Origin of the sequence: Micromonospora sp. NPDC049836 (genome assembly GCF_044465125.1) — a bacterium.
Taxonomy (GTDB): Bacteria; Actinomycetota; Actinomycetes; order Mycobacteriales; family Micromonosporaceae; genus Micromonospora.
The window spans coordinates 1-55,653 of record NZ_JBITLH010000002.1 but is presented as its reverse complement, the minus strand read 5'-3'; the positions used below and the strand labels follow the sequence as shown (position 1 = coordinate 55,653).

Annotated in this window: 54 protein-coding genes and 1 pseudogene (1 of these 55 only partly in view); 34 read left to right on the top strand and 21 right to left on the bottom strand. The window is 74.5% G+C overall.

Features of this window, described 5'->3' with window-relative positions; genetic code table 11:
• The 7 genes in view from ACIBPB_RS04780 to ACIBPB_RS04750 are tightly spaced (each overlapping or abutting the next) and all read left to right on the top strand, a layout consistent with a single transcriptional unit that may run on beyond the window.
• On the top strand, positions 1 to 1,004 hold the 3' portion of the coding sequence (locus ACIBPB_RS04780) for an acetyl-CoA carboxylase carboxyltransferase subunit alpha (RefSeq protein WP_396838236.1). 709 nt of this gene lie to the left of the window's left edge; 1,004 of the gene's 1,713 nt are visible here — the last part of the coding sequence; its start codon lies beyond the left edge, outside the window; the stop codon is at positions 1,002 to 1,004.
• Positions 1,001 to 1,477 carry an acetyl-CoA carboxylase biotin carboxyl carrier protein gene (accB, locus tag ACIBPB_RS04775; RefSeq protein WP_396838235.1) on the top strand — a complete coding sequence of 159 codons (477 nt, stop codon included), beginning with the start codon at positions 1,001 to 1,003 and terminating at the stop codon, positions 1,475 to 1,477. The genes ACIBPB_RS04780 and accB overlap by 4 nt, the downstream gene beginning before the upstream one ends.
• The gene (locus ACIBPB_RS04770) at positions 1,477 to 2,970 is read left to right on the top strand and encodes an acetyl/propionyl/methylcrotonyl-CoA carboxylase subunit alpha (protein ID WP_396838234.1); all 1,494 of its coding nucleotides are present in this window, start codon (positions 1,477 to 1,479) and stop codon (positions 2,968 to 2,970) included. The genes accB and ACIBPB_RS04770 overlap by 1 nt, the downstream gene beginning before the upstream one ends.
• Entirely contained in the window at positions 2,967 to 3,674 is a 708-nt protein-coding gene (locus ACIBPB_RS04765; protein WP_396838233.1) for an SRPBCC family protein, read from the top strand. The genes ACIBPB_RS04770 and ACIBPB_RS04765 overlap by 4 nt, the downstream gene beginning before the upstream one ends.
• Positions 3,671 to 4,078 carry a cupin domain-containing protein gene (locus tag ACIBPB_RS04760; protein WP_396838232.1) on the top strand — a complete coding sequence of 136 codons (408 nt, stop codon included), beginning with the start codon at positions 3,671 to 3,673 and terminating at the stop codon, positions 4,076 to 4,078. Before ACIBPB_RS04765 ends, ACIBPB_RS04760 begins: the two co-directional genes overlap by 4 nt.
• Positions 4,075 to 5,343, top strand: a complete 1,269-nt coding sequence (locus tag ACIBPB_RS04755; RefSeq protein ID WP_396838231.1) for a beta-ketoacyl-[acyl-carrier-protein] synthase family protein — start codon at positions 4,075 to 4,077, stop codon at positions 5,341 to 5,343. Before ACIBPB_RS04760 ends, ACIBPB_RS04755 begins: the two co-directional genes overlap by 4 nt.
• Complete coding sequence (locus ACIBPB_RS04750) at positions 5,340 to 6,590, top strand: beta-ketoacyl synthase N-terminal-like domain-containing protein (RefSeq protein ID WP_396838230.1); 1,251 nt, start codon at positions 5,340 to 5,342, stop codon at positions 6,588 to 6,590. Before ACIBPB_RS04755 ends, ACIBPB_RS04750 begins: the two co-directional genes overlap by 4 nt.
• Positions 6,591 to 6,611: 21 nt before the next feature.
• Here ACIBPB_RS04750 and ACIBPB_RS04745 read toward each other — a convergent pair whose 3' ends face one another.
• Both ACIBPB_RS04745 and ACIBPB_RS04740 read right to left on the bottom strand, forming a co-directional pair.
• Positions 6,612 to 7,268: a CatB-related O-acetyltransferase gene (locus tag ACIBPB_RS04745; protein ID WP_396838229.1), complete on the bottom strand. Its 657-nt coding sequence runs from the start codon at positions 7,266 to 7,268 to the stop codon at positions 6,612 to 6,614.
• Positions 7,269 to 7,315: 47 nt separating this feature from the next.
• Positions 7,316 to 8,263 (bottom strand): sigma-70 family RNA polymerase sigma factor, encoded by a 948-nt coding sequence (locus ACIBPB_RS04740; RefSeq protein WP_396838228.1) that lies wholly within the window; start codon positions 8,261 to 8,263, stop codon positions 7,316 to 7,318.
• Between the two features lie 288 nt (positions 8,264 to 8,551).
• Between ACIBPB_RS04740 and ACIBPB_RS04735 the strand changes: the two genes are divergently transcribed.
• Together ACIBPB_RS04735 and ACIBPB_RS04730 are read left to right on the top strand one after the other, a co-directional pair.
• Entirely contained in the window at positions 8,552 to 9,211 is a 660-nt protein-coding gene (locus ACIBPB_RS04735; protein ID WP_396838227.1) for a TetR/AcrR family transcriptional regulator, read from the top strand.
• Positions 9,212 to 9,432: 221 nt separating this feature from the next.
• Entirely contained in the window at positions 9,433 to 10,830 is a 1,398-nt protein-coding gene (locus ACIBPB_RS04730) for a class I adenylate-forming enzyme family protein (RefSeq protein ID WP_396838226.1), read from the top strand.
• A gap of 8 nt (positions 10,831 to 10,838) precedes the next feature.
• Here ACIBPB_RS04730 and ACIBPB_RS04725 read toward each other — a convergent pair whose 3' ends face one another.
• Positions 10,839 to 11,447: a 4'-phosphopantetheinyl transferase family protein gene (locus tag ACIBPB_RS04725; protein ID WP_396838225.1), complete on the bottom strand. Its 609-nt coding sequence runs from the start codon at positions 11,445 to 11,447 to the stop codon at positions 10,839 to 10,841.
• Between the two features lie 17 nt (positions 11,448 to 11,464).
• Here ACIBPB_RS04725 and ACIBPB_RS04720 point away from each other — a divergent pair, with 17 nt between their 5' ends.
• The 12 genes from ACIBPB_RS04720 (at position 11,465) to ACIBPB_RS04665 (ending at position 22,731) form a co-directional block, all read left to right on the top strand.
• A complete protein-coding gene (locus tag ACIBPB_RS04720) occupies positions 11,465 to 11,728 on the top strand; it encodes a phosphopantetheine-binding protein (RefSeq protein WP_396838224.1) in 264 nt (87 codons plus the stop codon).
• The gene (locus ACIBPB_RS04715) at positions 11,728 to 11,973 is read left to right on the top strand and encodes an acyl carrier protein (RefSeq protein ID WP_396838223.1); all 246 of its coding nucleotides are present in this window, start codon (positions 11,728 to 11,730) and stop codon (positions 11,971 to 11,973) included. Before ACIBPB_RS04720 ends, ACIBPB_RS04715 begins: the two co-directional genes overlap by 1 nt.
• Positions 11,966 to 13,108, top strand: coding sequence for a beta-ketoacyl-[acyl-carrier-protein] synthase family protein (locus ACIBPB_RS04710; protein ID WP_396838222.1), 1,143 nt, complete (start codon positions 11,966 to 11,968; stop codon positions 13,106 to 13,108). The genes ACIBPB_RS04715 and ACIBPB_RS04710 overlap by 8 nt, the downstream gene beginning before the upstream one ends.
• Positions 13,109 to 13,188: 80 nt before the next feature.
• On the top strand, positions 13,189 to 13,680 hold the full coding sequence (locus tag ACIBPB_RS04705) for a beta-ketoacyl synthase chain length factor (RefSeq protein ID WP_396838816.1): 492 nt from the start codon (positions 13,189 to 13,191) through the stop codon (positions 13,678 to 13,680).
• Positions 13,677 to 15,296 (top strand): class I adenylate-forming enzyme family protein, encoded by a 1,620-nt coding sequence (locus ACIBPB_RS04700; RefSeq protein ID WP_396838221.1) that lies wholly within the window; start codon positions 13,677 to 13,679, stop codon positions 15,294 to 15,296. Before ACIBPB_RS04705 ends, ACIBPB_RS04700 begins: the two co-directional genes overlap by 4 nt.
• Complete coding sequence (locus tag ACIBPB_RS04695) at positions 15,293 to 16,558, top strand: beta-ketoacyl-[acyl-carrier-protein] synthase family protein (protein ID WP_396838220.1); 1,266 nt, start codon at positions 15,293 to 15,295, stop codon at positions 16,556 to 16,558. The genes ACIBPB_RS04700 and ACIBPB_RS04695 overlap by 4 nt, the downstream gene beginning before the upstream one ends.
• Before the next feature lie 64 nt (positions 16,559 to 16,622).
• A complete protein-coding gene (hppD, locus tag ACIBPB_RS04690; RefSeq protein WP_396838219.1) occupies positions 16,623 to 17,729 on the top strand; it encodes a 4-hydroxyphenylpyruvate dioxygenase in 1,107 nt (368 codons plus the stop codon).
• Entirely contained in the window at positions 17,726 to 18,649 is a 924-nt protein-coding gene (locus ACIBPB_RS04685; RefSeq protein ID WP_396838218.1) for a phytanoyl-CoA dioxygenase family protein, read from the top strand. Before hppD ends, ACIBPB_RS04685 begins: the two co-directional genes overlap by 4 nt.
• 2 nt (positions 18,650 to 18,651) lie before the next feature.
• Positions 18,652 to 19,449: a DUF3050 domain-containing protein gene (locus ACIBPB_RS04680; RefSeq protein WP_396838217.1), complete on the top strand. Its 798-nt coding sequence runs from the start codon at positions 18,652 to 18,654 to the stop codon at positions 19,447 to 19,449.
• Positions 19,446 to 20,417, top strand: a complete 972-nt coding sequence (locus ACIBPB_RS04675; RefSeq protein WP_396838216.1) for a thiamine pyrophosphate-dependent dehydrogenase E1 component subunit alpha — start codon at positions 19,446 to 19,448, stop codon at positions 20,415 to 20,417. The genes ACIBPB_RS04680 and ACIBPB_RS04675 overlap by 4 nt, the downstream gene beginning before the upstream one ends.
• A complete protein-coding gene (locus tag ACIBPB_RS04670) occupies positions 20,417 to 21,385 on the top strand; it encodes an alpha-ketoacid dehydrogenase subunit beta (protein ID WP_396838215.1) in 969 nt (322 codons plus the stop codon). The genes ACIBPB_RS04675 and ACIBPB_RS04670 overlap by 1 nt, the downstream gene beginning before the upstream one ends.
• A complete protein-coding gene (locus tag ACIBPB_RS04665; RefSeq protein ID WP_396838214.1) occupies positions 21,382 to 22,731 on the top strand; it encodes a hypothetical protein in 1,350 nt (449 codons plus the stop codon). The genes ACIBPB_RS04670 and ACIBPB_RS04665 overlap by 4 nt, the downstream gene beginning before the upstream one ends.
• Before the next feature lie 66 nt (positions 22,732 to 22,797).
• Here the strand turns inward: ACIBPB_RS04665 and ACIBPB_RS04660 are convergent, their stop codons facing one another.
• On the bottom strand, positions 22,798 to 23,685 hold the full coding sequence (locus ACIBPB_RS04660; RefSeq protein WP_396838213.1) for an alpha/beta fold hydrolase: 888 nt from the start codon (positions 23,683 to 23,685) through the stop codon (positions 22,798 to 22,800).
• A gap of 58 nt (positions 23,686 to 23,743) precedes the next feature.
• Between ACIBPB_RS04660 and ACIBPB_RS04655 the strand changes: the two genes are divergently transcribed.
• Entirely contained in the window at positions 23,744 to 24,418 is a 675-nt protein-coding gene (locus tag ACIBPB_RS04655) for a TetR/AcrR family transcriptional regulator (protein WP_396838212.1), read from the top strand.
• Positions 24,419 to 24,421: 3 nt separating this feature from the next.
• Here the strand turns inward: ACIBPB_RS04655 and ACIBPB_RS04650 are convergent, their stop codons facing one another.
• From ACIBPB_RS04650 to ACIBPB_RS04610, 9 genes and pseudogenes are all read right to left on the bottom strand, one after another.
• On the bottom strand, positions 24,422 to 25,399 hold the full coding sequence (locus ACIBPB_RS04650) for an aldo/keto reductase (RefSeq protein ID WP_396838211.1): 978 nt from the start codon (positions 25,397 to 25,399) through the stop codon (positions 24,422 to 24,424).
• On the bottom strand, positions 25,377 to 25,787 hold the full coding sequence (locus ACIBPB_RS04645; RefSeq protein ID WP_396838210.1) for a MerR family transcriptional regulator: 411 nt from the start codon (positions 25,785 to 25,787) through the stop codon (positions 25,377 to 25,379). The genes ACIBPB_RS04650 and ACIBPB_RS04645 overlap by 23 nt, the downstream gene beginning before the upstream one ends.
• A gap of 99 nt (positions 25,788 to 25,886) precedes the next feature.
• Positions 25,887 to 27,386, bottom strand: a complete 1,500-nt coding sequence (locus ACIBPB_RS04640) for a hypothetical protein (protein ID WP_396838209.1) — start codon at positions 27,384 to 27,386, stop codon at positions 25,887 to 25,889.
• Positions 27,387 to 27,462: 76 nt separating this feature from the next.
• Positions 27,463 to 28,134, bottom strand: a pseudogene (locus tag ACIBPB_RS04635) (SGNH/GDSL hydrolase family protein); the annotation flags it as partial.
• Positions 28,135 to 28,194: 60 nt separating this feature from the next.
• A complete protein-coding gene (locus tag ACIBPB_RS04630) occupies positions 28,195 to 28,863 on the bottom strand; it encodes a hypothetical protein (protein ID WP_396838208.1) in 669 nt (222 codons plus the stop codon).
• Positions 28,860 to 31,526: an FtsK/SpoIIIE domain-containing protein gene (locus ACIBPB_RS04625; protein ID WP_396838207.1), complete on the bottom strand. Its 2,667-nt coding sequence runs from the start codon at positions 31,524 to 31,526 to the stop codon at positions 28,860 to 28,862. Before ACIBPB_RS04625 ends, ACIBPB_RS04630 begins: the two co-directional genes overlap by 4 nt.
• Positions 31,519 to 32,400: a hypothetical protein gene (locus tag ACIBPB_RS04620; protein WP_396838206.1), complete on the bottom strand. Its 882-nt coding sequence runs from the start codon at positions 32,398 to 32,400 to the stop codon at positions 31,519 to 31,521. The genes ACIBPB_RS04625 and ACIBPB_RS04620 overlap by 8 nt, the downstream gene beginning before the upstream one ends.
• A gap of 9 nt (positions 32,401 to 32,409) precedes the next feature.
• Positions 32,410 to 32,670 (bottom strand): hypothetical protein, encoded by a 261-nt coding sequence (locus tag ACIBPB_RS04615; RefSeq protein ID WP_357322486.1) that lies wholly within the window; start codon positions 32,668 to 32,670, stop codon positions 32,410 to 32,412.
• A 197-nt stretch (positions 32,671 to 32,867) separates the two neighbouring features.
• Positions 32,868 to 33,245: a hypothetical protein gene (locus ACIBPB_RS04610; protein ID WP_396838205.1), complete on the bottom strand. Its 378-nt coding sequence runs from the start codon at positions 33,243 to 33,245 to the stop codon at positions 32,868 to 32,870.
• A gap of 139 nt (positions 33,246 to 33,384) precedes the next feature.
• Here ACIBPB_RS04610 and ACIBPB_RS04605 point away from each other — a divergent pair, with 139 nt between their 5' ends.
• The 3 genes from ACIBPB_RS04605 to ACIBPB_RS04595 are packed head-to-tail and all read left to right on the top strand — an operon-like array spanning position 33,385 to position 36,493.
• Complete coding sequence (locus ACIBPB_RS04605) at positions 33,385 to 35,937, top strand: ATP-dependent Clp protease ATP-binding subunit (RefSeq protein WP_396838204.1); 2,553 nt, start codon at positions 33,385 to 33,387, stop codon at positions 35,935 to 35,937.
• A 32-nt stretch (positions 35,938 to 35,969) separates the two neighbouring features.
• Complete coding sequence (locus tag ACIBPB_RS04600; protein WP_156313230.1) at positions 35,970 to 36,143, top strand: hypothetical protein; 174 nt, start codon at positions 35,970 to 35,972, stop codon at positions 36,141 to 36,143.
• Complete coding sequence (locus ACIBPB_RS04595; RefSeq protein ID WP_396838203.1) at positions 36,143 to 36,493, top strand: DUF3140 domain-containing protein; 351 nt, start codon at positions 36,143 to 36,145, stop codon at positions 36,491 to 36,493. The genes ACIBPB_RS04600 and ACIBPB_RS04595 overlap by 1 nt, the downstream gene beginning before the upstream one ends.
• A gap of 51 nt (positions 36,494 to 36,544) precedes the next feature.
• On the opposite strand, the gene ACIBPB_RS04590 is transcribed toward ACIBPB_RS04595, so the two are convergent.
• The 3 genes from ACIBPB_RS04590 to ACIBPB_RS04580 form a co-directional block, all read right to left on the bottom strand.
• The gene (locus ACIBPB_RS04590) at positions 36,545 to 36,781 is read right to left on the bottom strand and encodes a hypothetical protein (protein WP_357322223.1); all 237 of its coding nucleotides are present in this window, start codon (positions 36,779 to 36,781) and stop codon (positions 36,545 to 36,547) included.
• A complete protein-coding gene (locus tag ACIBPB_RS04585) occupies positions 36,778 to 37,785 on the bottom strand; it encodes a LysR substrate-binding domain-containing protein (RefSeq protein WP_396838202.1) in 1,008 nt (335 codons plus the stop codon). The genes ACIBPB_RS04590 and ACIBPB_RS04585 overlap by 4 nt, the downstream gene beginning before the upstream one ends.
• An 81-nt stretch (positions 37,786 to 37,866) precedes the next feature.
• Positions 37,867 to 38,484 carry a hemerythrin domain-containing protein gene (locus ACIBPB_RS04580; protein ID WP_396838201.1) on the bottom strand — a complete coding sequence of 206 codons (618 nt, stop codon included), beginning with the start codon at positions 38,482 to 38,484 and terminating at the stop codon, positions 37,867 to 37,869.
• Positions 38,485 to 38,667: 183 nt separating this feature from the next.
• Here ACIBPB_RS04580 and ACIBPB_RS04575 point away from each other — a divergent pair, with 183 nt between their 5' ends.
• Entirely contained in the window at positions 38,668 to 39,996 is a 1,329-nt protein-coding gene (locus ACIBPB_RS04575; protein WP_396838200.1) for a M20/M25/M40 family metallo-hydrolase, read from the top strand.
• A 61-nt stretch (positions 39,997 to 40,057) separates the two neighbouring features.
• Positions 40,058 to 40,717: a hypothetical protein gene (locus ACIBPB_RS04570; protein WP_396838199.1), complete on the top strand. Its 660-nt coding sequence runs from the start codon at positions 40,058 to 40,060 to the stop codon at positions 40,715 to 40,717.
• 58 nt (positions 40,718 to 40,775) lie between these two features.
• On the opposite strand, the gene ACIBPB_RS04565 is transcribed toward ACIBPB_RS04570, so the two are convergent.
• Both ACIBPB_RS04565 and ACIBPB_RS04560 read right to left on the bottom strand, forming a co-directional pair.
• Complete coding sequence (locus ACIBPB_RS04565; RefSeq protein WP_046570170.1) at positions 40,776 to 40,967, bottom strand: DUF5703 family protein; 192 nt, start codon at positions 40,965 to 40,967, stop codon at positions 40,776 to 40,778.
• Positions 40,968 to 41,095: 128 nt separating this feature from the next.
• Complete coding sequence (locus ACIBPB_RS04560; RefSeq protein ID WP_396838198.1) at positions 41,096 to 42,067, bottom strand: aldo/keto reductase; 972 nt, start codon at positions 42,065 to 42,067, stop codon at positions 41,096 to 41,098.
• Positions 42,068 to 42,233: 166 nt separating this feature from the next.
• Here ACIBPB_RS04560 and ACIBPB_RS04555 point away from each other — a divergent pair, with 166 nt between their 5' ends.
• Positions 42,234 to 43,286 (top strand): LLM class F420-dependent oxidoreductase, encoded by a 1,053-nt coding sequence (locus ACIBPB_RS04555; protein ID WP_396838197.1) that lies wholly within the window; start codon positions 42,234 to 42,236, stop codon positions 43,284 to 43,286.
• Positions 43,283 to 44,119 carry an undecaprenyl-diphosphate phosphatase gene (locus tag ACIBPB_RS04550; RefSeq protein WP_396838196.1) on the top strand — a complete coding sequence of 279 codons (837 nt, stop codon included), beginning with the start codon at positions 43,283 to 43,285 and terminating at the stop codon, positions 44,117 to 44,119. Before ACIBPB_RS04555 ends, ACIBPB_RS04550 begins: the two co-directional genes overlap by 4 nt.
• A 531-nt stretch (positions 44,120 to 44,650) precedes the next feature.
• Here the strand turns inward: ACIBPB_RS04550 and ACIBPB_RS04545 are convergent.
• Positions 44,651 to 45,238, bottom strand: a complete 588-nt coding sequence (locus ACIBPB_RS04545) for a hypothetical protein (RefSeq protein ID WP_396838195.1) — start codon at positions 45,236 to 45,238, stop codon at positions 44,651 to 44,653.
• 1,128 nt (positions 45,239 to 46,366) lie between these two features.
• Here ACIBPB_RS04545 and ACIBPB_RS04540 point away from each other — a divergent pair.
• From ACIBPB_RS04540 to mshC, 4 genes are all read left to right on the top strand, one after another.
• The gene (locus ACIBPB_RS04540) at positions 46,367 to 47,080 is read left to right on the top strand and encodes a histidine phosphatase family protein (RefSeq protein ID WP_396838194.1); all 714 of its coding nucleotides are present in this window, start codon (positions 46,367 to 46,369) and stop codon (positions 47,078 to 47,080) included.
• A gap of 232 nt (positions 47,081 to 47,312) precedes the next feature.
• Positions 47,313 to 47,897, top strand: coding sequence for a DUF3090 domain-containing protein (locus tag ACIBPB_RS04535; protein WP_396838193.1), 585 nt, complete (start codon positions 47,313 to 47,315; stop codon positions 47,895 to 47,897).
• Positions 47,894 to 48,712: an SCO1664 family protein gene (locus ACIBPB_RS04530; RefSeq protein WP_396838192.1), complete on the top strand. Its 819-nt coding sequence runs from the start codon at positions 47,894 to 47,896 to the stop codon at positions 48,710 to 48,712. The genes ACIBPB_RS04535 and ACIBPB_RS04530 overlap by 4 nt, the downstream gene beginning before the upstream one ends.
• A 67-nt stretch (positions 48,713 to 48,779) precedes the next feature.
• Positions 48,780 to 50,018, top strand: coding sequence for a cysteine--1-D-myo-inosityl 2-amino-2-deoxy-alpha-D-glucopyranoside ligase (mshC, locus tag ACIBPB_RS04525; protein ID WP_396838191.1), 1,239 nt, complete (start codon positions 48,780 to 48,782; stop codon positions 50,016 to 50,018).
• Between the two features lie 44 nt (positions 50,019 to 50,062).
• On the opposite strand, the gene ACIBPB_RS04520 is transcribed toward mshC, so the two are convergent.
• Both ACIBPB_RS04520 and ACIBPB_RS04515 read right to left on the bottom strand, forming a co-directional pair.
• Entirely contained in the window at positions 50,063 to 50,854 is a 792-nt protein-coding gene (locus ACIBPB_RS04520; protein ID WP_396838190.1) for a GntR family transcriptional regulator, read from the bottom strand.
• A gap of 112 nt (positions 50,855 to 50,966) precedes the next feature.
• On the bottom strand, positions 50,967 to 51,836 hold the full coding sequence (locus ACIBPB_RS04515; protein ID WP_151465579.1) for a PAC2 family protein: 870 nt from the start codon (positions 51,834 to 51,836) through the stop codon (positions 50,967 to 50,969).
• A gap of 219 nt (positions 51,837 to 52,055) precedes the next feature.
• On the opposite strand from ACIBPB_RS04515, the gene metH reads away from it, so the two are divergent.
• The gene (metH, locus tag ACIBPB_RS04510; RefSeq protein WP_396838189.1) at positions 52,056 to 55,571 is read left to right on the top strand and encodes a methionine synthase; all 3,516 of its coding nucleotides are present in this window, start codon (positions 52,056 to 52,058) and stop codon (positions 55,569 to 55,571) included.
• Positions 55,572 to 55,653 lie beyond the last annotated feature (82 nt).

The following is a 55,653-nucleotide window of genomic DNA, read 5'->3' as shown; positions in this document are numbered from 1 at the left end:
AGTTCCTGCTCCGGCACGGCCAGGTCGACCTGGTGGTGCCCCGGCAGGCGCTGCGCGGCCGGTTGACCGCGCTGCTCGCCGCCGCCGGCGCGGGCCGGACGAACCGGCGTCCGCGCGTACCCCGGCAGGAGCCGGCGCCGGTCCCGGCGGCCGCGGCCGGCGCGGCCGGTCCCGCCACGGCGGCCGGCCCCGGGCGGGACGCCTGGGAGACGGTACGCACGGCGCGGCACCCCGGCCGGCCCACCACCCTGGACTACCTGGAGACCGCCTTCGACGGCTTCGTGGAGCTGCACGGCGACCGGCTCGGCGCGGACTGCCCGGCGGTGGTCGGCGGGTTGGCCCGGCTTCACGGGCGGCCGGTGATGGTGATCGGCCACCAGAAGGGACACACCACGGCCGAGCTGGTGGCCCGCAACTTCGGCATGGCCAGTCCCGCCGGGCACCGCAAGGCGCTGCGGCTGATGCGGCTGGCCGCCCGGCTCGGCCTGCCCGTGGTGACCCTGGTGGACACCCCGGGCGCGGACCCGGGGGTGAGCGCGGAGCAGCAGGGGCAGGCGGCGGCGATCGCCGAGAACATCCTGGCGCTGAGCGTGCTGCCCACCCCGGTGGTCGCGGTGGTCACCGGGGAGGGCGGCAGCGGTGGCGCCCTCGCGCTCGCCGTCGCCGACCGGGTGCTGATGTTGGAACACGCGGTCTACTCGGTGATCAGCCCGGAGGGCTGCGCGGCGATCCTCTGGCCGGACAGCTCCGCCGCCCCGCAGGCCGCCCGGGCGTTGCGGCTCACCGCCGCCGACCTGTGCCGGCTCGGGGTGGTCGACGAGGTGGTGCCCGAGCCGCCGCCCGCCGCCCACGGCGATCCGGCCGCCGCCGCCGACCTGCTCGGCCGGGCGGTCGCCGGCCACCTCGCCGGCCTGCTCGACGTGCCGACGGCCACCCTGGTCCGGCGGCGCCGCAACCGGTTCCGCCGCTACGGCGCCGCCCGCACCGCCGGGACGACCCGGTGAGCGCCGCGCCGGACCCGGACGGGGTGCTGGAGGGGTTGTGCCGGCAGGCCCGCCAGCTCGTCGCCGAACTGGCCGGCCCGGTACGCCGGGTGCGGCTGCGCAGCGGCGGGACGGTGCTGGAGGTGGAGTGGCACGGCTCCGCCGCGCCGGCGCCCGCGCCCCGGGCCGAGCCGGAACCGGTCGCGCGGCCGGTGGCCGAGCCGGTCGCCGGCGCGGACCGGCCGGCCGTGCGGGCGCCCGTGGTGGGCACCTTCTACCGGGCCCCGGAGCCCGGCGCCGCGCCCTTCGTGGCCGTCGGCGACCTGGTCCGGCCCGGGCAGGTGGTCGGCATCGTGGAGGCGATGAAGCTGATGAACGAGGTCACCGCGGGCCAGGCCGGCCGGGTGGTGGAGCTGCTGGTGGAGGACGGCAAGCCGGTCGAGTACGACCAGCCGCTGATCGCCCTGGAACCGGTGACCGGGCGGGACGGGTGATGTTCGACAAGGTGCTGATCGCCAACCGCGGCGAGATCGCGCTGCGGGTGCTGCGGGCCTGCCGCGAGCTGGGCGTACGGACCGTGGTGGTGCACTCCAGCGCGGACGCCGACTCGCTGCCGGTGCGGCTGGCCGACGAGACGGTCCGGATCGGACCGGCGGCCAGCCGGCAGAGCTACCTGAACGCCGCCGCGATCGTGGAGGCGGCCCGGCAGACCGGCGCGCAGGCCGTGCACCCCGGCTACGGTTTCCTCTCCGAGGACGCCGACTTCGCCGAGATCTGCGCGGAGAACGGGCTCACCTTCGTCGGCCCGCCGCCGCAGGTGATGGCCGCGCTGGCCGACAAGTCCACCGCCCGCGAGCTGATGAGCAGGGCCGGGCTGCCGTTGCCGCCGGGCAGCGTGCGGACCCTGCCGACGGCCGCCGAGGCGCTGGAGGTGGCCGCCGGGATCGGCTACCCGGTGATCGTCAAGGCCGCCGCCGGCGGCGGCGGGCGCGGGATGAGCGTGGTCCGCTCCGCCGCCGAGCTGCCCCGGGCGTACGCCCGCACCCGGGCCGCCGCCCAGGTCGCCTTCGGCGACGACCGGGTGTACGTCGAGCGGTACCTCACCGACGCCCGGCACGTCGAGGTGCAGGTGCTCTGCGACGCCCACGGCAACGGCATCCACCTCGGCACCCGGGACTGTTCGGTGCAGCGCCGCCACCAGAAGCTCATCGAGGAGGCCCCGGCGCCGGCGCTGCGCCCCGCCACCCTGGACACCCTGGCCGAGACGGCGCTGCGCGGGGCCCTGGCGGTCGGCTTCACCGGCGCCGGCACCTTCGAGTTCCTGGTCGACGCGGCCCAGGAGTGCCACTTCCTGGAGATCAACTGCCGGATCCAGGTGGAGCACCCGGTCACCGAGCTGATCACCGGGATCGACCTGGTCCACGAGCAGCTGCACATCGCCGCCGGGACGCCGCTGCGCTGGCGGCAGGAACAGATCCGGCCGCGCGGCGTGGCGATCGAGGCGCGGGTCAACGTGGAGGACCCGGACCGGGACTTCGCGCCGGCTCCCGGCCGCCTCGACCGGTTCCGGCCCCCCGGCGGCCCGTTCACCCGGGTCGACACCCACGGCCACCCCGGCTACCTGGTCAGCCCGCACTACGACTCGCTGCTGGCCAAGGTGGCCGTGTGGGCGCCGGACCGGGATGGCGCGCTGGCCCGGCTGGACCGCGCGCTGGCCGAGTTCGACGTGGCCGGCCCCGGGGTCCGCACCACCATCCCGTTCGCCCGGCGGGTGCTGCGCGACCCGGAGTTCCGGGCGGCCCGGCACACCACCGCCCTGGTCGACCGCCTGCTCGGCGGCCCACCCGGCCGCACCGGCGGCGCGCCGGCCGCGACGCCCACCGCCACCGATCCGGTACCCGCCGCTCGTGCCGACACCGACGCGGCCGGCCGTACCCCCGTCACCGCCGCGCCCGCGGCCGGCCCGACCGCTTGGAGGAACCGATGACCGTAGCTCCCGACCGCCCGCTCGCCGGCGACATCACCGACATCCTGGTCACGCACTGCGGCCTGGACGCCGAGGCCGCCGCCCGCACCCCGGCCGCCAGCCTGGAGGAGCTCGGCATGGACTCGTTGGCCCTGCTCGAACTCTCCGCCGTGGTCGCCGACCGGTGGCGGGTGGCCATCCCGGAGCAGGCCGGGCAGCTGAGCATCGCCGGCGTCGCCGACCTGGTGGCCCGCAAGGCCGACCCGCCCGGGCACACCGAGAACGCCGTCGACATCGCCGCGCCGCTGCGGCTGGTCTGGGCGGTCACCAACGACGTGGCCCGGTGGACCGAGCTGTTCACCGAGTACGCGGCGGTCGAGATCCTGCACCGCGACGGCGACACGGTCCGGTTCCGGCTGACCATGCACCCCGACGAGAACGGCACCTCGTGGAGCTGGGTCAGCGAGCGCACCGCCGACCCGGGCACCCGCGAGGTGCACGCCCGGCGGGTGGAGACCGGGCCGTTCGAGTACATGCGCATCCACTGGCGCTACGACGAGATCGACGGCGGCACCCGGATGACCTGGGTGCAGGACTTCGCCATGAAGCCCACCGCGCCGGTGGACAACGCCGGCATGACCGAGCGGATCAACACCAACAGCAAGGTCCAGCTCGCCGTCATCAAGGAGCGCATCGAGCGGGCGTACGCGGGAGGCGCGCGATGACCGACACCTCCACGGCCCGGGTCTCCGTCCACGACGTCACCGCCGACCGGCGGCGCGGCGGCGAGCTGCGGGTGCTGCTCGGCCCGAAGACCGTCGGCAGCACCTCCGGCTTCATGGGGGTGGCCACCCTCGGGCCGGGGGAGCGGATCGCCGAGCACTACCACCCGTACAGCGAGGAGTTCCTCTACGTCGCCCGCGGCGCCATCACCGTCGACCTGGACGACCGGCCGGTGCCCCTCGCGGCCGGGGAGGCGCTGTTCGTGCCCCGGGACGTGCGGCACCGGCTGCGCAACACCGGCGACGAACCGGCCGAGGTGGTCTTCCACCTCGGGCCGCTCGCGCCCCGCCCGGAACTCGGCCACGTCGACACCGAGGGTGCCCCACCACCCCGGACACCGTCGTGACCGGCCGGCGGACCGTGGTCACCGGCGTCGGGGTCGTCGCACCCGGCGGCGCCACCCGGGACCGGTTCTGGAAGACCATCACCGAGGGGCGCACCGCCACCCGGCGGATCAGCTTCTTCGACCCGTCGCCGTTCCGCTCCCAGATCGCCGCCGAGTGCGACTTCGACCCGGACGCCGCCGGCATCACCCTCGCCGAACGGCAGCGCGCCGACCGGTACGTGCAGTTCGCGCTGGCCTGCTCCGCCGAGGCGCTCGCCGACAGCGGCCTGACCCTCGGCGACGCCGAGCGGGACCGGGCCGGCGTGGTGCTCGGCACCGCCGTCGGCGGCACCATGGCGCTGGAGAAGGAGTACGTGCGGGTCAGCGACTCCGGCCGGCACTGGCTGGTCGACCACACCCTCGGCGGGCCGTACCTGTACCAGGCGCTGATCCCGAGCAGCCTGGCCGCCGACGTGGCCTGCCGGCACGGCCTGCACGGCCCGGCCCAGGTGGTCTCCACCGGCTGCACGTCGGGCATCGACGCCATCGGGTACGCCCACCAGCTCGTCGCCGACGGCGAGGCGGACATCGTGCTGGCCGGCGCCGCCGACTCGCCGATCTCCCCGGTCACCGTCGCCTCGTTCGACGCCATCGGGGCCACCAGCCCGGACAACGACGACCCGGCGCACGCGTCCCGGCCGTTCGACGCCGACCGGCACGGCTTCGTGCTGGCCGAGGGCGCGGCCGTGCTGGTGCTGGAGGAGGCCGAGCACGCCCGCCGCCGGGGCGCGCACGTCTACTGCGAGGTCGCCGGGTACGCCAGCCGCAGCAACGGCTTCCACATGACCGGGCTGCGCCCGGACGGGGCGGAGATGGCGGTCGCCATCAGCGACGCGCTGCGCCAGGCCCGGCTCGCCCCGTCCGCCGTGTCGTACGTCAGCGCGCACGGCTCCGGCACCCGGCAGAACGACCGGCACGAGACCGCCGCCTTCAAGCGGGCGCTGGGCGCCACGGCGTACCGGGTGCCGATCAGCTCGATCAAGTCGATGGTCGGGCACTCGCTCGGCGCGATCGGCTCCATCGAGATGGCCGCGTGCGCGCTGGCCATCGAGTACGGCGTGGTGCCGCCCACCGCCAACTGGGCCACCAGGGATCCGGAGTGCGACCTGGACTACGTGCCCAACGAGGCCCGGGAGGTGCCGGTGGACGTGGCGCTCTCGGTGGGCAGCGGCTTCGGCGGCTTCCAGTCCGCGATGATCTTCCGCCGGCTGGCGGTCCACCCGTGACGGCGCGGGCCGTGGTGACCGGGATCGGGGTGGTCGCGCCGACCGGGGTCGGCGCCGACGTCCACTGGGACGCGGTCCTCGCCGGCACCCGCCGCATTGGGCCGATCACCCTGTTCGACCCGGCCGGCTACCCGACCCGGGTGGCCGGGGAGGTGCCCGAATTCGACCCGGCCGGCTTCAGCGACACCCGGCAGCGGGTGCAGACCGACCGGTGGACGCACCTGGGCTTCGCCGCCACCCGGCTGGCGCTGGCCGACGCCGGCCTGCCCGAGCAGTCGCCCGACCCGTACCAGTGGGCGGTCACCCTGGCCAGCTCCTCGGGTGGGAACCTGTTCGGGCAGCGGGAGCTGCAACGGCTCTGGGGCGGGCCGAGCCGGACCGTCGGGGCGTACCAGTCGATCGCCTGGTTCTACGCGGCCAGCGTCGGGCAGCTGTCCATCCGGCACCAGCTCAAGGGGCCCTGCGGGGTGACCGTCTCCGAGTCGGCCGGCGGGCTGGACAGCCTCGCCCACGCGGTGCGGACCATCCGTCGCGGCACCCCGCTGGTGGTGGCCGGGGCGACCGAGTGCCCGCTCAGCCCGTACGCGCTGGCCTGCCAGCTCCGCTCCGGGCTGCTCAGCGACGTGGCCGACCCGGAGCGGGCGTACCGGCCGTTCGACGCGGGCGCCACCGGTTACGTGCCGGCCGAGGGTGGCGCGGTCTTCGTGGTGGAGGAGTTGGGGCACGCGCTCGCGCGGGGCGCCCGGATCTACGGGGAGATCACCGGCTGGGCGGCCACCCACGACGCGGCCCCCACCGACCCGGACGGCGAGCCCGACCCGACCCACTACGCCCGGGCGCTGCGGCTGGCCCTGGACCGGGCCGCGGTCCGCCCGCACGACGTGGACGTCATCTGGCCGGACGCGCTCGGCGTGCCGGCGTACGACCGGGCGGAGGCGGCCGCCCTGCGCGCGGTCTTCGGCCCGACCACCCCACCGGTGACCACGCAGAAGCCGCTGACCGGCCGGGCCCACCAGGGCGGTTCGGCGCTGGACGCGGCCACCGCGCTGCTCGCCTTCCAGCACGGCCTGCTGCCCGCCTCGGCCGGGCCGGAGCAGCCCGCGCCGGGCTGCGAACTGACCTTCCTGCGCCGGCCGCGCCCGCCGCGCAGCCGCATCGCCCTGGTCGGGGCGCGCGGCTTCGACGGCTTCAACAGCGCGCTCGTGCTGCGCGGGGCCGCGCCGCCGCCCGGGGGTGGCGACCGATGACGGCGCCGGTCGGCGGCGGCCTCACCCCGGCCGTTCCACGCCGTGCTCGGCGGCGATCCCGGCGATCTCGGCGGGCGTGCCGGCCATGATCGTGCGGGCGTGCGCGGTGACGAGGTCGGTGGGCCAGTCCCACCAGGCGGCGCGGCGGAGCCGTACGATGTCGGCGTCGTCGAAGCGTTGCCGGATCGGCCGGGCGGGATTGCCGCCGACGATCGTGTAGGGCGGCACGTCGGCGGTGACCACCGCGCCGGTCGCGATGACGGCGCCGTCGCCGATCCGCACGCCCGGCATGACCACGGATCCGAAGCCGAACCAGACGTCGTTCCCGACCACGGTGTCGCCGCGGCTCGGCATGGCGGTGACGATGTCGAGGGTCCGCTCGGCCCACTCGCCGCCGAACATGGTGAACGGGTACGTGGACACGCCCATGCTGGGGTGGGCCGCCCCGGCCATCAGGAACCGGGTGCCCGAGGCGATCGCGCAGTACTTTCCGATGACCAGCCGTTCCGGTCCGTAGGCGTACAGGACGTTGCGGTGCTCGAAGCCGGCCGCGTCGTCGGGATCGTCGTAATAGGTGTAGTCACCCACGACGATCTTCGGTGACGTCACCAGTGGTTTGAGGAACACCACGCGGTCGAAGGCGGGTAGCGGGTGGACGGTGCGGGGGTCGGGAGTCATCAGTTGGCCTCCTGGTGGGACGGTCCGGGTGCGGTCGTGAGGCCGGCTCAGGCGTGCAGGTCCGCCAGGATGCGGGCCCGGGTGGGGTGGCGCAGCTTCCGCAACGCCTGGCTCTCGATCTGGCGGACCCGCTCCCGGGTCAGCCCGATCCTCGTGCCGATCTCGTCGAGCGTGCTCGGCCGGTCGTCGTCGAGGCCGAACCGCTGGCAGATGACGGCCGCCTCGCGCTCCGACAGGGTGCCGAGCACCTCGTCCAGGTAGCGGCGCCGCCAGGACGACACCACGACGCTGGCCGGGTCGGGCGCCTCATCGGGGACAAGGTCGCCCAGCTCGGTCGTGCCGGCGGCCCCGGCGACCGGCGTGTGCAGCGAGACCGGCTCGCGGTCGTGCCGCAGCAGCAGTTCCACCTTCTCGACGGGCAGGTCGAGCCGGCCGGCGATCTCGACGGGCGTCGGCTCCCGGTCGAGTTCGCCCGCCAGCGTGCGTCGGGCCCGGTTCACCCGGTTGAGCACCTCGACCAGGTGCGCCGGCAGGCGGACCGTGCGGCTCTGGTCGGTGAGGGCACGGCCGATCGCCTGCTTGATCCACCACGTCGCGTACGTCGAGAACTTCAGTCCACGCCGGTGGTCGAACTTCTCGACCGCCCGCATCATGCCGATGGTGCCCTCCTGGATCAGGTCGAGCAGCGGCAGCCGGCCGGCGAGCGCGTACCGTTTCGCGACCGAGACGACCAGCCGCAGGTTGGCCTCGATCATGTGGTGCCGGGCGCGCCGCCCGTCGGCGACGAGTCGCCGCAGCCGGTCCCGCTCGGCCGCGCCGACCCGGTCGCCCTCGTCGTCCAAGCGCCGCTGCGCCACGCTGCCGGCCTCGATGCGGGCGCCGAGGCAGGTCTCCTGCTCGGCCGTGAGCAGCGGCGTGCGTCCGATCGTCCGGAGGTAGTCGGCCACCGTGTCGGTGGTGTGGCCGGCGGCTGCGGGGCGGGTGGTGGCGAGCAAGAAGACGTGCTCCTTCCGGGGGACGGTGCGGGGCTCGGGACGCGCGGCGGGTCAGCGGCGGCCGGGGATCCGGCGGGGCTGGCGCCGGGGGACGACCACGGGGACATGCTGTCGGCGCGTCGGCGCGAGGTGCGGGCGGCGGGGCTTGCCGGCGGCGATGTCGCGGGTGTGGGCGGGCATGTCGGGCTCCCTTCCGTGCCGGCCGTCTCGCCGGTACGACCTAAATTTAGAGTCGACATAATAATATGTCAAGAATAATTTTCGGTCGATCCCAGGTATAGTCGGGACGTGACCGCGCAGAGCACCGGCCTCAGGGCCCTGAAGAAGCGTCAGACCAGGGAGAATATCTCGAGCCAGGCCACCCGCCTGTTCCTCGAACGCGGCTTCGACAACGTGACGATCGCCGAGGTGGCCGCCGCCGCGCAGGTGTCCAAGATGACCGTCACCAACTACTTCCCCCGCAAGGAGGACCTCGCGCTGGACATGCACGACGAGTTCGTGCGGCAGTTGGCCACCGTCGTCCGGGAGCGCGAGCCCGGCGAGTCGGCGTTGGTGGCGCTGCGCCGCGCCTACCTCGCGGCGGTGGCCGCGCACGACCCGGTCATCGGGTTCTCCGGTCCCGCCTTCGCCCGGATGATCGCCGCCAGCCCGGCGCTGGTGGCCCGTCTCCGCGAGTTCCACGACGACCGGGAGAGGGCCCTGGCCGCCGCCCTGGCCGAGGAGACCCGGAGCGCCGAGGACGAGGTCCTGCCCCGGGTCGCCGCCGCGCTGCTGGCCGGCGTCCACCGGCTGCTGTTCGAGGAGACCATGCGCCGCACCATCGCCGGACACCCCGACGACGACATCGCGCGGGCCGTCACCGGCTACGCGCAGGTCGCCTTCGACGCCCTCGCGCCCGCGCTCGCGGACTACGCCGTCCGTCCGGCAGTCGGGCGGACGCCGCGCTGAGACCGGAGGGCAGCATCCGGCGGCCGGCGGGCCACCGAGCCGGCGTGCCCTCGATCCTGCCTGTCCGATCGAGCCTGAGCAATCCACCCAGCCGCCTTTCTTGATCTAGCCATTTGCATCTAGCGATGTCATGAACACCCGTCGTAGGGTTCCGTCAGCACCCCGGAGAACGCACGTGTTGGGCGGATTTCGCCCACTTTCACGCTGGGCGGTGGCGGCTCGTGACAGCACATCCCTTGCCGGAAGATCCTGCGGCGGCAACGCCGAGCTGGGTGGACGACGTCCTGTTCACCGGGCGGCCCACCGACATTTGTCTGCGCCTGCCCGAGCCGATCGACAAGGGCACCCTGCTCCGGATGGTCGGCGCGGCGCAGGCCCGGCTGGCCGCCGCCGGACTGCGCCCGGGCGGCGCCGCCGCGCTGCGGCTGCCCCCGTCGCTGGCGTACGTGGTGCACCTGCTGGCCACCTGGCGCAGCGGCGCCCAGGCGATCCTGCTCGACCACCGGCTCACCGACCACGAGGTCGACAAGGCCCTGCGCCGGCTCGGCCCGCAGGTGGTCGTCGCGCCGCTGCGCGCCGGCGCCGGCGCCCTGCGGATCTTCGTGGACGTCACCGCCGGCGTCACGCCGTACGGCGACGGCCCGGCCGGCAGCCCGCACGCGGTGATCCAGCTCAGCTCCGGCTCCACCGGACCGTCCAAGGTGATCGGCCGCACCGCCGAGGACCTGGTCGGCGAGGTGCACCGCTACACCCGCATCGACGGCGTCGCGCTGCCCGGTGAGCGGATCATCCTGCTGCCCTCCATGGTGCACGTGCTCGGCCTGGTCGGCGGCCTGCTCTACGGGCTGCACGCCGGCGTGGAGCTGTGCCCACCGGAACGGCTCAGCGGCGACGCGATCCTCGCCGCGGTGGCCGCGCAGGACAGCCCGGCCACCGTGCTCGGCGTGCCGTTCCACATCGGCCTGCTCGCCTCCACCGTGCCGTCCGGGCCGCTGCCCCAGCTCAAGCGGATGACCACCGGCGGCGAGCTGGTCCCGGCCACCGTCGCCCGCGCCTTCACCGACCGCTACGGCGTCCCGCTGGGCAACATGTACGGGATGACCGAGGTCGGCGTCATCGGCACCGACCTGCACGGGGCGCACCGCCCGGCCATCGCCCCCGCGCCCGGCATCCGGGTCCGGGAGTCCGGCGGCGAGCTGTGGGTCAGCTGCCCGGCCAACCCGTACGTGGGGCTCGCCGACCCGACCCGCTGGGCCGACGGCTGGCTGCACACCCGCGACGCCGGCGTGGTCGACCGGGACACCGGGCTCGTCACCATCAAGGGCCGGCTCGACTCGCAGGTCTCGGTGGGCGGCATGAAGGTCGACCTCACCGAGGTCGAGGCCACCGTCGCCGAGCTGCCCGGGGTGACCGCCGCCGTGGTGGTCTGGGACGACGGCATCACCGGGTACGTGCAGACCGACGGCTCGCTGTCCGAGGACACCCTGGACAAGCTGCTCGCCGAGCGGCTGGCCGGCTACAAACGGCCCCGCACCCTGCACCTGCTCGACCAGTTGCCCCGTACCACCACCGGCAAGCTGGTCCGCTCCGCGCCGGCGCTGCGGGACGCCGCGTCATGACCGGCCCGCTACGCGAGGGCGACCTCGACCGGACCGGCCGCCCCGGCGACCGCGACGGCGAGCACCAGGCCCGCCCCGCCGGCCGGATGACCGACCCGCACCCCGGGACAGCCGGGGACCGGGCGCAGCAACTCGCCGCCGCCGTCCGGCGCGGGCATCCGGCGGCGCAGCCCACCGTCGCGCAGCCCGGTGCCGAGCGCCTTGCCGACCGCCTCCTTGGCCGTCCACAGGCGCAGGAAGTCCAGCTCCCGGCCGGCCTCGGCCCGGGCGGCCAGCCATTCCGCCTCGGCCGGGTGGTACCAGCGCCGGGCCAGCGGCGTGGCGGGCAGCGGCCGGCGCCGCTCGACGTCCACCCCGACCGGTCCGCCCGTCCGGGCGGCCACCACGACCACCCCGTCGACGTGGCTGACGCTGACCGGCAGCGTCCGCCCGCCGGCCGCGTACACCTCCGGGCGCCCGCCGGGCGCCCGTCCCACCCCGATCTCCGCCTCGGGCCGGCCGAGCAACGCGCCACCCGCGCGCCTGAGCAGCCGTCGCGTCAGCTCCCGCTGGTCGCCGACGGCGCGGCCGGTCCACACGTACACGGTGTCCCGACCGGGCACCGGTAGCTGGTTCACGGAAAGAGGTTAACGCCATGCGAGACGAGGTCCGCGCCTTCGTCATCGAGCAGCTCACCGACATGAACTACGACGTCGAGGACGTCGACGACGACACCACCCTCGGCCCAGCCGGCGTCGACCTCGAGTCGCTCGCCCTGGCCGACCTCGCTGTCCGCGTCGAGGACCGGTACGGCCTGAAGTTCGACGACGACGAGTCGGAGAAGCTGGCCCTCATGACGGTCGGCGAGTTCACCACGATGGTCGCCGACCGGGTGGCCGCGAACAGCGACATCGCCTGATGACCGGTCAGCCCGACCTGGGGCGAGCTGACCTGGTGAGCATGCTCGCCGAACTGACCGCGAAACCCGTCGACCAGGTGTCCGACCGGGTCGGCTCGATGGAGCTGGCCTGGCTCGTGCACCTCGTCGAGCAACGCTACGACCGTCGACTGGAGCTGACCGACGACCAGCTCGCCGGCATCCGCACCGTCGACGACGCGCTCGCGGTGTTCCGCAGCTCGCTGACCGTTCCCGCAGATGGCTGAGCGGGAGCACCTGAGGATCACCGGCGTCCACGCGCTCAGCGCCCTGGGTAGGGGCGCCGAAGCGCTGCTCGCCGGGGTGCTCGCCGGCACCCCGGCGTTCACGCCGGTGCGCCGCTTCGACACCGCGGGCCGCCGGGTCGCCGTGGCGGCCACGCTGCCGGACGTCGGCACCCTCGCCGACGAGCTGACCGACGCCGCCGACCACGCCTGCCGGGCGGCGGGCCTGGACCGGGCGCACCGGGCCGGCGCGGCGCTGTTCCTGGCCACCCACGGCGGCCCGCCCTCGCTGCCGGCACCGGACGGTCCCGCTGACGGGGACACCGGGCCGGAGGTGCCGGCGCTCGCCGGCCACCTGGCCCGCCGCTGCGGCCTGGGCGGGCCCACCCGGGTCTACACGACCGCCTGCGTCTCGGCGAGCACGGCCGTGGCCGACGCCGCGACCCTGATCGGCCGGGGCGACCTGGACCGGGTGGTGGTCGCCGCCGGCTACCTGGTCGAGCCGGACCAGTACGCCCTCTTCGACGCCGGCCGGGCGCTCGCCGCCGACGGGGCGGTCCGCCCGTTCAGCGCCGGCCGGCAGGGGCTGCTGCTCGGCGACGGGGTGGTGGCGGTGGTGCTGGAAGCGGCCCGCGCCGCCGCCGCGCGGGGCGCCCCGACGCTGGCCACGGTGGCCGGCTGGGGGCGGGCCGGCGACGCGTACCACCCGTGCCAGCCGGATCCGCGCGGGCTCGGCCTGGCCCGGGCCGTCGAGGCGGCGCTGCGCCGGGCCGGGCTGCCGCCCGAGGCGGTGGGTTACGTCAACGCCAACGCCACGGGCACCGCGTACAGCGACGCCGCCGAGGCGGCGGCGCTGGGCCGGGTGTTCGGCGCGGCGGCCGGGCGGCTCCCGGTCAGCTCCACGAAGGCGGTGCACGGGCACGCGCTGGAGGCGTCCGGGCTGCTCGAACTGGTGGTCACCGTGCTCGCGCTCGGGCACGGCAAGCTGCCGGTCAACGCCGGCTGGCTCGGCCCCGACGAGAACTGCCCGCTGGACGTGGTGACGCACGCGCCCCGCTCCACCAGCACGGCGCACGCGCTCACCCTGAACGCCGCGTTCGGCGGGGCCAACACGGCGCTGCTGGTGAGCACGCCGTGACCGCCGCCGACCAGCCACGACCGGGCCCGGACGCGGCACCCGTCGCGTGGGACCGGCCCGCGCCGTCCGGTGCCGGGGTCGTGCTGGCGCGGGCGCGCTGGCCGGAGAGCGGGGACGGTCCGCCGCCGCCGGTGCCCGGCTTCGTGCACTCGGGGTTCGCGCCGCTGGTGGTGGCGGTCGCCGACCGCTGCCTGCGCCGGCGGTACGGGGACGGGCCGCCGCCGGCCGGCAACCGGACGGCGGTGCTGCTGGTCAGCGCCAGCGGCGACCGGGCCAGCGCCACGCACGTGCGGGCCACGGTGGCGGCCGGTGGCCGGGTCGGTCCGCTGTTCTTCTTCCAGTCGGTGCCGAACAGCGTGGCCGGGCACGTGGCGGCGCGCTGGGGGCTGGACGGGCCGGTGGTGTGCCTGAGCCCGACCGGGGACGGATCGGACGAGGGCGCCGCCGAGGCGGACCTGCTGCTGTACGACGGCGACGCCGCGCAGGTGTTGCTGGTCCTGATCGAACAGGCACTGGACGGTACGCCGGGCGAGGCGACCGCGGTGCTGCTGGGGGAGGGAACACGTCAATGAGGACGAGGGGACTGCGCGGCGCCCTGGCGGCCGACACCGAGCTGGGCGCGGGAAACGTGCTGGCCCGGGTGCTGGCCCACGGCGCCGACCCGGACGGGCCGGGACTCACCTTCGACACCGCGGTCGACGGCTACCCGGCCGAGACCCCGCTGACCCTGGGCCGGCTCGACGAGCTGGTCGGCGCCCGGGCCGCCTGGCTGCACGAGCGCGGGGTCGGGCCGCGTGACCCGGTGGCGGTCTGGGCCGGCACGGCCGCCGACATGGTGCTGTCGTTCCTGGCGCTGGCCCGGCTCGGGGCGATCCCCGCGCTGATGAACGGCCGGCTCCGGCCGGAGATCGCCGCCGAGTACATCCGCCGGCTGCGCGCCGCCGGGGTGCTCGCCGACGCCGCGCACGTCGCGGCCCTGCGCGGCCACGACCTGGGCGCGCCCCTGCTCGGCGAGCCCGCCGAGGCGGGCGGCGGCGACCCGGCGGCGGCCCCGCCGCACTACCGGCACCACGACGACGACCCGATCGTCATCACCCACACCTCGGGTACCACCGGGGTGCCGAAGGCGGTGCTGCACTCGCACGCCAGCCTCTTCGCCGCCACCCGGCACCTGCTGTCCATGCCGCAGGCGCAGGGCACCAGCCGGATCCTCAACGCGCTGCCCGCCCCGCACACGGCCACCGTGCTCATGGTCAACCAGGCGCTGGGCAACCGGGCGGAGATGTTCCTGCTCTCCGAGCAGAGCGGCGAGCGGGTGCTCGACGCGATCCAGCGCTGGCGGCCGGACGGCGTGTTCGGCTTCTCCGTCACCTGGGCGGAGCTGGCCCGCTTCGACCTGTCCGGGTACGACCTGGACTCGGTGCGGCTGTGGTTCAACACCGGCGACTGCTCCCACGAGCCGCACGTACGGCGGCTGGTGCGGGTGGGCTCGCGGGACGTGATGACCCGCGCCGGGGTGACCCGGGTGCCCGGCTCGGTCTTCATCGACGGGTTGGGCTCCAGCGAGATGGGGCACTCGATGTTCCACATCACGCACACCGTCGACACGGACCGGTACGGCCGCTGCGTCGGCCGCCCGTACCGGTTCACCCGGGTGGCGGTGCTCGACCGGGACGGCAACGAGCTGCCCCCGGGCCAGGTGGGCTGGCTCGGCATCGACTCGCCGTCGCTGTTCCGCGGCTACTGGAACGACTCGGTCACCAGCTACCGGTTCCGGCTGCGCGGCTGGTACCTCACCGGCGACCTGGTCCACGCCGACGAGGAGGGGCGCTACTACCACCTGGACCGGGCGGTGGACTCGGTCGAGGTGGGCGACGGGCGGCGGTTCTTCACCGCGCTCTCCGAGGAGCGCGTCCTGGCCGCCTGCGCCGACGTGACCGACTGCACGGTGGTGATCGTCAAGGCGGACGACGGCACGGTCACCACCGACGTGCTGCTGGAGTTGGCGGCCGGGGCGGACCCGGAGGCGGACCGCACCGAACGGATCCGCGCCGCGCTCGGCCCGGACGTGGCCGCCACGCTGCGCCGGGTCGTCCCGGTACGCGCCGCCGACATCCCGGTCACCGTCACCGGCAAGGTGCGCAAGGTGGCGCTGCGCGAGCGCTACCTGACCGAGGCGCCGTCGTGACCGCCGTCATCACCGGCATGGGCCTGTTCACCCCGGCCGGGCGGGGCGTGGCGGACACGTTCGACGCGCTGATCTCCGGCCGCTCCGGGCTGCGCCGGCCGCCCGAGGGGCACCCGGTGGCCGGCAGCCTGGAGGTGGCCGGGGTGCTGCCGGAGGTGGACCCGCGCAGCGTCGCCTCCGGCCCGGAGACGAAGATCCTCGACCGGATCGTGCTGCTGGCCCTGCTCACCGCCGCCGAGGCGCTCGGCGACGCCGGCATCGAGGTCGGGCGCGACGTCGACCCCGACCGGATCGGGGTGATCGTCGGCGGGGTGGGCGGCATGTCCACCCTGGAGAGCCAGGTCCTGGCGCGGGCCGCCCGGGGGCGGGCCGCGGTCAGCCCGTACCTGCTCACCGGGATCCTGCCGAACATGCCGTCGGCGCGGATCGCCATCGCCCACGGCATCCGCGGCTACAGCTCGTCGGTCGGCACGGCCTGCGCGTCCGGCGCCCAGGCGGTGGCCGACGGGGTACGCCTCATCCGGACCGGCGAGGCCGACGTGGTGCTCTGCGGGGCGAGCGAGGCGCCGCTCTTCCCGACCTTCGCCGACACCTTCGGCAACGCCCGGGCCTTGGCCCGGGGCTGGGCCGACCCGGCCGAGGCGAGCCGCCCGTTCGACCAGCGGCGCAACGGCTTCGTCCTCGCCGAGGGCGCGGCGCTGCTGGTGCTGGAACGCGCCGAGCACGCCGCGGCCCGGGGCGTCACCGGCTACGCCGAGGTCGCCGGGTACGGCGCGAACACCGACGCGTACCACCCGACGGCGCCCCGCCCGGACGGCGCCGGTGCGGCCGCGTGCATGCGCCGCGCGCTGGCCAGCGCCGGGGTGGAGCCGGCCCAGGTCGGTTACGTCAACGCCCACGGCACCGGCACGAAGCTCGGCGACATTGCCGAGACCACGGCGCTGGCCGAGGTGTTCGGCGTGGGCGGGGTGCCGGTCAGCTCCACCAAGGGGCTCACCGGGCACCTGCTCGGCGCCTCGGGGGTGCTCGAGGCGGCGGCCACCGCGCTCGCCCTCGGCCGCGGCCTGCTGCCGCCCACGTACCACCTCGACGACCCGGACCCGGAGTGCGCGGCGGACCACGTCCGCGCCGCGCCCCGGGCGACCCGGGCCGAGCACGCGCTGACCAACTCGTTCGGCTTCGGCGGGCAGAACGTCAGCCTGCTGCTGCGCCGGCGAGCCGCCGCCACGACGGCACCGCACGACGACGGATCGGGGAGGTGATCCGACGCTCCCCGGGCGCGGTGCGCCCGGACGCCAGGCACGGGGGGAAAAGGGGAAGGGAAAGATGCACATCAACGGCATAGATCATGTCGAACTGTACGTGGGGGACGCCCGGCAGGCCGCCTTCTACTTCGGCACCGCGGTCGGTTTCCGGCTGCGCGGCCAGGGCGGACCGGAGACCGGGCTGGCCGACCAGCGCTCGCTGCTGCTGGCCCAGGGCGGGATCCGGATGCTGCTCACCTCGGGCCTGACCGCCGAGCACCCGGCGTCGGCGTACGTGCAACGGCACGGCGACGGCATCGCGGTGCTCGCCCTGGAGGTCGACGACGCCGCCGGGGCGTACGCGGAGCTGGTGGCCCGGGGGGCGACCGGGGTGACCCCGCCGCGGACCTGGACCGGCGCGGACGCCGAGGTGGTGGTCGCCGAGGTCGGCGGCTTCGGCGACGTGCTGCACCGCCTCGTCGAGCGGCGCGGCGACCGGGACGCGTTCCTGCCCGGGGTGATCGAGGCGCTGCCCGCCGGCGCCGGCGACGACCTGCTGGCCGAGATCGACCACCTGGCGGTCTGCGTGCCGCCCGGCCAGCTCGACGAGACGGTCGGGCACTACGAGAAGGTCTTCGGCTTCGCCCAGATCTTCGAGGAGCACATCGAGGTCGCCGGGCAGGCGATGAACTCCAAGGTGGTGCAGAGCCCGTCCGAGCGGGTCACCCTGGTGCTGCTGGAGCCGGACACCGGCGCCCGGCCCGGCCAGATCGAGGACTTCCTGCGCTGGCACGCCGGCGCCGGGGTGCAGCACCTCGGGCTGCGCACCGACGACATCGTCACCGCCGTCGGCGCCCTCGCCGGCCGGGGTGTCCGCTTCGCCGGCACGCCGGCCACCTACTACGACGACCTGGAGGCGCGGGTCGGCAAGATCGACGCGTCGCTGGACCGGCTGCGCGACCTGAGCATCCTGGTCGACTCCGACCACGGCGGCCAGCTGTTGCAGATCTTCACCGAGTCGATGCACGTGCGCCGCACCCTCTTCCTCGAACTCATCGAGCGGCGCGGGGCGCGCACCTTCGGCAGCGGCAACATCAAGGCGCTCTACGAGGCCAAGGAACGCGAACTGGCCGCGGCGGGGGCGACCCCCACCGTCGCGGCCGGCACGGCAGGAGGGGCTGGGGCATGACCACCACACATCCGACACTGACCGCCGAGGAGGAGGCGCTGCTGCCCTCCGAGGCGGACCTGCGCCACTACGCCGAGCACGGCTGGTACCTGTCGAAGAAGCTGCTCACCGACGCGGAGGTGGACGAACTGGTCGCGGCCACCGACCGCTACTACGCCGGCGAACGCGACCGGCACCTGCCGGTCCGGCCCGCGCGCCTGGCCTACTGGGACCCGAGCCGGGGCGACGTGCAGCGGCACAACGACTACGTGCACTACGAGCACGACGTCATCGGCCGGATCCTGCGCAAGCCGCTGATCGGGGCGGTCGCCGCCCGGCTGGCCCGGGCCGACGAGATCCGGGTCTTCCAGTCCACCCTGATCTGGAAGCCGCCGATCTCCGGCGAGCCGTCCAACATCGTGCCGTGGCACTTCGACAAGCACTACTGGGCGTCGTCCAGCTCGACGGAGATGCTCACCGCGTTCATCCCGTTCCACGACTGCGGGGAGGAGATGGGCACCATCACCATGGTCGACGGGTCACACCGCTGGCAGGAGATCGGCGCCGACGACACCGTGGTCCGGCACTTCGCCGACCGGGACCGCGACCAGCTCGAGGTGATGCTCGCGGAGAACGCCGCGCACAACGGCGCGGAGATCCGCAAGATCCCCATGGTGATCCCCAAGGGACACATGAGCTTCCACCACTGCCGCATCTACCACGGCAGCGGCGCGAACGTCAGCGGCCGCCCCCGGCGGGCCATCTCGCTGCACCTGCAGGACGGCGGCAACGCCTGGCGGGAGTATCCGCTCTCCGACGGCACGCTCGCCGCGTACAACCACGACGTGCTGGTCCGCCGCACCCCGGAGGGGCGGCCCGACTACGCGGACCCCGACTTCTGCCCGGTCATCTGGCGCCGTGGCGCCGCGCAGGGAGGCTGACCATGTCACGGTACGACTGGGGTAGGACGCACCCGGGCATCGAGCGGCTGGAACAGGCGGTGACCGCCCGGCGCGACGTGGTGGTCAAGCACCCGCTCTACGCCAACCTGGACACCCACGAGGCGCTGGTCACCTTCATGGAGCACCACGTCTTCGCGGTCTGGGACTTCATGTCGCTGCTGAAGTCGCTGCAACGCCAGCTCACCTGCGTCACCGTGCCGTGGATCCCGACCGGGCCCACCGGCAGCCGCCGGCTGATCAACGACATCGTGATGGTGGAGGAGAGCGACGAGCTGGGCGCGGGCTACATCAGCCACTTCGAGCTGTACGTGCGGGGCATGGCGGAGGCCGGCGCGGACACCGGCGCGGTGGACCGCCTCGTCGACCTGCTGCGTGCCGGCCGCCCGGTGACCGAGGCGCTGGTAGAGGCCGGGGCACCGGCGGCGTCCAGGGCGTTCGCCGGCACCACCTGGCGGATCATCGAGAGCACCCCGGTGCACTGCCAGGCGGCGGCCTTCGCGTTCGGCCGGGAGGACCTGATCCCGGAGATGTTCACCCAGGTCGTCGCCGTCAACGAGCGCAGCAACCGGCTCAACACGTTCGTCGACTACCTGGAGCGGCACATCGAGGTCGACGGGGAGCAGCACACCCCGATGGCCATGCAGATGCTGGCCGACCTGTGCGGCGACGACGACACCAGGTGGCAGGAGTGCGCGGACACGGTCAACGAGGCGCTCGCCGCCCGGGCCCGCCTCTGGGACGACATCCTGGCCGCGGTCAAGGAGGGTCGCCCGACGTGACCCACCCCGACCCGGTCCGGCTCTACCGCACGGTCCGGCTGATCCGCCGCTTCGAGGAGCGCGCCATCGACCTGGTGCGCGCCGGGGAGATCGTCGGCGGCATCCACCCGTACCTCGGGCAGGAGGGGATCGCCGCCGGGGTCTGCGCCGCGCTGCGCGACGCGGACCTGGTGACCGGCACCCACCGCGGGCACGGCCACGTGCTCGCCAAGGGCGCCGACCCGGCCCGGATGCTCGCCGAGCTCTGCGGCCGGGTCACCGGGCTCAACCGGGGCCGGGGCGGGTCGATGCACGCCGCCGACTTCGGCGTCGGGGTGCTCGGCGCCAACGCCATCGTCGGAGCCGCCGGCGCGATCCTCACCGGAGCGGTGTGGGCGCACCGGCGGCGCGGCGACGACGTGGTCGGGGCGACCTTCTTCGGCGACGGCGCGGTCAACGAGGGGATGCTGCTGGAGGCGTTCAACCTGGCCGCGCTCTGGCGGGTGCCGGTGCTGTTCGTCTGCGAGAACAACGGCTACGCCACCACCATGCCGGTCGCCGGCGCGGTCGCCGGCAGCATCGCCGGCCGCGCCGCCGCCTTCGGCATGCCGGCGGCCGCCGTCGACGGCCAGGACCCCGAGGCGGTACGCGACGTGACGGCCGCCGCCGTGGCCCGGATGCGCGCCGGCGGCGGCCCCGAACTCGTCGAGGCGCACACCTACCGCTTCGACGCCCATCACACCTTCGAACATCAGGTACGCCTGGACTACCGCCCGCCCGAGGAGGTCGCCGCCGGCCGTTCCCGCGACCCGGTCGACATCCAGGGCGCCCGGCTGCCCGCCCCGGTCCGGGCCGAGGTGGACGCCGACGTCGAGGCGGAACTGGCCGCGGCCGTCGACTTCGCGCTGGCCGGGCCGCACCCGGACCCGGCGTCCGCGCTGGACCACCTGTACGCCAGCGGCCGCACCGCCCGCACCGGAGGTGGCTGATGCCCCGGCTCTCCTACCGCCGGGCGCTCACCCGGGCGCTCGCCGACGAGATGACCCGCGACGGGTCGGTCTTCCTGCTCGGCGAGGACATCCGGGTGGCCGCCGCGAACGTCACCGCGGGGCTGCTGAAGCGGTTCGGCCCGGAGCGGGTCCTCGACACCCCGCTGTCGGAGCAGGCGTTCACCAGCTTCGCCACCGGCGCCGCGCTGGCCGGGGCCCGCCCGGTCATCGAGTTCCAGATCCCGTCGCTGCTCTTCCTGGTCTTCGAGCAGATCGTCAACCACGCGCACAAGTTCCCGCTGATGACCGGGGGGCAGTGCGCGGTGCCGGTCACCTACCTGGTGCCGGGCTCCGGGTCCCGTACCGGCTGGGCCGGGCAGCACTCCGACCACCCGTACAGCCTCTTCGCCCACGCCGGGGTGACCACGGTGGTGCCGGCCACCCCCGCCGACGCGTACGGGCTGCTGGTGTCGGCGATCCGCTGCGACGACCCGGTGGTGGTCTTCGCCCCGGCCGGGGCGATGGAGGTCCGGGCCGACGTCACCGCGTTCGACGCGGTGCCGCTCGGGCGGGGCGTGGTACGCCGGCCCGGCTCGGACGTCACCGTGGTCGCCGTCGGGCACCTGGTGCACGACGCGCTGGCGGTCGCCGAGGAGCTTGCCGGCCAGGCGTCGGTGGAGGTCTTCGACCCGCGCACGGTGTACCCGTTCGACTGGGACGGCCTGCTGGCGTCGGTCTCCCGCACCGGCCGCCTGGTGGTGGTGGACGACTCCAACCGGTCCTGCGGGATCGCCGGGGAGATCATCGCCACCGTGGTCGAGCGGGTCCGGCTGGCCGCGCCGCCCCGGCGGGTCACCCGCCCCGACGGCGCCGTGCTGCCGTTCGCGCCCGCCCTGGACCGGGCCGTGCAGCCCGGCCGGGACCAGCTCACCGCCGCCATCCACCTCTGCCTGAAGGACGGATCATGATCGACCCTGACTACCGGTGGCCCCCGCTCGGCCAGGCGTGGGCCGACCTGCCCGAGCCGATCCGCGCCGGGATGGTCGCCGCCGGCGCCGCCGCCTGGGAGAAGATCTTCCACGGGCGGGCCACCTACAACAAGCAGTGGCGGCTGGCCCGCCCGCCGGTGCTCACCGCCGACGCGTTCCGCGAACTCAACGAGGTCTGCGACCGGATCGCCCAGCTCATCCTCGAGGCCTGCCAGCGCCGGGCCCGCACGGCCGGGGAGCTGCGCCGGCTGCTCGACGTGCCGGTGGGGGAGACCCGGCTGCTCGACGAGGACGAGCCGCTGCACGAGGGACTGCTCGCCGCGTACCGGCCGGACGTGCTCTACTCCGGTGGCGTGCCGTGCATCGTCGAGTACAACATCGACAGCAGCCTCGGCGGCGGCTTCGACGCCGACACGGTGATCTACCGGTACGCCGACCTCTACCGGGCCCAGGGCCTGCTGGACGGGCTGCGGCCCGCGCCGTCCCTGCTGGACCAGCGTTTCGTGGCCATCCGCGACACCCTCGACCTGCCCGACGGGGCGCGGGTGGCGCTGCTGATGGACTTCGAAGCCGACTACCCCGGCCTGGACGACCCGGAGACCTTCATCCGGATCCTCTCCCCGCTCGCCGACCAGGCGAAGCGGTTCGGCATCGACCTGGTCATCGCGCCCGTCGCCTCGGCCACCCTGGACGGGCGGCGGCGGCTCGTCGTCGGCGGCGCCCCGGTGGACGCGCTGTTCCGGCTCTTCGTGCCCAACCGGGTCACCCCCAGCGCCGGCCTGGACGCGGTCGCCGGCGCGCTGGCCGCGGGCACCCTGCCGATGTTCGTCAGCAGCGCCGCCTGGCTGCTCAGCAACAAGTTGAACTTCGCCTGGCTCTGGGCCGACCTGGACCTGCTGCCGGCCACCGACCGGGCGCTGATCCGCCGGTACGTCCCGCACACCGTGGCGCTCACCGCCGACCAGCTGAACCGGGCGCTGGCCGAGCAGGCCGACCTGGTGGCCAAGCCGGCCGGCGGCTCGGCCGGGCACGGGGTGCTCATCGGCCGGGAGATGAGCGCGGTGGCCTGGGAGGACGGGGTACGCGCCGCGATCGACGCGGGTGGCCACATCCTGCAGCGCTACCACGAGGCGGACCGGGTCTCGATGGACTTCGTGCAGATCGAGACGGGCGAGACGGTCAACGCCGAGGTCCCGTACAGCCTCGCGCCGTACCTGTTCGGCCGCACCGGTTCCGGGGCGCTGGCCCGGGTCGGCTATCCCGGCTGCGAGGAGGTGCTGAACCTGGCCCGGGGGGTGCTGATGACCGGCATCCTCCTCGCCTGACGCCGGCCCGGCCGCGCGGTCCGGCGCGGCGGGCAGGCCTGCCGGTCCGCACGCCGGGCAGGGCGCCTAGCGCGATCCAGCCGGCTCGGGCCCGGCCGGCTGGGACCCGGTCGGTTCGGGCCCGGTCGGTTCGGGCCCGGTCGGGGCGGCGAGGAACGCCGCGATCGGGTCGACCAGGCGGGGTGGCGCGGCGGCGATGCCGTTGTGGCCGCAGCGGGGAACGGTCAGCGTCCGGGCCCGCGGCAGCACGGCGGCCAGGAGGTCGTTCACCTCGGGATACCAGGGCGCGGCCTTGGCCCCGCAGGCCAGCAGCACCTCGGCGCCGATCCCCGCGTAGTCCTCCGCCGGTCCGTCGTGGGCCTGGATCTGCCGGCTCTCCAGCAGCGTCGTGGGCAGCAGCTCACCCATCCGGCGGCCGATCGGGGTGCGCAGGAACAGCCGGCAGATCGCGGTCTGCACGCCGAGCGGAAGCCTTGACGCGGCGTCCTGGGGGTTGACGGCCGCGCCGACCAGGGCCATCGCCCGCGGGATGTTCCCGGCGCGGACCGCCTCCTCGGCCGGGTCGAGGAACGCGGTCGGCAGTCCGCGCCCGCTGAGGCAGAGCGGCGCGTCGTAGCTGACGACCTGGTCCAGCGGCAGCCGCAACGCGGCCCGCAGCACGACGAACGCGCCGTAGCTGTGCCCGACCGCCCGGCGGGCGCCGGTGTGCGCGAGCACCGCGCCGAGATCGTCGATCTCCTGCTCGACCGTGTACGGCTCCCGCCGGGCCGGTGCGTCCGCCCGGCCGCGCCGGTTGTAGCGGTGCACGGTGAACCGGTCGGCCAGGCGTGCGGCCAGCCGCCGATACTCGTCGATGGTGACCCCGCCGCCGTGCACCAGCACGACGCCCGGGCCGGTGCCGGTCGAGTGCAGGACGATCGTCGCGCCGTCCGGCGCCGTGATCCGCTCCGTCACCGCTTACCTCCCGGGTAGCCCAAAACCGCGAACAGCGTTTGCAGTTTACACTGGGGCGGTGAGCGGCGCATCCACGGATTCCGGCGGGCAGTCCATCTGGAGCCGTCCGGAACGTGGCACCCGAGGCCCCGCACCGACCCACGGCCGGGACGCGATGGTCGCCGCCGCGATCGACCTGGCCGACGCGGGCGGGCTCGAGGCGGTGTCGATGCGAGCCGTGGCCAACGCCCTCGGCATGGCGGCCGGATCGCTCTACCGGCACCTGGCCTCGCGCGACGACCTGCTGGCCCTGATGGTCGACCGGTGCGTGGGGGAGCTGCGGCCGTACCCGGACGGCCCCGGCGACTGGCGCGACGAGATGGTGCTGCTGGCCCGCCGCCAGCTGGAGCTCTACCGGCGTCACCGGTGGCTGGTCGACGCCATCGCGCGCCCAGGCCCGCCCGGACCGAACGCCCTGGCCTGGTTCGACACCTGCCTGCGCGTCCTCCAGCCGGTCCACGCCCCGGTCACCGCGAAGTTCGAGGCCATCGCCATGATCACCGGCGTGGTCTCGCTCTTCGCCCGGGCCGAGACGGCGTCCGGCCCGCTCCGCTTCGACCACGTCGACCTCGCGGCGTACCCGCACCTCGCCGCCGCGTTCGCCGCGCCACCGGCCGCCGCCCCCCGGCGGGACCTCTTCGAACGGACCCTGCGCGGCCTGCTGACCGGACTGCTCGCGGCCGACGCCGACTGACCGTCAGGCACCGACCCAGCGCGCGGCGGAGGCGGCGAGCCGCTCACCGCGCACCGCCGCGGCGGGCACCAGCTCGGTGATGCGCAGCAGGTGCTCGGGGGTCAACGGGAGGGCGGTGCTGGCGACGTTGTCCTCCAGGTGACGGATCCTGGTCGTGCCCGGGATCGGGACGGCGCCCTGCGCCAGGAGCCAGCCCAGCGCGAGTTGTGCCGGGGTCACCCCCAGCTCGGCGGCCAGCGCGCGCAGCCGGTCGACCAGGGCCAGGTTCGCGGCCCGGTTGGGCCCGGCGAAGCGCGGGTTGCCGCCGCGCAGGTCGTCCCCGCCGAAGGTGGTGTCGGCCGTGACCTGCCCGGTGAGCAGGGCCCGACCGAGCGGCGAGTACGCGACGAGGGTGATCCCGAGTTCCCGGCACGTCGGCAGGATCTCCGCCTCGACCTCCCGGCTGAAGAGCGAGTACTCGGTCTGCAGCACGGTGATCGGGTGGACGGCATGGGCTCGCCGCAGCGTCTGCGGGCTCACCTCGGACAGCCCGAGGTGGCGTACCTTGCCGGCGGTCACCAGCTCGGCCATCGCGCCCACGGTGTCCTCGATGGGGATGTCGGGGTTGCGCCGGTGCAGGTAGAGCACGTCGAGATGGGCGACGTCGAGCCGGTCCAGCGATTCGTCGCAGGACGTCCTCGCCCACTGCGGCGAGGAGTCCACCCGCATGGCGCCGCCGTCGCGCCGGATGCCGAACTTGGTGCACAGGAAGACATCGCCGCGCCGACCGCGGATGGCCTCGGCGACGAGCCGTTCGTTGTGGCCGTCACCGTAGGAAGCTGAGGTGTCGATGAGGTCGACGCCGAGGTCGAGGGCCCGGCGGATCGTCCGCAGCGACTGCTGCTCATCGGTGCGAGGCCCGTAGAGGGCGCTCATCCCCATGCAGCCCAGGCCGATGGCCGAGACCTCGGGCCCGGATTCACCCAGGGTGGTTCTGCGCATCGTCGTCCCCCAGCAGGTTTCGGTAGCGGTCGATCTTCCGGTTGATGACGACGAGATCCCGCTGAAGGGCGGCCATGCGGTCCAGCGTCCGCTGACGGTGGGACTCGAGCAGGGTCAGCCGGTCGCGCCGGCTCGCCGGCCCGGCGTGGATCAGGGCGACGTACTCGTGCATCTCGGTGAGGGGCATGCCGGTCGCCCGCATCGTGATCAGGAGTTCCAGCCGGTCGAGGTCGAGCCGGCGGTACCGCCGCTGCCCCGCGGCGTCACGCGGGATGGCTTCGAGCAGCCCGATGCGCTCATACCAGCGCAGCGTGTCCGGGGACAGGCCGACCAGGTCGGACACCTGCCCGATGGTCGGCCGGTCGAGCGCGGCGGCGTCGATCTCCATGGCGGCAAGCATGCCCCCTGGAGTTCACTCCACAGCAAATAGTCGCAGCTCGATGTATCGGACCCGCCTTGAGGTCCGTCGTCGTGCCGACCCCGATGGTCAGGGGCGGCGCCAGCGGGCCAGCAGCGCGGCACAGTACGCGTCCACACTCTGCACCGCCCCCGACCGGCGTCGGCGGTGGACCGCGGCGACCCGCCGGGCCACCCGCGGGTCCCACTGGTGCAGCGGCAGCCACGCCGCGACCTGCGCCTCGTGGTGTGCCGTGCCGGGCCGGTCCGCGCCGCCGATGTACCGGCGCACGGTCGGGCGCCGGCCGAGGCGGCGCAGGTAGACATGGCGGGTGAAGGTGCGCGCCAGCGTCCGCATGTCGGCGGCCGAGAACACCTCGGGAAGGCCGGGCGTCGAGGCGTACAGCACGGCGAAGTCGACGTCGAGGAGCGCGTGGGTGCTGTCCTCGGCGACCGGCAGCGCGGGGAACAGGGGACGGAAGTGCGACCCGTCGCGGTCCCGGTCACCCGTTCTCGTCCAGCCCCGGTAGACCCGCCCGAACGAGGGCCAGTACGGCCAGACGAACCCGCCGGCCCGCTCCGTCAGCTGCCCGCGCAGCGCCCGGGCCATGGCCGTCGCGCGCTCGGCGTACGTCCGGTCACCGGTCACGGCGGCGAGCTGGATCAGCGTCCGGCCGACGGCCAGGAACTCGTTGGTGGGCAGTTCGGCGCCCGCGAAGCCGACCGGCTCGTCGGGCAGCCAGACGTAGTGGCCCTCGCCGGCGTCGGTGACCCGCCACTGGTGGTCGTGCGCGGCGAGCGCCTCGTGCGTCGCCGCGAGATAGTCCTCGGTCTTCGCGGCGACGGCGGCCGGGACCAGGTCGGGCCGTTCCCGGGCCAGCCGGGCCAGACCCGCCAGCGGATAGACGATCATGCCGGTCTGCGCGGCCAGCGCCACCCGGGCGGGTTGCAGCCGGTGGGTCCCCGCCCGGAGCCGGCGGGGCCGGTCGGCCACCTGGGCCGGCCCCGGCAGCAGCTCCACGGTGACCGCGTCCTCGCGGGTGTGCCGGTCGTACGCCACCCGGTCGGCGCGCCGCGGGTCGCCGGGGTCGAGGCTCAGCTCCGGCAACACGATCGGGAGGTGGTCGCCGGCCCGGACGATGGTGAGCGTGAACGTACCGTCCGGCCCGGGCACCACCCGGACGGTGGCCCGCAGCGCGTGCGGTGGGCAGAGGTGCACGCGCAGGGCCGGGACGCCGTCCTCGTCCGGCACCGTGGCGCCGCACACCGTGTACTTGCCCGCCGAACTCCACACCGGCAGGCTCAGCTCCCGGTGGTCGCGCACGCCCCGCCGGTCGTCGCGGACGGCGAGCACGGCGTCGACCATCTCCACCAGCCGGTGCAGGTACGCGGGGTCGCCGGTCGCCTCGGCCATCAGCAGGAAGGCCTGCATCCGCCAGGAGAACCCCCAGCCGAGCGCGCCGGCGTCGTTGTTCGGCGCGCCGCCGCCGTCGGGGCCGAGCGCGGGCAGCGCCTCCTCGACCGCCTCGAACAGTCGAGCCTGGTCAGCGACCGCCGTGCCGGCCGGCCGTGTCGCCGGGAAGAGTGACATCGGCTGATTGTGGCAGGTCGGGCCCGGTTTCCGGGCCCACCTCGCCCGGCGCGTCAGTGCTCCGACGGCGCGCGGCGTCCAGGTGGGCGGCCAGGGCACGGACGGTCTCGGCGGCGGCGATCGCGTCGCTGCGCGCGCTGCCGTGCCGGCCGTCGCCGCTGTACAGGGACGGCTCGGCGACCGCCGGGTGGTCGGTGAGGTGCACGTGGACGGTGCCCAGCCGGGCCGCCAGCCGTCCGGTGTGGGCGGACAGCCGGCGCATCCGCGCACCGAGCCCGGCGCGCAGCGCCGCCGGCACCGCCGGGCTGTGCGACACGTCGAACATGCCGACCGTGATGACGTCCGCACCGCCGTCCCGCAGCGCGGTGATCATGGCGGCGAGTTCGGCGTCCACCGCGTCCGCGTCGTAGCCGGACCGGAACGCGTCGTTGCCCCCGCAGACCACCAGCGCCAGGTCCGGACCGAACGCCAGCGCGGGGCCGAGCTGGGCCGCCCGCACCTCGTGCGCGCGCAGCCCTCGCCGGCCCAGGTTCAGGTACGCCAGCCCGGGCCGGACCGCGTCCAGCTCGGCGGCGATCCGGTCGGCCCACTGCACGTCCGGATATCCGTCGACCGGCTCGCACAGGCCCTCGGCCACGCTGTCGCCCAGCACCACGAACCGCCGCCACGGATGCCCGCGCAGCAACTCCGCGCTCTCGCCCGCGCGCAGACAGTACGGATCGGTCGCTTCGGTCAACGTCGATCCCACGCCCGCACGCTAACCGATCCGCCCGCCCCCGTCGATCGGCCGTGTCCGCCGGCCGACCGGTCAGCGCGGCCCGAGGGCGAGCAGGAGCAGCGTGGTCAGCAGGCCGGCGCCGGCCACCAGGAGCATCGGGCGGGGGGTCAGCACCGCGTGCCGCCGGTCGGCCAGGAACCGGGCCGGCGCCAGCCCGACCAGCGGCCCGAGCAGCGTGATCACCAGCGCCAGCACCGGCATGCCGACCGCCAGGTCGCCGCCCGAGCCGTGGCCCAGCGCCCGTGCGGCCAACCCCAGCGCGTACGCGACGACCGCGCCGCCGACCCCGCAGGCGACCAGCAGCGGGTTGGTCGAGCCGGGCAGCTCGCCCGGCTGGCGGGTGCGGTCCAGCAGCTCGCGGACCCCGCGCAGCAGCGGCACCGGATCACCGGTGGCGTCCCGGGCCGGACCCGGCGGGTCACCGAGCCGCCGCCCGCCCGCGCCGATCCGCGCCCGCAGCTGCCCCCACAGGTGGGCGGCCTCGGCGTCGACCCGTTCCACCAGGTCCCGGGCCTCGCCCAGTTCCGCCTCGGCCCGCCGGACCTGCTCGGTGGCCTCCGCCACGGCCCGCTCGGCGGCCGCGCACTGCTGGGCGTACCAGGTGTGCGCCTCGGCGCGCTGGGCGGCCACCCGGGCGGTCAGCTCGGCGAGCCGGCGGAGCTGGGCGGCGTACGTCTCACTGGTGACCGGTTCGTTCATCGGGACGGACCATAAGGGATGATCACCTGTCCGGTGCGATGCACCGCCCGGTCGAAGTAGAGCCCCCGCCACGGGCGCGGGTACCAGTCCGGCCCGCCGCTGCCGGGATAGAGGGCGCCGCTCAGCTCAGCGCCCTGCACGTCCAGCGCCACCCAGGCCCCGATCTGGTCCAGCCGGGCCCCCGCGCCGCCCAGGTCGGCCCGCATCCGCCCCACCCCGCGCCACCAGGCCAGCACGTGCGTACGCCGTTCCGGCCCGTCGTGCAGGATCCGGCGCAGCTGCTCCAGCCCGGTGCGCCGGCCCGCCTTGCCGGCGAGCTGCCCGGCCGCCGCGTCGACCGCGTAGAGCAGCAGGTAGTGCGGGCTGCTCGGGGCGCCCGGGGCGCCGAGCCCGTCGCCCACCTCGGCCATCAGCTCGGGCACGGTCTCCTCGTCGTACCAGGCGGCGTCGTCGGCCAGGTCCTCGTAGAGGGCCCGGGCCGCCGGGTCGGCGTCCGGGTCGAGGCAGGCGATGGAGAACCGGGCGGTGCCGGGGCGGTGCTGGCCGGCCAGCGAGCGCGCCGCGGCGTCGAGCACCGCGCACGCCTCGTCGATCCGGGTGCCGAGCACCGCAAGGTTCCGGCCCGGCGCCCGGGGCAGGCGCAGCGCCGCCGAGCGGGCCTGTACGTCGATGATCTCCCCGAGCAGCGCCACCGGGCTGCGCGGCACGCCCTGCTCGGGGGCGGTCAGGGCGCGGTAGTCCGGCGCCTCGGTGAGCCTCGGGACGGCGTCGCCGTCGAAGAGTCGGGCCGGGGCGGCGTCCTGCGGGCGCATCCGCCACAGCCGGTGCTGCAACTCGCTCCAGGTCTCCCAGTCGCTGGCCGACGGGATGCGGGCCACCTCGTTCCCCTCGACCAGCCCGGATTCGGCGTTGACCACGGCGTGGTGGCGGGGCAGCGACTGCGCCGCGTCGTTGCGTTCGGCCAGGATGCGCAGCGCCTTGGGCAGCGCGATCCGCAGGGTGAACTGGGCGACCAGGGCGGGCCGCCCCCACAGCGCCTCGATGCCGCGGACGTCCTGCGAGGCGAGCACCAGGTGGATGCCCTGTGACCGGCCCCGACGGGCCAGGTCCTCCAGCAGGTCGGCGGCCTCCCGGGCGACCACGTCCCGGCCGGCGAGCAGCGCCTGGAACTCGTCGACCACCGCCACGATCCGCGGCCAGTGCCCGGTCGGGTCCACGGCGCGCAGCTCGGCCAGCTTGGTGACCTCGTGCTTCTTGGCGGCGTCGGCCCGCCGGCGCAGCTCCTCGGCGAGGAACCGCAGCAGCGCCAGGCCGAACTCCCGGTCGGTGTTGACGTTGATGCCGACCAGCCGCATGTGCGGCAGCCAGCTCGGGTCGCGCCGGCCCTGGGCGAACCGGGCGAAGGACACCCCCTCCTTGAAGTCGAGCAGATAGAACTCCAGCTCGGCGGGGGAGTAGCGGGCGGCCAGCGCGCCGATCCACGCGAAGATCAGGTTGGTCTTGCCGGTGCCGGACGGGCCGCCGATCAACGCGTGCGGCGGATAGTCGCCGAGGCTGAGCAGCACTGGACGGCCGTGCCGGCCCTCGCCGATCGGCGCGGTCAGCCCGTGCGCCGAGTCCTCCTGCCAGTACTCGGCGGGGAGCAGGTCGGTGAAGGGCGCCGGCGGCGGCCCCGCGTTGACCCGCGACGCCACCTCCCGGCAGGTCTCGGTGACCAGCGCGGCCGGCGGCGGCGGGTCGAGCACCACCGGCAGGCCGGCGATGCGGGCGTCGTCCGGCTCCACCACGATCCGGGTGACCGTCGGGTCGTCGGGCAGCTCGACGCCGCGCACCACCAGGTGCACGCCGCAGGCCGCGCCGGTGCGGACCACCCGGTCGAGCTGGCCGCGTTCGTGCCGGGACAGCTCGTCCCCGCCGAGCAGCACCGCCACCCGCCACGGCTCGGGGCGGCGGCCGGTGGCCGCGGCGAGGGCGCGCAGCGACGGGTACTCGCCGGCCAGCACGGTCTCGTTGATCCGGCGGATCTGCTCGACCAGGTCGTCCAGGAGCCGGCCCAGCCCGCCGGGGCCGACGAAGGTGAGCAGCCCGGCCGTGCCGAGCGGGGCGAAGCCGGCCAGCCCGCCGCCGAGGTGCTCGGGGTCGTAGCCGAAGAGCCGGACGCCGCCCGGTTCGGCGCGGCCCACCGAGCGCAGCAGCAGGGCGGGGACCACGGCCGCGAGGCCGTCGCGGTCGCCGCCGGCGAGCTGAGCGTGCCCGGCGTCCAGCAGCGGCACCAGCGCGGGCACCGGCTCGCCGCCGGGGACGCGTACCGTGCCGATCCGGACCGCGCCGGGGGCCTCGGCCCGGCCGGCCGGCGTGGGCCGCCACCCGTCCCAGCCGGCCGACGCCGCGCCCGGCGCCTCCCGGCCGGCCGCCGCGGCGGCCCGGCGGGTCAGCTCCGCGATGCGCGCCGCGTGCCGGGCGTCGATCTCGGCGAGCCGGCCGTCGCGGGCGGCGCCCACCCGCTCGGGTACGGCCGCCGCGGCGCGGCGCACCCGGGCCAGCCGGTCCCGCCCGGCGGCCAGGTCGGCGTCCGCGGCGGCGAGCCGGCCGCGGGTCGCGCCGAGGGCCTCGGAGAGCAGCCCCCGGACCCGCGACACCAGTTGGGTGCGGACGTCAGCCACGGGACGGCTCCCGCCCGTCGGCCTCCCGGGGCAGGTCCCGGCCGAGCCGGTCCAGCAGGACCCCGGTGACCACCCCGGCGGTCACGGCCGGGTCGGCGGCGTGCGGCTGCGCGTCGTCGCCGGCGCGGCGCGGCGGGGGCATCCGGCAGACCCGGGTCAGCAGGGTGTGCAGCACCGGCGGCGGCAGTCCGGGCAGCAGGTCGTGCACCCGGCCGTCCAGCTCGCGGCGCAGCCGGGACAGGTCGTCGGCGCGCGGCGGATGGCCGAGCAGCTCGCCGGCCAGGTCGCGCAGCAGCGGCGGGGCGATCGCGGCCAGCCCCAGCCCCACGTCGGCGTGCGCCCCGCGCAGCTCCCGGTGCAGCCGGTCCCGGTCGCCCGAGCGGACCCCGGTGACCACCCGGCGCAGCAGCTCCCGGGAGTCGCCGGCCCGCTCGTCCGGCCCGTCCGGCCCGCCCTCCCGGCCCCCGGTCAGCTCCGCCACCCGCACCGCCCACCAGCGCCGTACCGCCGGCTGCTCGTCCGGCGGCGGCCCGCCGGCCGGCCCGGGCGGCGGGGCATCACCCGGGGGCGCGTCGTGCCGGGGCCGGCGGTCGCCGCCGGTCGGTGCCGGCGCCCCGTCGCCGGCCAGCCCGATCGCGCCCAGGTACGCCGACAGCTGTTCCTGGGCCACCCGCAGCGCGTACCCGGCGGTCTCGGCGTGCTCGGTCGCCGCGGACAGCTCCGGCACCCCCATCGGGTTCGCCGACTCCTGGCGCACCCAGCGCAACCGCTCGGTGGCCTGGCCGAACTTCTCCAGCGCGGCGGCGAGCTGCGCCAGCGGCAGCTCCTCGGCGGCGGCGCGCACCTGCGCGCCGATGTCCTCGACGATGGACACGGCCGGCTCTCAGAGGCTGGCGACGTAGAGCTGCGCCTGCTCCACCGCGACCAGCGTGGCGGCGAGGCATTCCTCCAGCTCCTGGGCGGCCTGGGTGAGCGAGGCCTGGGCCGCCTCGACGGTCTCGTGGCCGCTGCCCTCCAGCGCGCCGGCCAGGGTCTGCTGCGCCTCGGCCAGTTTCTCGCCGGCCGCCTGCACCGCTGTCTGGCCGTCACCTATCTGCTCGAGGGCGACATCAATGGCGGCCTTCAGCTCGGCGACGCTCGCCACGGCGGACCTCCTGGGGGCGGGGGAGATCTCCATTACAACCCATCCCGCCGGTTGGTCGAACATCCGCCCTCGTGCCATTCCTGCCCGGCTGTCCGAATAGGCCGCTGACGTGCGCGAAGGCCACCGCAGCGCGGTTCCGCCGGTCCCGCCGGCGGGACAGCCGGTCCCGTGCACGGACGGCCCGGCCGGCGTACCGGTCAGTGCGGCAGCCAGCGCGGGCCGTGCACCTGCGCGCCCAGCGCGCCCACCCGGGCCCGCAGCTCCCGGTCGGCGGTGACCACCACGCACCGGCGGTCCGGCGCGGCCGCGACCAGCTCGACCATGGTGTCGTCGCCGGAGCCCGGCGCGGCCACCACGCCGACCCCGGGCACCGCACCGACGCCACGGGCGGCACCCTCCACCACCAGCACCACCTCCACCGGCGGGGGCAGCTCCGGCGGCACCCCCGCCTCGGCCAGCGGCACCAGCGCGTCGCGCAGCCGGGCGGCGGCGCCGGCCCGGTCCCGCCACCACCCGTTCGGGCGCGAGCCCACCACGTTCGCCCCGTCGACGATCAGCAGCGGTCTGCTCTCCATGCCCCCAGCCTGCCACCGGCCCCGGCCGGTGTCCCCCGCCACCCGCCCGCGTTTGTCGCGCCGAGCGCCGGGTAGCCACCGCCGACCGTGCCGCGCCATGTCGCGCCCCGGCCGTGCCGACCGACTGCGGAGGACAGAGATGATGGGACCCGGTGACTTCGGCAACGACCCGTGGGACGAGTTCCTGGCCCGCTATTTCGGCCGGAGCGAGGGGGGACGCCGGCCGGCGCACCGGGTCGACATCACCCGGCTGATGACCGCGGACGCGCGGGAGATGCTCGCCGACGCCGCCCGGCGGGCGGCCCAGAAACACAGCAACGACCTGGACACCGACCACCTGCTCTGGGCGGCGCTGCAACGGGAGCCGCTGCGCGACCTGGTCCGGCGCGCCGGGGCGGACCCGGACACCCTGGTCAACGCGCTCGGCGGGCGGGGGGAGGGGGCGCCCCGGGGTGAGGTGCCGCCGAACCTGTCGCTCACCCCGGCGGCGAAGCGGGCGCTGCTCGACGCGCACCAGCTCAGCCGGGCGATGGGGGCCAACTACATCGGGCCCGAGCACATCCTGATGGCGTTGCCGCTCAACCCGGAGTCGCCGGCCGGCCGGATGCTCGCCGCCGGGCGGATCCAGCCGGAGTCGTTGCAGGCGGCCAGCGCCGAGCGGGGCCCGATGAGCGGCCCGAAGCCGGACCGCGGCACCCCGACCCTCGACCAGTACGGCCAGGACCTCACCGAGCTGGCCCGGATGGACCAGATCGACCCGGTGATCGGCCGGGCCGACGAGATCGAGCAGGCCGTGGAGATCCTGTCCCGGCGCACCAAGAACAACCCGGTGCTGATCGGTGAGGCCGGCGTGGGCAAGACCGCGATCGTGGAAGGGCTGGCCGAGCGGATCTGCGACGGCGACGTGCCGCAGACCCTGCTCGGCAAGCGGGTCATCCAGCTCGACCTGGCCGGCCTGGTCGCCGGCACCCGCTACCGCGGCGACTTCGAGGAGCGCCTCAAGAAGGTGATCGACGAGATCCGGGCCCACCGCGAAGAGCTGATCATCTTCCTGGACGAGATCCACACCCTGGTCGGCGCGGGCGGCGCCGGCAGCGAGGGCGGCATGGACGCGTCCAACATGCTCAAGCCGGCCCTCGCCCGGGGCGAGCTGCGGGTGATCGGCGCGACCACGCTGGACGAGTACCGGCGCAGCATCGAGAAGGACGCCGCCCTGGCCCGCCGGTTCCAGCCGGTGCTGGTCCCCGAGCCCACCGTCGAGGACACCGTCAGCATCCTGCGCGGCCTGCGCGACCGCTACGAGGCGCACCACCAGGTCCGCTTCACCGACGAGGCCCTGGTGGCCGCCACCGAGCTCTCCGACCGCTACATCACCGACCGGTACCTGCCGGACAAGGCGATCGACCTGATCGACCAGGCCGGCGCCCGGGTGCGGCTGCGCACCCGCACCCCGGCCTCGGACGTGCGGGAGCTGGAGCAGCAGCTCGACGAGGTACGCCGGGACAAGGAGCAGGCCGTCTCCGACGAGCAGTACGAGCGCGCCTCGCAGCTGCGCGACCGGACCGCCGAGCTGGAGGAACAGATCCGCCGGGCGCAGGGCGACGACGGCGGCAGCCAGGTGCCCTCGGTCGGTCCGCAGGAGATCGCCGAGGTGGTCTCCCGGGCCACCGGCATCCCGATCAGCCAGCTCACCGAGGAGGAGCGGGACCGGTTGCTGCGCCTGGAGGGGCACCTGCACGAGAAGGTCATCGGCCAGGACGAGGCGGTCAGCGCGGTGGCCGAGGCGGTGCGCCGGTCGCGTACCGGGCTGGCCGACCCGAACCGGCCGATGGGCAGCTTCCTGTTCCTCGGCCCCACCGGGGTCGGCAAGACCGAGCTGGCCCGCGCCCTCGCGGAGGCGCTCTTCGGCGAGGCGGACCGGATGATCCGGGTGGACATGAGCGAGTTCCAGGAGCGGCACACGGTCAGCCGGCTGGTCGGCGCCCCACCCGGGTACGTCGGCTACGAGGAGGCCGGCCAGCTCACCGAGGCGGTGCGCCGCCGCCCGTACGCCGTGGTGCTGCTCGACGAGATCGAGAAGGCGCACCCGGACGTGTTCAACATCCTGCTCCAGGTGCTCGACGAGGGCCGGCTCACCGACAGCCAGGGCCGGACGGTGAACTTCAAGAACACCGTACTGATCATGACGAGCAACCTCGGCGCGGAGCTGATCACCGGCACCCAGCGTTCGGTCGGCTTCGGCGCCGGCGAGCCCGGCACCCAGCAGGAGAGCGACGAGCTGCGCGAGCGGCTGACACGCCGGCTCCAGGAGACCTTCCGCCCGGAGTTCCTCAACCGGATCGACGAGACGATCATCTTCCGCCGGCTGGAGGCCGAGCAGCTGCGCCAGATCACCGAGCTGCTGCTGGAGGAGACCCGCCGCCGGATGCACGCCCAGGACATCGAGGTGGACTTCACCACCGCCGGGATCGACTGGCTCTCCGAGCACGGCTACCAGCCCGAGTTCGGCGCCCGGCCGCTGCGCCGGGTCATCCAGCGGGAGGTCGACAACCGGCTCTCCCGGCTGCTGCTGGAGCACGGGATCTCGCCCGGCCAGCGGGTCACCGTCGACGCGCGGGACGGTCAGCTCGCCTTCGACGTGGGCGCCGGCGACCGCGGCTACACGGCCGCGACCACATCCCATCCGCGATGAACGGGACGTCCCGACGGATCGGAGGGCCGGAGATGACCGAACCCGAGGAGACCCGGGAGGACAGCGAGCGCAGCGAGCCGATCGTCGCGCCGCCGACGGCCAACCCGGCCCGGGTCAAGGTGCCGCCGGAGGGGCTCAAGCAGCACGCCGAGAAGGGCGAGGGCGACCCGACACCGTCCGGGTCGCCGCCGGGAGAGGAGGCCTGATGGTACGCGAGGCGCGACTCGACCCCGAGGTCGAGGTGCTCTGGGACGACTTCCACGCCGAGGTGAACGTCCCCTCCGAGCAGCTGCGCCAGTGGCTGCTGACCCGCGGCTCGGGGGAGGAGGCGTTCGGCCCGAACCCGGACCTGGACCTGCCCGAGCCCGGCCGGCGGATCCTGCAGGTGCTCACCAAGCGCAAGGTGGACCTCACCCCGGACGACATCGAGGTGATGCGGGAGGCCGTCGACCGGATCCGCGAGCTGACCGCGGCGAAACCGAGCCGCGGCAACGCCGACGACGAGTGGCGGCACTCGCTGCTCGACCTCGGCCACGACGTGCTCGTGGAACGCTGACCGGACACGGCGACGGCGCCCGGGAACCCCCGGGCGCCGTCGCCGTGCCGGCTACTCGGACTCCATGCTCGGCAGTTGCAGGCCGGCCGCGTCGGCCGCCGTCTGCCGGTCGGCGCGGGCCCGCTCCTCCCGGCTGAGCAGATTGGCGTACTCGGTGATGTCGGCCGGTTCGGGCACCTCCGGCAGCCGGCGCAGGAACGCCTCGACGTCCTGCGCGGCGGCGGTGTGCGCGGCGGCCGCCTGGCGCAGCAGTTCCCGCTGGTCGGCGGCCGGGTACAGATCAGTCATAGCGCCGTGATACCCGCGCTCAGACGGTTCGCACCCCGGCGGGCCGGGTCGGCGACGCCGAAGTCCGGGTGGCGCGGCAGCCAGGCCAGGTAGTCCGGGTGGTTGGCCAGCGCGTCGGTGTACGCGACCACCGCCGTCTCCAGCACCGTGTCGGCGACCCGGGCGGCCGGCGCGTCCGGGTGCCAGCCGAGCAGCAGCCGCCAGCGCAGCGGCACCCCGGCCAGCCGGCGGGTGACCAGGCCGGCCACCGGCCGGAAGGTGGCCTGGCACAGCGCCACCGCCTCGCCCGCGTCGACCAGGTCGAGGCAGCCGCGCACGTCCGCCTCGTACACCTTGCGGGGGGTGAAGCCGGCCCGGGCGCAGGCGGCCGCGAAGCAGTCGCCGAAGCAGCCGTCGCCGGGCGCGGCGACCCACTGCTCGCGACTCAGGTCCACCAGGCGGATCTCCTCCCGGTCGGCCATCGGGTGGCGCTGCGGCAGCAGCACGAAGACCGGGTCGACGGCGAGTTCCCGCCAGCACAGCCCGAACTCGGCGGGTGGCGCGGCGTCCCCGCACACGCCGGTGAGCGCGAAGTCGAGCCGGCCACCGGCGACCAGTTGGGCCAGCTCGTCCCCGGACCACGACGCGTACGTGCTGATCTGCGCCTCGGGGCGGGCGGCGGCGAGCCGGTGCACCAGCCGGCCCAGGATCGGGCTGTTCACCCCGCCGAACCGGTACCGGGTCACCGGGTCCCCGGCCCCGGCCAGCCGGGCCGCCTCGTCCTGCAGGCCCTTCATCGCCGGCAGCAGCACCCGGGCCCGGTCCAGCACCAGCTCACCCAGGGCGGTCGGCCGGGCGCCCCGCCGGTCCCGTTCGAACAGCGGGCCACCCAGGGCCCGTTCGATGCGCTGGAGCTGGGCGGTCAGCGCCGGCTGGGCCAGGCCGAGCGTCGAGGCCGCCTTGGTGACGCTCCCCGTCTCCGCGATCGCGCAGACCACCCGCAGGTGTCGCAGCTCCAGATTCATACGGTGACCGTAGGACCACGAACCGGCATCCGGAAGGGTCCGCAGGACATCGGCGTATGCCGATCGGTCGAACGGCTCCGCTCACTGCCCGCGCGGTCGCTCCAGGTCCGACAGCCGGGTCCGCCGTCCGGTCACCACGTCGCGGACCTTGTCCAGCACACCCACCGCCGGCTCCACGATCTTGTTCCAGGGCGGGGTGGCCGGGGTGCCCGGGTGCGGCCGGGTCGGCGCGGCCTCCTCGGCGATCTCCCACCGGTTGCCCAGCCGGATCAGCTCGGCGTCGCTGGCCACCGCCCGCAGCGGGGTGACCAGCGCGGCCACCCGGCTGACGTGCCGGTGGACCCGCTCGGCCACCTCGGCCAGCGCCGGCGCGTCCGGCGCCGACAGTCCCTTCAGGGCGGTCAACAGCGCGGCGTCCGCCTCGATCTCCCGGTCCACCAGCTCCGCGATCTCCGGCACGGCGGCCCGCGCGGCGGGGAAGAGGTACTGCTCCTCGGCCGAGAGGTGCCGGGACACCGCCGCGGTGAGCACGTCGAGCACCTCCCGCCGGCGCGCGTCGTCCAGACCCGGGGCGGTCACCTGCTCGGCCAGGTCGAGCAGGGCCCGGTGCTCCCGGTCCACCAGGTCGGCCAGGCTCCGCCCGCCCGGCCGGTACGCGTCCTCGGCGGTGGGCGGCAGCGGCGGCAGCGGAACGGTCATGGCGCCCTCCTCGACTGGTGGCGGCGGCGGCCGCCCGGGCCCGGCGCGGCGGACGCCGGGCCGTGACCCCGGCGAACCGATCGACGGGTGTTGCGCCTCCGGCGGTACCCGGCGGCGCGGCCGGCGAAACCGGGCCCGGCCCGGGGCGCGCCGGTCCACCCCGGCGGCTGGTATGAAGAAGCGATGACGAGCGACGCCGCTTCCGCCCGACCGGACCCCACCGACGAGGTCGTCGACCTCTGCCGCGACCTGCTGCGCATCGACACCACCAACACCGGGGACAACGACACCAGCGCCGGCGAACGCGGCGCGGCGGAGTACGTCGCGGAGCGGCTTGCCGAGGTCGGGATCGAGGCGGAGCTGCTGGAGTCCGCGCCCGGCCGGGCCAACCTGGTCGCCCGGATCCCCGGCACCGACCCCGGCCGGGACGCCCTGCTGGTCCACGGCCACCTCGACGTCGTCCCCGCCGACCCCGACGAGTGGTCGGTGCACCCGTTCTCCGGGGAGATCCGCGACGGCTACCTCTGGGGCCGCGGCGCGATCGACATGAAGGACTTCGACGCCATGGTGCTCGCCGTGGTCCGCGGCTGGCAGCGCGCCGGCGTCCGCCCCGCCCGCGACATCGTGCTCGCCTTCACCGCCGACGAGGAGGCCGGCAGCGACTACGGCGCGCACTTCCTCGCCCGGCGGCACCGCCACCTCTTCGACGGCTGCACCGAGGCGATCGGCGAGGTCGGCGGCTTCTCCTACTCGGTGGACGAGCAGCGCCGGCTCTACCTCATCGAGACCGCCGAGAAGGGCATCGACTGGCTGCGGCTGCACGCCAAGGGCCGCCCCGGGCACGGCTCGATGGTGCACGACGACAACGCGGTCACCGCGCTCGCCGAGGCGGTCGCCCGGATCGGCCGGCACCGCTTCCCGGTGGTGATGACCGACACCGTACGGGCCTTCCTGGCGGAGGTCGCCGAGGTCCTCGGCATCGAGATCGACCCGGACGACCCGGAGACCGCCATCGCCAAGCTCGGCCCGATCGCCAACATCATCGGCGCGACGATCCGCAACACCGCCAACCCGACCCGGCTGGGCGCCGGCTACAAGGACAACGTGATCCCCGGCCGGGCCACCGCCACCATCGACTGCCGCAGCCTGCCCGGCCAGTCCGAGCTGCTGGAACGGCAGCTGCGCGAGCTGGTCGGCCCGGACATCGCCATCGAGTACATCCAGCGCCAGCCGGCCCTGGAGACCACCTTCGACGGCGACCTGGTCGAGGCGATGTCCGCCGCGCTGCGCGCCGAGGACCCGGGCGCCCGGCCGGTGCCGTACATGCTCTCCGGCGGCACCGACGCCAAGGCGTTCTCGCAGCTCGGCATCCGCTGCTTCGGCTTCGCGCCGTTGCGGCTGCCCGCCGACCTCAATTTCTCCGGCCTGTTCCATGGCATCGACGAGCGGGTCCCGGTGGACGGACTACAGTTCGGCGTGCGGGTTCTCGACCGGTTTCTCCGCGACTGCTAATCGTGTCCGTCGCGTCCGGCGTCGGCGCGGAACTCCCCCATCTGCGAAGGGACTGCCACACATGACCGACCAGCACGGTGAGCTGGACGCCGCACTGGAGCGGGTGATCGACGCCGCCCGCGCCCACCTGACCGCGGTCCGCGCGGCCCAGGGCCGCATCGACGACGACGACGTCTGGCAGGCGTACGTCGCGTTGAACAACGCCTCCTTCGCGTACGACGAGCAGCTGCTCGACGCGTTCGGCGAGGTGACGCCGTGGGACGTGGAGTCGATCGACCCGAACGAGGCCGACGAGCGCTTCGGTGCGGCCGAGGGCGTCGAGGCCACCGACCCGCACCCGCGGGTCATCTCGGTGCGGCAGCGCCGCGACTACCGGGTGCCCAGCGTGTCGGCCCTGATCCGGGTGGCCGAGGCGGCCCGCCGCGAGGGCACTCCCGAGGAGGACGAGGCGGCCCCGGTCGAGGGGGTCGGCGAGGCCGTGCTGGAGCTGCTGCAGAGCGGCGACGGGTCGCTGTCGGCGCTGGACGTGCCCGAGCTGGAGCCGCTCGACGGGGTGGTCATGGTCAGCGAGGTCGGCACCCCGGTCGACCTGGAGTCGTTCGACGACGACGACCCGCTCGGCCCGTTCCAGCCCGCCGTCGACGACCGGCTGGTCGGCCGGCTCGACGAGCACCCCTTCCTCGAGCTCGACGAGGAACACGATCACGACCACGCCCACTAGGCCGTGACCGGCCCGGGGCCCCGCCGAGCGGTGCGGGCCCCGGTCCCGTCCAGCCCCGTCAGTACGACAGGCCCGGCTGCGGCTGGTTGACCCGGCGACGGCGCAGCACCACCTGCCGCGTCCCGTCCCGGTACAGCCGCACCCGGGCCAGCTCCCATCCGGAGAACTCCGCCTGGATCGCCAACTGCGCCGCGGCGGTCAACCGGTCGACATTCGCGGGCAACCGCAGCGGCGCGTATTCGTAGTCCATGACTCCTATGCTGCCCAGCCCGGTGGCCTGCCGCCACCCCCTGACCGTGACCCGCGTCGCGTCCCCCCGTGGCCCTGCGACCGCCGACGGTGGCCGCGTCGCGCGTGGCGTGCGGCCGGGCCGTGGGCTCAGCCGTCCCGCTCCGGATAGCCGACCGGCACCGCCGAGACGTCGTCCAGCGCGGTGACGATCTCCGCCGGCAGCGTCATCCGCTCCACCTGCAACGCCCCGAGCAGCTGCCCCACGGTCCGGGCGCCGAGGATCGGCGCGGTCACCCCGGGCCGGTCCCGGATCCAGGCCAGCGCCACCTCCAGCGGGGACACGCCCAGCCCGCCCGCGGCGATGGCGACCGCCTCCACGATGCTCGAGCAGCGCGGCTCCAGGTACGTGGCGACGAAGCGCTCGAAGTGCGGCGACGCGGCCCGGGAATCGGCCGGCCGGCCGTGCCGGTACTTGCCGGTGAGCACCCCCCGGCCCAGCGGCGACCAGGGCAGCACGCCCAGCCCCATCGCCTCGCAGGCGGGCAGCACCTCCCGCTCCACGCCCCGCTCCAGCAGCGAGTACTCCACCTGGGCGGCGACCACCGGCGCCCGCCCCGGCCAGGCCGCCTGCCAGGCCGCGGCCCGCGCGGTCTGCCAGCCGGCGAAGTTCGACACCCCCACGTAGCGGGCCTTGCCGCTGGACACCGCGTGGTCCAGCGCCGACAGCGTCTCCTCCAGCGGGGTGTCCGGGTCGTACCCGTGCACCTGCCACAGGTCGACGTGGTCGGTGCCGAGCCGGCGCAGCGACGCCTCCAGGGTGCGCAGCAGGTGCCCCCGCGAGCCGTCCCGGCGGCGCCCGCTGCCCGGCCGCAGCCCCGCCTTCGTCGCGATCAGCAGCTCGTCCCGGGGCACCAGGCTGCCCAGCAGCGCGCCGATCACCGACTCGGCGTCGCCGTCGGCGTACACGTCGGCGGTGTCGATCAGGTTTCCACCCGCGTCGAGGTAGCTCTTCAGCTGGGCGGCCGCGTCGTCGGCATCGGTGTCCCGTCCCCAGGTCATGGTGCCGAGCGCGAGCCGCGAAACCGCCAGCCCGCTTCGGCCGAGCGGTCGCTGTTGCATGCGTGAACCTTATTTCGAAGCCGGCGTCACGGATATCCTCGCCCGGAGTCAACTTCCTGCTCAACCTTCCGGCCGGTGTGACGTGTTCGAGGCGAGCCGGTGATCGGCCGTCCCACCGGCATTGCGTAACCTGATGCGACCTGTGGTGCGGATGGTGGGAGGACCAGTGCGACTCGGGCTCAGCCTCGGATACCAGACGGCGTGGAGCACACCCGCCGACCACCTGGCCCTGGCCCAGGAGGCGGACCGGCTCGGCTACTCGGTGGTGTGGGCCGCGGAGGCCTACGGCTCCGACTCGCCCAGCATGCTCGCCTGGATGGCCGGCCAGACCGAGCGGATCGACGTGGGCGCCGCGGTGATGCAGATCCCCGCCCGCACCCCGGCGATGACCGCGATGACCGCGGCGACCATCGACGCGCTCTCCGGCGGCCGGTTCCGGCTCGGCCTGGGCGTCTCCGGCCCGCAGGTCTCCGAGGGCTGGCACGGCGTCCGGTTCGCCAAGCCCCTGGCCCGCACCCGGGAGTACGTCGACATCGTGAAACTCGCGGTCGCCCGCAAGCAGGTCGCGTACGACGGCGAGCACTACACCCTGCCGCTGCCCGACGGGCCGGGCAAGGCGCTGCGGCTCGGCTTCCACCCGCCGCGCGAGCACATCCCGATCTACCTGGCCGCGGTCGGCCCGAAGAACCTGGAGCTGGCCGGCGAGATCGCCGACGGGTGGCTGGCGGTCTTCTACGCCCCCGAGTTCGCCGAGGAGCAGCTCGCCTCCGTCCGGGCCGGGCGGGCCAAGGTCGGCAAGGAGCTGGCCGGCTTCGACGTCGTCCCGTCCGTGCCGGTGGTGGTGGGCGACGACATCGCCACCTGCGCCGAGCTGGTCCGCTGGTACGCCGCCCTCTACGTGGGCGGGATGGGCAGCCGCCAGCAGAACTTCTACAACCAGCTCGCCACCCGGATGGGCTACGGCGACGCGGCCCGCGAGGTACAGGACCTCTACCTCGCCAAGCGGCAACGCGACGCCGCCGCCGCGGTGCCGATGGAGTTCATCGACCGGACCTCGCTGCTCGGGCCGAAGGAGCGCATCGCCGACCGGATGCGGGAGTACGCCGCCGCCGGCGTGACCACCCTGTCCGTGTCGCTGTTCGTGGCCGACCGGGACAGCGGCGTGCAGACCCTGCGTACCGTCGCCGAGTCGCTGGAACTCTCCGGGGTCGGCGAGTGACCTGGGTCGAGGCCATCGTCCTGGGCATCGTCCAGGGGCTCACGGAATTCCTGCCCGTCTCGTCGTCCGGACACCTCCGGATCACCTCGGCGATCTTCTTCGGCCGGGACGCCGGCGCGTCGTTCACCGCGGTGACCCAGCTCGGCACCGAGGCGGCCGTGCTCATCTACTTCTTCAAGGACATCTGGCGGATCATCCGGACCTGGTGCCTCGGGCTGGTCGACCGCTCCGTCCGGTCGAGCCTCGACTACCGGATGGGCTGGTACGTCATCGTCGGCACCATCCCGATCGGCGTCCTCGGCCTGCTCTTCAAGGACGCCATCCGGGACACCGCCCGGAACCTGTACCTGATCTCCTTCACGCTGATCTTCTTCGCCCTGGTGCTGGCGTTCGCCGAATACTGGGGCCGGCAGACCCGCACACTGGAGAACTTCCGGATGCGCGACGGCGTCGTCATGGGCTTCGCCCAGGCCATGGCGCTGATCCCCGGGGTGTCCCGCTCCGGCGGCACGCTCACCTTCGGCCTGCTGCTCAACCTCACCCGGGAGACGGCGGCCCGATACTCGTTCCTGCTGGCCATCCCGGCGGTGGTGCTCTCCGGCGTGTTCAGCCTCGGCGACGTCTTCGAACCGGCCGAGCCGGGCACGGCGGCACCGAGCGTGGCGCAGATGGTCGTCGCCACGGTGATCGCCTTCGCCATCGGGTACGCGGCCATCGCCTGGCTGCTGCGCTACGTCGCCCACCACACGCTGTACCTGTTCGTGCTGTACCGGGTGGCGCTCGGGACCCTGGTCCTCTGCCTGCTGCTGACGGGAACGATCAGCGCTACGTAGGTCTTCCGGTGTGATTCCGGCTCGGGTGGCTGGCTGGGCTTCGTGCTGGCTGCGCCTTGTTGCTGGTTGCGGCTGTGTTCTGGTTGCGGCTGCGTTCTGGTTGCGGTTAGGGCTGGGGGCGAGGGTGACCGGCTCCGGGCGGTCAGGCTTGATCCCTGCGCCGGTCACCCTCGCCCCCAGCCCGTCGTGGGCGTTCGCCGTCCGGCGGTGACCGCCCTGCGAACTCAGGCCCTCGTGTTACTCAGGCCGTCGGGCTCGGTCGGCGGTTCGGCAGGCATCCTCGCCCCGGCCCGTCGTGGGCCTTCGTTGTCCGGCGGTCACCGGCTGTGCTTACTCAGGCCGTTGTGCTGGGCCGTCGGGTTCGGCAGGCGCCCTCACCTTTCGGCCTGTGGTGGGCGTTCGTCGGCCGGTGGTGGCTGCTCGCTGAGCTTGTTGTGCTCGGCTTGGGGGAGACGCCGCTGGCCGGCACCCGTTGTCGGGTGCCGGCCAGCGTGTGCTTGGTGCTTGGTGCATGGTGGTTGGTGGTTGTGGTCAGCTGTTCCAGTGCTGGGCGACGATGTCGGCGGCCTGCTGCTCCCACTGGGCGTAGGCATCCGGGTAGGCCGAGACCTGCACGGTCTGCGCGGCCTCGGTCAGCGGCATGTCCTGCCAGCCGTCGACCTGCTTGAGGCCCTTCTCGAACGCGAGCGTGGAGTACTCGGGGTCGGTGATCTGCTCCGGCGTGCCCCAACCCGAGCTCGGGCGCTGCTGGAACAGGCCCAGCGAATCGTGATCATTCTTGTCGCCGAGGTGGCCCAGGTTCTCCAGCTTCGACTCCTGCAGGCTCGTGGCGATCGAGATCACCGCGGCCCGCTCGGGCAGACCCGCCTTCTTCGTGGCGGCGATGATCGCCTTGGCGTTGGCGGTCTGCTCATCGGACAGGTCGATACGCGACTGGGCGCCCTGCACACCGTGCGGAATCAGCTTGCCCATGTCCGGCTTGTCGGCCTGCACGGCCGCGACCGGCTTCGCCTGCATGGTCGGGGTGTCGGCGTGGGCGGCGATCGGACCGGCGAACACACCACCGGTGAACGCCAGACCAGCAATACCCAGCACGCTCTTACGCAGCATCGTGTTCATGACAAAGCTCCATTCGGGGGACGGCGCACACCCCGGCGGGGGACCGGTGAGATGTGCGCAAGCACCGTCAGGCGCTCAAAGAAGGCGACGCGATACACGCGCACACCCACAGGGGGAAAGTCTTGGGGGGATCATCCCGGCCGCGGGGCGGGGGGCCTCTTCGCGGCGCCGGGACCATGTGTAACGACCGCCGGCCCACCATCATTCCCGGGGGCCCGACACCCGTGAAGGGTGCTCTTCCTCGGCCGTTCACCCCGATACAACGACCCCCGGCCCCCAGCCATTCCGGCCCCACGGTGCCGCCGACCACACCCCCGGAACCGGACAGACCACGCATCGGCGGCCAGACAGCATCAGCCTCGACGCGCGCCGCGAGGTGCTTTCGACTGCGGAGGGCGCTCTTCCCGGTTCGGCCTTGGCTGAGCGTGATTAGCCGGGATCGTCACGCTTCGGGGCGAGCCCGACGGGGTCGCCGCGTTCCGACTGCGCGAGGCAACGGGGTTGCCGCGTTCCGGCGGCGCGAGGCGACGGGTTGCTTGCCTCGTTCCGGCTGGGCGCGCGACGGGTGCCACGTTCCGCTCGCGCCCGGCCGGATGGCGGTTCTGGCTGCAGGCGTGACGGGTGCCGCGTTCCAGCCCAAGGCCCGATGGGTTGCCGGCACCCTGCTGCGGGGCCGACCGGCGACGGGGATCCGACCACCGCCGGGCCCGCTTGCCGGCGTTCCGGCCGCACCTCGGCACATCCTCGAAGGGAGACGTCGAGGCCTCCAACCCGACGACCAAGGACAGGTAGGCGAAGTCCAGACATAACCGTCGCCGTGCCCGCCTCGACCAAGGGTTGATCAACTCGGGATGCGGCAAAGAGGTCCTTCAAAAGCCAAGGACACCACGGGATGTCGCGATCGGGGTGGATCAGGGGGCCAGTGGCTGGCGAGGACGCCACGAGATGCACGACCGGGGTGGATCAAGGGACCAGGGGTGACCGTGACGCGGGGGCGCGGAGTGCGGCGGAGGGAGGAGCGTCCACAGGCACACGATGGACTCGAACAGGCGGTGCCGGCACGGGTCCCGGATCACGTCGCCTGGTAGGTGCGCGGTGGTACGCGGGGCGGATCGGCGAGGACCTAGGGTGGTCAGCGTGGCGACCCTTCTGCTTCTGCGACACGGCCGGACCACCGCCAACGCCGACGGGGGCCTGGCCGGCCGGCAACCGGTCGAGCTGGACGAGACCGGGCGGGCCCAGGCCACGGCGGTGGGGGAGCGGCTGAAGGGCCTGCCGCTCCGCGCGGTGGTGACCAGTCCGCTGATCCGCTGCCGGCAGACCCTGGAGCTGGCGCTGCCCGAGGCCGAGCCGGTGGTGGAGGAAGGGCTGATCGAGTGCGGGTACGGCGCCTGGGAGGGGCAGCCGTTGAAGAAGCTGGCGAAGGAGCCGCTCTGGCCGGTGGTGCAGCAGCACCCGAGCGCCGCCGTCTTCCCGGACGGGGAGTCGATGGCGGCGATGTCCGCGCGGGCGGTCGCGGCGGTACGCGCCTGGGATGCCCGGGTGACCGCGGAGCACGGGCCGGAGGCGGTCTGGCTGGCGTGTAGCCACGGCGACGTGATCAAGGCGATCGTGGCGGACGCGCTCGGCGTACACCTGGATCTTTTCCAGCGGATCGTGGCGGACCCGGCGTCGGTGACCGCGATCCGATACACGCCGCTGCGTCCGTTCCTGGTCCGGCTCAATGACACCGGGGGTGACCTGGCCAGCCTGGTGCCGCCGGCGCGCCGGCGGCGCGGGCGGTCGACGCGGCGGGCGGACTCGGACGCGGCGGTGGGCGGCGGCGCGGGGGCGACCCGGTGAGCCGACCGACCCGGGGAACGACCGTCGTGGCCCGGGGAGCGGCCGTCGCCGCCGGGGGAGCGGCCGTCGTGGCCGGGGGAGCGGCCGAGTTGGCCCGGGGTGCGGCCGAGTTGGCCCGGGGTGCGGCCGGGAACGGGATGCACCGGGCGGTCGGGGCTGGCGCGTTCGCCCTGGGCGGATTCGGCGTCGGTGGGCTGCGCGACGCTCCCACGCTCCGGATAGGGTCGTGGGTATGACCCACCAGGTGCACGCCTTCGAGCCGCCGGAGCGGTTCGTCGCCGGAACCGTCGGCCCGCCGGGGGAGCGTACGTTCTTCCTGCAGGCGCGCGGCGGTGGCCGGCTGGTCAGCGTCGCGCTGGAGAAGGTCCAGGTGTCCCTGCTCGCCGAGAAGCTGGAGGAGCTGCTCTCCGAGGCGCAGCGCCGGTTCGGCGTGGACCTGCCGGAGCTCCCGCCGGCCGTCGGTGACAACGACCCGCTGGACACCCCGGTCGACGAGGAGTTCCGGGTCGGCACCCTGGGCCTGGCCTTCGACGTGGACACCGCCACCGTGGTGATCGAGGCGATCGCGGTCGGTGAGACGGAGGTCGAGGTCGAGCTGGGCGATGGCCCCGACGACGACGTCGAGGACGAGGAGCCGGACGAGCCGGACGAGGACCTCGACCGGCTCCGGGTGCGGTTGACCCCCGAGGCGACCCGCGCGTTCATCGAGCGGGCCCGCCGGGTGGTCAACGCCGGCCGCCCGCCCTGCCCGCTCTGCGGCCAGCCGTTGGATCCGGCGGGCCATCTCTGCCCCCGGCACAACGGTTACCACCGGTGACCTCGTCGGAACTCCAGCCCCGACAGGGTGGCATCGACGCGTTGCGCCTGCTCAGCGACGGTGAGCTGACCCTGGAGGGGCGGCTGGTCGACGCCTCCAACACCACCCTGCGCGGCATCCTCAGCCTGGACGGGGCGACGGCCCGCTGCGTCTACAAGCCGGTGCGCGGCGAGCGGCCGCTCTGGGACTTTCCGGACGGTACGCTCGCCGGCCGGGAGGTCGCCGCGTACCTGGTCGCCCGGGCCACCGGCTGGGACCTGGTGCCGCCGACGGTGCTGCGTGACGGCCCGTTCGGGCCCGGCTCCTGCCAGCTCTGGATCGACGAGCCGGAGGACGCCGAACCGCTGGTCGGGTTCGTGCCGGCCGAGGCGGTGCCGCCGCGCTGGTTCGCGGTCGCCGCGGCCCGCGACGACGACGGCGCCGCGTACGCCCTCGCGCACGCCGACGACCCGCGGCTGGCCCGGCTCGCGGTCCTCGACGCGGTGATCAACAACGCCGACCGCAAGGGCGGCCACGTCATCGTCGGTCCGGACGACCGGATCTACGGCGTCGACCACGGCGTCTGCTTCCACGTGGAGGAGAAGCTGCGTACGGTCCTGTGGGGCTGGGCCGGCCGGCAGCTGCCGCCGGACGCGGTGGAGATGCTGGACGGGCTGGCGGGGCAGCTCACCGGCGCGCTCGGTGACGAGTTGGCCGAGCACCTGATGCTCTCCGAGATCGCCGAGGTGGCGGCCCGGGTGGACCGGCTGCGCGAGACCGGTCGCTTCCCGCTGCCGCCGCAGGAGTGGCCGGCCATGCCCTGGCCGCCCATGTGAATCGTTGTCACGTTGATCACCCGTGGCCCGGCACCCGAGCGCCTGATGGCTCGTTAGGCTGATGGTCATGGAGTCTTGGACGGGACACGAGGTGCCACGGCTGCCGGGCAGGGGCGAGCCACTGCGGTTGTACGACTCGGCGCGGCAAGGTGTCCAGCCCAGTCGCCCGGACGGGGACGCCGCCATGTACGTGTGCGGCATCACGCCGTACGACGCCACCCACCTCGGCCACGCCGCCACCATGATCACCTTTGACCTGGTGCAGCGGATGTGGCGGGACGCCGGCGTGACTGTCCGGTACGTGCAGAACGTCACCGACATCGACGATCCGCTGCTGGAGCGGGCCGCGCGCGACGGCGAGGACTGGAAGGTCCTGGCCATGCGGGAGACGGCGCTGTTCCGGGAGGACATGGAGGCGCTGCGGATCATCCCGCCGGAGCACTACGTCGGCGCGGTGGAGTCGATCCCGGACATCGCCGAGAAGGTCCTCGTGCTGCTCAAGGACGGCGCCGCGTACCGGCTCGACGACGGCACCGGCGACGTCTACTTCGACGTCTCCGCCGCCCCCGACTTCGGCTACGAGTCCAACCTCTCCCGGGAGGAGATGCTGGAGATCTTCCCGGAGCGCGGCGGCGACCCGGACCGGGCCGGCAAGCGCGACCCGCTCGACCCGCTGCTGTGGCGGGGCGCCCGGGAGGACGAGCCGTCCTGGCCGGGCGGGGAGCTGGGCCCGGGGCGGCCCGGCTGGCACATCGAGTGCGCGGTGATCGCGCTGAACCTGCTCGGCGACCGGATCGACGTGCAGGGCGGCGGCAACGACCTGCTCTTCCCGCACCACGAGTGCTCGGCCGCGCACGCCGAGCGGCTCACCGGCAGCGCGCCCTTCGCCGACCACTACGTGCACGCCGGCATGATCGGCCTGGACGGCGAGAAGATGTCGAAGTCCCGGGGCAACCTGGTCTTCGTCTCCCGATTGCGCGCCGACCGGGTGGACCCGATGGCGGTCCGGCTGGCCCTGATCAGCGGCCACTACCGCGCCGACCGCTCGTGGACCGACGACCTGCTCGACACGGCGCAGCAGCGGCTGGACCGCTGGCGCCGGGCCGCCGCCGCGCCGGCCGGGCCGTCCGGGGCGGAGCTGCTCGCCGGCGTACGCGCCCGGCTGGCAGACGACCTGGACACCCCCGGCGCGCTCGCGGTGGCCGACGCCTGGGCCGAGCAGGCGCTGGCCGGCGTCGGAGACGACTCCGCCGCCCCGAAGCTCTTCGCCGACACCGTGGACGCCCTCCTCGGCATCCGCCTGTAGGGCGCGGCCGCCCTTCCCGGCACCGGTCGGGGCCGGTGGCGCGCTCAGCCGAGCACGAGACCCGGGTCCGGGTCCTGCTCGGGCGCCGGGGCCGGGATCCGGTACTCCTCGGTGAGCGTGGTCATCGGGCCGGGCCAGGTGGCCTGGGCGACCTCGATCGGCTTGCGCCGCTCGTCGTAGGCGACGTGCAGCAGGTGCAGCACCGGGGTGTCGGGCCGGATCTGCAGGATCTCCGCCTCCTCCCGGCTGGGCTGGCGGGCGCTGATCGTGTCGGTGGCCGTGACGTAGCGCCGGCCGGTGGCCTCCTCGGCCTCCTGGTAGAGCGGGCGGCCGAACGCCTCAGCCTGTTCCAGCGAGGTGCCGGCGGTGTCGCCGGGCAGGAACCAGGAGGCGCCGACCTCGACCGGTGACTCGTCGGTGCGGACCAGGTGCCGCCGGCAGAGCAGCTCGCTGCCGTCGGCCACCCCGAACGCGTCGGCCACCTCGGGCGGGGCGGGGGCCCGGCCCACGGAGACGAGCTGCTGCTTGTACCGGGCGGCCAGGTCGGTGTGGTAGCCGCGGAAGCCGCCGTACCGGCCGCGGGAGAGCCGGTTGAGGCGGCGGCGGGTGCCCCGGACGTACGTACCGGAGCCGGGCTTGGTGATCAGGATGCCCTCGACCCGCAGCTGGTCGACGGCGCGCTGGACGGTCTGCTTCGCCACGCCGAACATCTCGGCGATGGCCGGGATGGACGGCAGCCGCTCGCCGGGCGCCCAGTCGCCACGGCGCACCTGGGCCTTGAGCTGCGCGGCGATCTGGCGGTGCGGGAACTCGGCCGCACCGGGGTTGATCTGCATGCCCGCCTCCTCCTGACAGCTAGGTTCCTAGGATGCCGTAGCGGGGGTGACGGCGCCACCCCGGACACGCCGAAGGCCGGGCCCCGCAGGACCCGGTCTTCGGCAGGGACAGCTACCAGGAGCCGGCGGTGGGACCGGCGGAGCCGCCCCGACGGCGCAGGTACTTCTCGAACTCCTGGGCGATCTCGTCGCCGGTCAACGGGGTAATCCCCGCGTCGCCGACCCGTTCCTCCAGCTCACGGACGTACTCGCCCAGCTCGGCGTCCTGTTCGGCCGCGCTGCGCACCCGCTGCTCCCACTCGGCGGCCTCCTCGGCCAGGTCGGCCATCGGCACCGGCAGGTCGAGCACCTCCTCGACCCGGTGCAGCAGGGCCAGGGTGGCCTTCGGGCAGGGCGGGTTGTTGGCGTAGTGCGGCACGTGCACCCAGAACGACACGGCGTCGACCTCGGCGCGGGTGCAGGCGTCGTGCAGCACCCCGACGATGCCGGTCGGGCCGTCGTAGCGGGTCGGGGTGAGCTGGTAGCGCTTCGCCGCGTCCGCGTCCGAGGCGCTGCCGCTGATCGGCAGCGGCCGGGTGTACGGCACGTCGGCCAGCAGCGCGCCGAGCAGCACCACCCGCTCGACCTCCAGGCTGTGGCAGATCTCCAGCACCTGCTCGCAGAAGGTGCGCCAGCGCATGCTCGGCTCGATGCCCCGGATCAGCACCACGTCCCGCTCGGTGCCCTCCGGGCTGGCCACCATGAAGCGGGTGGTGGGCCACTCCACCCGGCGGGTCTCGCCGTCGGCCATGGTGATCGTCGGCCGGCTCACCTGGAAGTCGTAGAAGTCCTCCGGGTCCAGCTCGGCCACCTGCCGCGCCTGCCAGACCTGCTCCAGGTGCTCCACGGCCGCCGTGGAGGCGTCCGCCGCGTCGTTCCAGCCCTCGAAAGCCGCGATGGCGACCGGGGAGCGCAGCACCGGCAGCCCGTCGAACTCGGTCACGCCGTCACCTCACCCTGCTCGCCGGGAGCGGTGTCCCTGATGTGCTTCACGTCCGCCAGCCTACGTGCCGGCGGGAGATGCGGCCCGCCGGCCGCGCCGGTCGGCCCGACCGACCCGGCGGACCGAACGGCTGACCGTGCCGTGGTGATCCCGCCGACAGTATGTGGGAACGGCTGGTTGCGATCACCCGTCGGCGGCCCGTCGCACTAACCTGGCCCTGTGCGGACTTCGTTGCTCGATGTGCTGGCCGACCGGATCCTCATCGCCGACGGCGCGATGGGGACCATGCTCCACGCCGCCGACCTGACCCTGGACGACTTCGACGGCCTTGAGGGCTGCAACGAGATCCTCAACGTCACCCGGCCGGACGTGGTCCGGGGCGTGCACGAGGCGTACCTGGCCGCGGGCGCGGACTGCGTGGAGACCAACACCTTCGGCGCGAACCTGCCCAACCTCGCCGAGTACGGCATCGCCGAGCGGATCCGGGAGCTCTCCGCGGCCGGCGCCCGGCTGGCCCGGGCGGCCGCCGACGCGTACACCACCCCGGAGCAGCCCCGCTTCGTGCTCGGCTCGATGGGGCCGGGCACCAAGCTGCCCACCCTGGGGCACGCCGGCTACGCCACGCTGCGCGACGCGTACCAGGAGAACGCGGCGGGCCTGATCGCGGGCGGGGCGGACGCCCTGATCATCGAGACCTGCCAGGACCTGCTCCAGGTCAAGGCGGCGGTGATCGGCGCCAAGCGGGCCCGCGCCGAGCTGGGCCGGGACGTCCCGATCATCTGCCAGGTCGCCGTGGAGACCACCGGCACCATGCTGCTGGGCAGCGAGATCGGCGCGGCGCTGACCGCCATCGAGCCGCTCGGCGTCGACCTGATCGGCCTGAACTGCTCCACTGGCCCGGCCGAGATGGGCGAGCACCTGCGCTACCTGTCCCAGCACGCGCGCATCCCGGTGTCGGTGATGCCCAACGCCGGCCTGCCGGTGCTCACCGCCGACGGGGCGTACTTCCCGCTCACCCCGGTGGAGCTGGCCGACGCCCTGGAACAGTTCGTCACCGACTACGGCGTGGCGCTCGTCGGAGGCTGCTGCGGCACCACCCCGGAGCACGTCCGGGTGCTGGTCGAGCGGCTGGGCGGCACCCGCCCGGTGGCCCGGCAGCCGCAGCCGGAGCCGGGCGTCTCCTCGATCTACCACCACGTGCCGTTCGCCCAGGACGCCAGCATCCTGATGGTGGGGGAGCGGACCAACGCCAACGGCTCGAAGGCGTTCCGGGATGCCATGCTCGCCGGCGACTGGCAGGCCTGCGTGGAGCTCGCCCGCGGCCAGGCCCGCGACGGCTCGCACCTGCTCGACCTCTGCGTCGACTACGTCGGCCGCGACGGCGCCCAGGACATGCGCGAGCTGGCCGGCCGGTTCGCCACCGCCTCCACGCTGCCGATCGTGCTGGACTCCACCGAACCGGCGGTGATCGAGGCCGGGCTGGAGATGCTCGGCGGGCGCTGCGTGGTCAACTCGGTCAACTTCGAGGACGGCGACGGCCCGGAGTCCCGCTACGCCCGGGTGATGCCGGTGGTCGCCGAGCACGGCGCCGCGGTGGTGGCGCTGCTCATCGACGAGGAGGGCCAGGCCCGCACCCGGGACTGGAAGGTACGCGTGGCGTGCCGGCTGATCGACGACCTGACCGGCCGGTGGGGGCTGCGCCGGGGGGACATCCTCATCGACGCGCTGACCTTCCCGATCGCCACCGGCCAGGAGGAGACCCGCCGCGACGGCATCGAGACGATCGAGGCGATCCGGGAGATCGCCGCCCGTTACCCGGGGGTCAACTTCACCCTCGGCATCTCCAACGTCTCGTTCGGCCTGAACCCGGCCGCCCGGCAGGTGCTCAACTCGGTCTTCCTGCACGAGTGCGCGCAGGCCGGGCTGACCTCGGCGATCGTGCACGCCAGCAAGATCCTGCCGATGTCCCGGATCGCCGACGAGCAGCGCGAGGTCGCCCTCGACCTGATCTACGACCGGCGCCGCGAGGGGTACGACCCGGTGCAGCGCTTCATCGAGCTCTTCGAGGGCGTCGACGCCGCGTCGGCGCGGGCCACCCGGGCCGAGGAACTGGCCGCGCTGCCGCTGGAGGAGCGGCTCAAGCGGCGCATCATCGACGGTGAGCGCAACGGCCTGGAGGCCGACCTGGACACCGCGATGGCCGAGGGACGCGCGCCACTGTCCATCATCAACGATCTGCTGCTCGACGGCATGAAGGTGGTCGGCGAGCTGTTCGGCTCCGGCCAGATGCAGCTGCCGTTCGTGCTCCAGTCCGCCGAGGTGATGAAGACCGCGGTGGCCTACCTGGAGCCGCACATGGAGAAGGCCGACGACGGCGGCAAGGGCCGGATCGTGCTGGCCACCGTCAAGGGCGACGTGCACGACATCGGCAAGAACCTGGTCGACATCATCCTGTCCAACAACGGCTACGAGGTCGTCAACATCGGCATCAAGCAGCCGATCAACGCGATCCTCGACGCGGCCGAGGAGCACCGCGCCGACGCCATCGGCATGTCCGGGCTGCTGGTCAAGAGCACGGTCATCATGAAGGAGAACCTGGCCGAGATGGCCGCGCGCGGGGTCGCCGAGCGCTGGCCGGTGCTGCTCGGGGGAGCGGCGCTGACCCGGGCGTACGTGGAGGACGACCTGCGGTCGATCTTCCCCGGCCAGGTGCACTACGCCCGGGACGCGTTCGAGGGGCTGTCCCTGATGGACCGGGTGATGACGGCCAAGCGCGGCGGCGCGCCGGTGATCGACCCGGAGCGGGAGGCCGCCCTGGCCGCCCGGCGGGAGCGGCGGGAGCGGCAGCGGGCGATGGTGCGCGAGGCGCTGCCCGAGCTGGACGACGCGTCGGTCCGCTCCGACGTGGCGGTCGACGTGGACGTGCCGGCCCCGCCGTTCTTCGGCACCCGGGTGGTCAAGGGGATCCCACTGGCCGACTACGCGGCGCTGCTCGACGAGCGGGCCACCTTCCTCGGCCAGTGGGGGCTGCGCGGCGCGCGCGGCGGCCAGGGCCCGTCGTACGAGGAACTGGTGGAGACCGAGGGGCGGCCGCGGCTGCGCTACTGGCTGGACCGGCTCATCGCCGACAAGGTCCTCGAGGCCGCAGTGGTGTACGGCTACTTCCCGGCCTACTCCGAGGGCAACGACCTGGTGGTGCTGGACGAGAACGGGCACAGCGAGCGGGCCCGGTTCTCCTTCCCCCGGCAGCGGCAGGAGCGGCGGCTCTGCCTGGCCGACTTCTTCCGCCCCAAGGGCGAGCAGCTCGACGTGGTGGCGTTGCAGCTGGTCACCGTCGGGCAGCCGATCAGCGAGTACACGGCGAAGATGTTCGCCGGCAACGAGTACCGCGACTACCTGGAGGTGCACGGCCTGTCGGTGCAGCTCACCGAGGCCCTCGCGGAGTACTGGCACCGGCGGATCCGCACCGAGCTGACCCTGCCGGGCGGGCGCACCGTGGCCGACCAGGACCCGGCCGACCTGGCCGGCCTGCTGGGCACCGACTACCGCGGCTGCCGGTACGCGTTCGGCTACCCGGCCTGCCCGGACCTGGAGGACCGGGCGAAGGTCGTCCAGCTGCTCGGCGCCGAGCGGATCGGGGTGCAGCTCTCCGAGGAGTTCCAGCTGGTGCCGGAGCAGGCCACCGACGCGATCGTGGTGCACCACCCGGAGGCGAGCTACTTCAACGCCAAGTGATGACCGCAGGTGCTTTGACCTGCGGCGGAGCACCGAAGATGGCCCTGATTTGCATGATCATGCCGTCTCCAGGCCGTCCGGG

Excerpts from the sequence above, each read along its gene's own strand:
- ACIBPB_RS04770 (WP_396838234.1), top strand. The coding sequence starts at position 1,477 with ATGTTCGACAAGGTGCTGATCGCCAACCGCGGCGAGATCGCGCTGCGG.
- ACIBPB_RS04765 (WP_396838233.1), top strand. The coding sequence starts at position 2,967 with ATGACCGTAGCTCCCGACCGCCCGCTCGCCGGCGACATCACCGACATC.
- ACIBPB_RS04760 (WP_396838232.1), top strand. The coding sequence starts at position 3,671 with ATGACCGACACCTCCACGGCCCGGGTCTCCGTCCACGACGTCACCGCC.
- ACIBPB_RS04745 (WP_396838229.1), bottom strand. The coding sequence starts at position 7,268 with ATGACTCCCGACCCCCGCACCGTCCACCCGCTACCCGCCTTCGACCGC.
- ACIBPB_RS04720 (WP_396838224.1), top strand. The coding sequence starts at position 11,465 with ATGCGAGACGAGGTCCGCGCCTTCGTCATCGAGCAGCTCACCGACATG.
- ACIBPB_RS04715 (WP_396838223.1), top strand. The coding sequence starts at position 11,728 with ATGACCGGTCAGCCCGACCTGGGGCGAGCTGACCTGGTGAGCATGCTC.
- ACIBPB_RS04710 (WP_396838222.1), top strand. The coding sequence starts at position 11,966 with ATGGCTGAGCGGGAGCACCTGAGGATCACCGGCGTCCACGCGCTCAGC.
- ACIBPB_RS04700 (WP_396838221.1), top strand. The coding sequence starts at position 13,677 with ATGAGGACGAGGGGACTGCGCGGCGCCCTGGCGGCCGACACCGAGCTG.
- hppD (WP_396838219.1), top strand. The coding sequence starts at position 16,623 with ATGCACATCAACGGCATAGATCATGTCGAACTGTACGTGGGGGACGCC.
- ACIBPB_RS04685 (WP_396838218.1), top strand. The coding sequence starts at position 17,726 with ATGACCACCACACATCCGACACTGACCGCCGAGGAGGAGGCGCTGCTG.
- ACIBPB_RS04680 (WP_396838217.1), top strand. The coding sequence starts at position 18,652 with ATGTCACGGTACGACTGGGGTAGGACGCACCCGGGCATCGAGCGGCTG.
- ACIBPB_RS04670 (WP_396838215.1), top strand. The coding sequence starts at position 20,417 with ATGCCCCGGCTCTCCTACCGCCGGGCGCTCACCCGGGCGCTCGCCGAC.
- ACIBPB_RS04665 (WP_396838214.1), top strand. The coding sequence starts at position 21,382 with ATGATCGACCCTGACTACCGGTGGCCCCCGCTCGGCCAGGCGTGGGCC.
- ACIBPB_RS04650 (WP_396838211.1), bottom strand. The coding sequence starts at position 25,399 with ATGCGCAGAACCACCCTGGGTGAATCCGGGCCCGAGGTCTCGGCCATC.
- ACIBPB_RS04645 (WP_396838210.1), bottom strand. The coding sequence starts at position 25,787 with ATGGAGATCGACGCCGCCGCGCTCGACCGGCCGACCATCGGGCAGGTG.
- ACIBPB_RS04640 (WP_396838209.1), bottom strand. The coding sequence starts at position 27,386 with ATGTCACTCTTCCCGGCGACACGGCCGGCCGGCACGGCGGTCGCTGAC.
- ACIBPB_RS04630 (WP_396838208.1), bottom strand. The coding sequence starts at position 28,863 with ATGAACGAACCGGTCACCAGTGAGACGTACGCCGCCCAGCTCCGCCGG.
- ACIBPB_RS04610 (WP_396838205.1), bottom strand. The coding sequence starts at position 33,245 with ATGGAGAGCAGACCGCTGCTGATCGTCGACGGGGCGAACGTGGTGGGC.
- ACIBPB_RS04605 (WP_396838204.1), top strand. The coding sequence starts at position 33,385 with ATGATGGGACCCGGTGACTTCGGCAACGACCCGTGGGACGAGTTCCTG.
- ACIBPB_RS04600 (WP_156313230.1), top strand. The coding sequence starts at position 35,970 with ATGACCGAACCCGAGGAGACCCGGGAGGACAGCGAGCGCAGCGAGCCG.
- ACIBPB_RS04595 (WP_396838203.1), top strand. The coding sequence starts at position 36,143 with ATGGTACGCGAGGCGCGACTCGACCCCGAGGTCGAGGTGCTCTGGGAC.
- ACIBPB_RS04590 (WP_357322223.1), bottom strand. The coding sequence starts at position 36,781 with ATGACTGATCTGTACCCGGCCGCCGACCAGCGGGAACTGCTGCGCCAG.
- ACIBPB_RS04585 (WP_396838202.1), bottom strand. The coding sequence starts at position 37,785 with ATGAATCTGGAGCTGCGACACCTGCGGGTGGTCTGCGCGATCGCGGAG.
- ACIBPB_RS04580 (WP_396838201.1), bottom strand. The coding sequence starts at position 38,484 with ATGACCGTTCCGCTGCCGCCGCTGCCGCCCACCGCCGAGGACGCGTAC.
- ACIBPB_RS04575 (WP_396838200.1), top strand. The coding sequence starts at position 38,668 with ATGACGAGCGACGCCGCTTCCGCCCGACCGGACCCCACCGACGAGGTC.
- ACIBPB_RS04570 (WP_396838199.1), top strand. The coding sequence starts at position 40,058 with ATGACCGACCAGCACGGTGAGCTGGACGCCGCACTGGAGCGGGTGATC.
- ACIBPB_RS04565 (WP_046570170.1), bottom strand. The coding sequence starts at position 40,967 with ATGGACTACGAATACGCGCCGCTGCGGTTGCCCGCGAATGTCGACCGG.
- ACIBPB_RS04560 (WP_396838198.1), bottom strand. The coding sequence starts at position 42,067 with ATGCAACAGCGACCGCTCGGCCGAAGCGGGCTGGCGGTTTCGCGGCTC.
- ACIBPB_RS04545 (WP_396838195.1), bottom strand. The coding sequence starts at position 45,238 with ATGAACACGATGCTGCGTAAGAGCGTGCTGGGTATTGCTGGTCTGGCG.
- ACIBPB_RS04535 (WP_396838193.1), top strand. The coding sequence starts at position 47,313 with ATGACCCACCAGGTGCACGCCTTCGAGCCGCCGGAGCGGTTCGTCGCC.
- mshC (WP_396838191.1), top strand. The coding sequence starts at position 48,780 with ATGGAGTCTTGGACGGGACACGAGGTGCCACGGCTGCCGGGCAGGGGC.
- ACIBPB_RS04520 (WP_396838190.1), bottom strand. The coding sequence starts at position 50,854 with ATGCAGATCAACCCCGGTGCGGCCGAGTTCCCGCACCGCCAGATCGCC.